Annotated in this window: 41 protein-coding genes and 3 tRNA genes; 34 read left to right on the plus strand and 10 right to left on the minus strand. The window is 71.9% G+C overall.

Annotated features, from left to right (window positions below; translation table 11 throughout):
- Nucleotides 1–220 precede the first annotated feature (220 nt).
- From AB0399_RS30740 to AB0399_RS30760, 5 genes are all read left to right on the plus strand, one after another.
- Nucleotides 221–718: a GNAT family N-acetyltransferase gene (locus AB0399_RS30740; protein WP_329364295.1), complete on the plus strand. Its 498-nt coding sequence runs from the start codon at nucleotides 221–223 to the stop codon at nucleotides 716–718.
- Nucleotides 719–783: 65 nt separating this feature from the next.
- Nucleotides 784–1,860 (plus strand): CoA ester lyase, encoded by a 1,077-nt coding sequence (locus tag AB0399_RS30745; protein WP_329364293.1) that lies wholly within the window; start codon nucleotides 784–786, stop codon nucleotides 1,858–1,860.
- A complete protein-coding gene (locus AB0399_RS30750; protein WP_366413576.1) occupies nucleotides 1,857–2,768 on the plus strand; it encodes a CoA ester lyase in 912 nt (303 codons plus the stop codon). Before AB0399_RS30745 ends, AB0399_RS30750 begins: the two co-directional genes overlap by 4 nt.
- 169 nt (nucleotides 2,769–2,937) lie before the next feature.
- A complete protein-coding gene (locus AB0399_RS30755; protein WP_329364290.1) occupies nucleotides 2,938–4,521 on the plus strand; it encodes an acyl-CoA carboxylase subunit beta in 1,584 nt (527 codons plus the stop codon).
- 122 nt (nucleotides 4,522–4,643) lie between these two features.
- The gene (locus AB0399_RS30760; RefSeq protein ID WP_329373864.1) at nucleotides 4,644–4,856 is read left to right on the plus strand and encodes an acyl-CoA carboxylase epsilon subunit; all 213 of its coding nucleotides are present in this window, start codon (nucleotides 4,644–4,646) and stop codon (nucleotides 4,854–4,856) included.
- Between the two features lie 145 nt (nucleotides 4,857–5,001).
- Here the strand turns inward: AB0399_RS30760 and gltX are convergent, their stop codons facing one another.
- The 3 genes from gltX to AB0399_RS30775 all read right to left on the minus strand — a co-directional run bounded on the left by gltX (nucleotide 5,002) and on the right by AB0399_RS30775 (nucleotide 7,584).
- Nucleotides 5,002–6,513: a glutamate--tRNA ligase gene (gltX, locus tag AB0399_RS30765; RefSeq protein WP_366413577.1), complete on the minus strand. Its 1,512-nt coding sequence runs from the start codon at nucleotides 6,511–6,513 to the stop codon at nucleotides 5,002–5,004.
- Complete coding sequence (locus AB0399_RS30770; protein WP_329364287.1) at nucleotides 6,506–7,300, minus strand: fumarylacetoacetate hydrolase family protein; 795 nt, start codon at nucleotides 7,298–7,300, stop codon at nucleotides 6,506–6,508. The genes gltX and AB0399_RS30770 overlap by 8 nt, the downstream gene beginning before the upstream one ends.
- Nucleotides 7,301–7,365: 65 nt before the next feature.
- A complete protein-coding gene (locus tag AB0399_RS30775; RefSeq protein ID WP_329364286.1) occupies nucleotides 7,366–7,584 on the minus strand; it encodes a hypothetical protein in 219 nt (72 codons plus the stop codon).
- 578 nt (nucleotides 7,585–8,162) lie between these two features.
- On the opposite strand from AB0399_RS30775, the gene AB0399_RS30780 reads away from it, so the two are divergent.
- From AB0399_RS30780 to AB0399_RS30830, 11 genes are all read left to right on the plus strand, one after another.
- A complete protein-coding gene (locus tag AB0399_RS30780; protein WP_366413578.1) occupies nucleotides 8,163–12,527 on the plus strand; it encodes a nitrate- and nitrite sensing domain-containing protein in 4,365 nt (1,454 codons plus the stop codon).
- A 9-nt stretch (nucleotides 12,528–12,536) separates the two neighbouring features.
- On the plus strand, nucleotides 12,537–12,950 hold the full coding sequence (locus AB0399_RS30785; RefSeq protein ID WP_037917495.1) for a roadblock/LC7 domain-containing protein: 414 nt from the start codon (nucleotides 12,537–12,539) through the stop codon (nucleotides 12,948–12,950).
- 115 nt (nucleotides 12,951–13,065) lie between these two features.
- A complete protein-coding gene (locus AB0399_RS30790) occupies nucleotides 13,066–13,473 on the plus strand; it encodes a DUF742 domain-containing protein (protein ID WP_328469901.1) in 408 nt (135 codons plus the stop codon).
- A 37-nt stretch (nucleotides 13,474–13,510) separates the two neighbouring features.
- Nucleotides 13,511–14,062 carry an ATP/GTP-binding protein gene (locus AB0399_RS30795; RefSeq protein ID WP_093717894.1) on the plus strand — a complete coding sequence of 184 codons (552 nt, stop codon included), beginning with the start codon at nucleotides 13,511–13,513 and terminating at the stop codon, nucleotides 14,060–14,062.
- Nucleotides 14,063–14,535: 473 nt separating this feature from the next.
- On the plus strand, nucleotides 14,536–17,868 hold the full coding sequence (locus AB0399_RS30800) for a nitrate- and nitrite sensing domain-containing protein (RefSeq protein WP_366413583.1): 3,333 nt from the start codon (nucleotides 14,536–14,538) through the stop codon (nucleotides 17,866–17,868).
- A gap of 9 nt (nucleotides 17,869–17,877) precedes the next feature.
- On the plus strand, nucleotides 17,878–18,291 hold the full coding sequence (locus AB0399_RS30805; protein ID WP_093787504.1) for a roadblock/LC7 domain-containing protein: 414 nt from the start codon (nucleotides 17,878–17,880) through the stop codon (nucleotides 18,289–18,291).
- A 75-nt stretch (nucleotides 18,292–18,366) separates the two neighbouring features.
- On the plus strand, nucleotides 18,367–19,008 hold the full coding sequence (locus AB0399_RS30810) for a DUF742 domain-containing protein (protein ID WP_329364280.1): 642 nt from the start codon (nucleotides 18,367–18,369) through the stop codon (nucleotides 19,006–19,008).
- Nucleotides 18,989–19,567 (plus strand): ATP/GTP-binding protein, encoded by a 579-nt coding sequence (locus AB0399_RS30815; RefSeq protein WP_328469907.1) that lies wholly within the window; start codon nucleotides 18,989–18,991, stop codon nucleotides 19,565–19,567. The genes AB0399_RS30810 and AB0399_RS30815 overlap by 20 nt, the downstream gene beginning before the upstream one ends.
- 182 nt (nucleotides 19,568–19,749) lie before the next feature.
- Nucleotides 19,750–19,821: transfer RNA gene (locus AB0399_RS30820), tRNA-Gln, on the plus strand.
- A 20-nt stretch (nucleotides 19,822–19,841) separates the two neighbouring features.
- Nucleotides 19,842–19,914 (plus strand) — tRNA-Glu (locus AB0399_RS30825).
- Between the two features lie 63 nt (nucleotides 19,915–19,977).
- Nucleotides 19,978–20,050: transfer RNA gene (locus AB0399_RS30830), tRNA-Glu, on the plus strand.
- 47 nt (nucleotides 20,051–20,097) lie between these two features.
- Here AB0399_RS30830 and ndgR read toward each other — a convergent pair.
- Nucleotides 20,098–20,814: an IclR family transcriptional regulator NdgR gene (gene ndgR, locus AB0399_RS30835; RefSeq protein WP_328469909.1), complete on the minus strand. Its 717-nt coding sequence runs from the start codon at nucleotides 20,812–20,814 to the stop codon at nucleotides 20,098–20,100.
- A gap of 127 nt (nucleotides 20,815–20,941) precedes the next feature.
- Between ndgR and leuC the strand changes: the two genes are divergently transcribed.
- The 4 genes from leuC (at nucleotide 20,942) to AB0399_RS30855 (ending at nucleotide 24,149) form a co-directional block, all read left to right on the plus strand.
- Complete coding sequence (leuC, locus tag AB0399_RS30840) at nucleotides 20,942–22,366, plus strand: 3-isopropylmalate dehydratase large subunit (protein ID WP_329364278.1); 1,425 nt, start codon at nucleotides 20,942–20,944, stop codon at nucleotides 22,364–22,366.
- A 6-nt stretch (nucleotides 22,367–22,372) separates the two neighbouring features.
- Nucleotides 22,373–22,978: a 3-isopropylmalate dehydratase small subunit gene (leuD, locus tag AB0399_RS30845; RefSeq protein ID WP_328469913.1), complete on the plus strand. Its 606-nt coding sequence runs from the start codon at nucleotides 22,373–22,375 to the stop codon at nucleotides 22,976–22,978.
- Nucleotides 22,979–23,170: 192 nt separating this feature from the next.
- Nucleotides 23,171–23,395 carry a hypothetical protein gene (locus AB0399_RS30850; RefSeq protein WP_329364275.1) on the plus strand — a complete coding sequence of 75 codons (225 nt, stop codon included), beginning with the start codon at nucleotides 23,171–23,173 and terminating at the stop codon, nucleotides 23,393–23,395.
- A 133-nt stretch (nucleotides 23,396–23,528) separates the two neighbouring features.
- On the plus strand, nucleotides 23,529–24,149 hold the full coding sequence (locus AB0399_RS30855) for an HU family DNA-binding protein (RefSeq protein ID WP_329364273.1): 621 nt from the start codon (nucleotides 23,529–23,531) through the stop codon (nucleotides 24,147–24,149).
- A gap of 176 nt (nucleotides 24,150–24,325) precedes the next feature.
- On the opposite strand, the gene AB0399_RS30860 is transcribed toward AB0399_RS30855, so the two are convergent.
- Both AB0399_RS30860 and cofC read right to left on the minus strand, forming a co-directional pair.
- The gene (locus AB0399_RS30860) at nucleotides 24,326–24,553 is read right to left on the minus strand and encodes a hypothetical protein (protein ID WP_329364271.1); all 228 of its coding nucleotides are present in this window, start codon (nucleotides 24,551–24,553) and stop codon (nucleotides 24,326–24,328) included.
- Nucleotides 24,554–24,677: 124 nt separating this feature from the next.
- The gene (cofC, locus tag AB0399_RS30865) at nucleotides 24,678–25,331 is read right to left on the minus strand and encodes a 2-phospho-L-lactate guanylyltransferase (RefSeq protein WP_328469921.1); all 654 of its coding nucleotides are present in this window, start codon (nucleotides 25,329–25,331) and stop codon (nucleotides 24,678–24,680) included.
- 199 nt (nucleotides 25,332–25,530) lie between these two features.
- Here cofC and AB0399_RS30870 point away from each other — a divergent pair, with 199 nt between their 5' ends.
- The 3 genes from AB0399_RS30870 to AB0399_RS30880 are packed head-to-tail and all read left to right on the plus strand — an operon-like array spanning nucleotide 25,531 to nucleotide 28,457.
- On the plus strand, nucleotides 25,531–26,274 hold the full coding sequence (locus tag AB0399_RS30870; RefSeq protein WP_328469923.1) for a lysophospholipid acyltransferase family protein: 744 nt from the start codon (nucleotides 25,531–25,533) through the stop codon (nucleotides 26,272–26,274).
- Nucleotides 26,271–27,272 (plus strand): NAD(P)H-dependent glycerol-3-phosphate dehydrogenase, encoded by a 1,002-nt coding sequence (locus AB0399_RS30875; protein ID WP_329364267.1) that lies wholly within the window; start codon nucleotides 26,271–26,273, stop codon nucleotides 27,270–27,272. Before AB0399_RS30870 ends, AB0399_RS30875 begins: the two co-directional genes overlap by 4 nt.
- Nucleotides 27,273–27,284: 12 nt before the next feature.
- Nucleotides 27,285–28,457, plus strand: coding sequence for a D-alanine--D-alanine ligase family protein (locus AB0399_RS30880; RefSeq protein ID WP_366413579.1), 1,173 nt, complete (start codon nucleotides 27,285–27,287; stop codon nucleotides 28,455–28,457).
- A gap of 61 nt (nucleotides 28,458–28,518) precedes the next feature.
- On the opposite strand, the gene AB0399_RS30885 is transcribed toward AB0399_RS30880, so the two are convergent.
- Together AB0399_RS30885 and AB0399_RS30890 are read right to left on the minus strand one after the other, a co-directional pair.
- Nucleotides 28,519–29,001 carry a DUF3515 domain-containing protein gene (locus AB0399_RS30885; RefSeq protein WP_329373855.1) on the minus strand — a complete coding sequence of 161 codons (483 nt, stop codon included), beginning with the start codon at nucleotides 28,999–29,001 and terminating at the stop codon, nucleotides 28,519–28,521.
- 47 nt (nucleotides 29,002–29,048) lie between these two features.
- A complete protein-coding gene (locus AB0399_RS30890; RefSeq protein ID WP_328469928.1) occupies nucleotides 29,049–29,282 on the minus strand; it encodes an Lrp/AsnC ligand binding domain-containing protein in 234 nt (77 codons plus the stop codon).
- 170 nt (nucleotides 29,283–29,452) lie between these two features.
- On the opposite strand from AB0399_RS30890, the gene AB0399_RS30895 reads away from it, so the two are divergent.
- The gene (locus AB0399_RS30895; RefSeq protein ID WP_328469930.1) at nucleotides 29,453–30,418 is read left to right on the plus strand and encodes a thiamine-phosphate kinase; all 966 of its coding nucleotides are present in this window, start codon (nucleotides 29,453–29,455) and stop codon (nucleotides 30,416–30,418) included.
- 71 nt (nucleotides 30,419–30,489) lie between these two features.
- The gene (gene thiD, locus AB0399_RS30900; RefSeq protein ID WP_366413584.1) at nucleotides 30,490–31,293 is read left to right on the plus strand and encodes a bifunctional hydroxymethylpyrimidine kinase/phosphomethylpyrimidine kinase; all 804 of its coding nucleotides are present in this window, start codon (nucleotides 30,490–30,492) and stop codon (nucleotides 31,291–31,293) included.
- Between the two features lie 58 nt (nucleotides 31,294–31,351).
- On the opposite strand, the gene rpmB is transcribed toward thiD, so the two are convergent.
- Entirely contained in the window at nucleotides 31,352–31,537 is a 186-nt protein-coding gene (rpmB, locus tag AB0399_RS30905) for a 50S ribosomal protein L28 (RefSeq protein ID WP_093737864.1), read from the minus strand.
- A gap of 465 nt (nucleotides 31,538–32,002) precedes the next feature.
- On the opposite strand from rpmB, the gene AB0399_RS30910 reads away from it, so the two are divergent.
- From AB0399_RS30910 to mutM, 9 genes are all read left to right on the plus strand, one after another.
- Nucleotides 32,003–33,685 carry a DAK2 domain-containing protein gene (locus tag AB0399_RS30910; protein WP_366413580.1) on the plus strand — a complete coding sequence of 561 codons (1,683 nt, stop codon included), beginning with the start codon at nucleotides 32,003–32,005 and terminating at the stop codon, nucleotides 33,683–33,685.
- Nucleotides 33,686–34,070: 385 nt separating this feature from the next.
- Entirely contained in the window at nucleotides 34,071–36,332 is a 2,262-nt protein-coding gene (gene recG / locus AB0399_RS30915; protein ID WP_366413581.1) for an ATP-dependent DNA helicase RecG, read from the plus strand.
- A 128-nt stretch (nucleotides 36,333–36,460) separates the two neighbouring features.
- Nucleotides 36,461–37,042 (plus strand): 16S rRNA (guanine(966)-N(2))-methyltransferase RsmD, encoded by a 582-nt coding sequence (gene rsmD / locus AB0399_RS30920; protein WP_329364260.1) that lies wholly within the window; start codon nucleotides 36,461–36,463, stop codon nucleotides 37,040–37,042.
- 112 nt (nucleotides 37,043–37,154) lie between these two features.
- Complete coding sequence (coaD, locus tag AB0399_RS30925) at nucleotides 37,155–37,634, plus strand: pantetheine-phosphate adenylyltransferase (RefSeq protein WP_328469942.1); 480 nt, start codon at nucleotides 37,155–37,157, stop codon at nucleotides 37,632–37,634.
- 11 nt (nucleotides 37,635–37,645) lie between these two features.
- Nucleotides 37,646–38,929 carry an ATP synthase F0 subunit B gene (locus AB0399_RS30930; RefSeq protein ID WP_366413582.1) on the plus strand — a complete coding sequence of 428 codons (1,284 nt, stop codon included), beginning with the start codon at nucleotides 37,646–37,648 and terminating at the stop codon, nucleotides 38,927–38,929.
- A 192-nt stretch (nucleotides 38,930–39,121) separates the two neighbouring features.
- Nucleotides 39,122–39,736, plus strand: a complete 615-nt coding sequence (locus tag AB0399_RS30935) for a YceD family protein (protein WP_328474577.1) — start codon at nucleotides 39,122–39,124, stop codon at nucleotides 39,734–39,736.
- A 2-nt stretch (nucleotides 39,737–39,738) separates the two neighbouring features.
- Nucleotides 39,739–39,912 (plus strand): 50S ribosomal protein L32, encoded by a 174-nt coding sequence (gene rpmF / locus AB0399_RS30940; RefSeq protein ID WP_069465182.1) that lies wholly within the window; start codon nucleotides 39,739–39,741, stop codon nucleotides 39,910–39,912.
- 19 nt (nucleotides 39,913–39,931) lie between these two features.
- A complete protein-coding gene (gene rnc, locus AB0399_RS30945; RefSeq protein ID WP_328474579.1) occupies nucleotides 39,932–40,690 on the plus strand; it encodes a ribonuclease III in 759 nt (252 codons plus the stop codon).
- An 83-nt stretch (nucleotides 40,691–40,773) separates the two neighbouring features.
- Nucleotides 40,774–41,640 (plus strand): bifunctional DNA-formamidopyrimidine glycosylase/DNA-(apurinic or apyrimidinic site) lyase, encoded by an 867-nt coding sequence (mutM, locus tag AB0399_RS30950; RefSeq protein WP_329364256.1) that lies wholly within the window; start codon nucleotides 40,774–40,776, stop codon nucleotides 41,638–41,640.
- Here mutM and AB0399_RS30955 read toward each other — a convergent pair.
- On the minus strand, nucleotides 41,613–42,035 hold the full coding sequence (locus AB0399_RS30955; protein WP_329364255.1) for a helix-turn-helix domain-containing protein: 423 nt from the start codon (nucleotides 42,033–42,035) through the stop codon (nucleotides 41,613–41,615). The genes mutM and AB0399_RS30955 overlap by 28 nt on opposite strands.
- Between the last annotated feature and the right edge of the window lie 276 nt (nucleotides 42,036–42,311).

Raw genomic sequence — 42,311 nt, forward strand, 5'->3', positions numbered from 1 at the left:
CCGATCCCAAGCCCTACATCTGGACCAAGACCGCAGAGGACATCCTCGAACGCCTCGCCGGATATCTGAAGCGAATTCCCGACTCAGAACACTAGGAGCCCGGGTAGAGCCGCGGGTCAGGGCCCCGCGGCTGCCCCGCCGTACCCCCGCCGTACCCCCGCCACCTCCGCGGCGGGAAAACCGGTCGATCCGGCGGCCGCGGGGCCCTACCCTGCGGGGCGTGACGGAGACCGTGGAAGAGAAGATCGTCGTACGCCCGGCCGAGGCCGCCGACGCTGCCGCCATCGCGCGGGCGCACATCATCTCGCGCGAGGTCGCGATGCCGTGGCTGCCGCCGCGCAAGCGCACCGACGCGGAGGTGGAGCGCTGGGTGCGCGAAGTGGTGCTCGTCGAGGCGGACGTGTGGGTCGCGGTGGACGCCGGCGGCGCGGTGCTGGGCTACGCGGCGGTGGAGGGGGAGTGGCTGGAGCACCTGTACCTGCTGCCGGAGGTGCGGCGGCGCGGCATCGGCTCGCTGCTGCTGGCCCGGGCGAAGGAGCACCGGCCGGACCGGCTGGACCTGCACGTCTTCCAGCGCAACACCGACGCGCGGGCGTTCTACGCGCGCCACGGCTTCACGGTGGTGGATCTGAACGACGGTTCGCGGAACATGGAGCGTGAACCGGATATGACGCTGCGCTGGACCCCGGTGACCAACAGCACATCTACCGACGGGTAACCCTCGGGTGCCCGCGGTCGTAGGGTGAGCGCCACACCCTCGACCCGACACCACCGGGAGATCGCATGCGCTCGGCGAAGGACTTCTTCCGCCCGCTGGCCGTGGGGGCGCCGGCCCCCGTCAGGGACGTGCCGTTCCGCCCCTCGCGAATGATCCACTTCTTCGACCCGGGCAACGAGAAGATGGCGGCCAAGGTGCCGTCGATCGCGCCGAAGGTCGACGTGCTGCTCGGCAACCTGGAGGACGCGGTCCCGGCCGACCGCAAGGAGGCGGCCCGGGCCGGTCTGGTGAAGGTCGCCCGGGCCACCGACTTCGGCGACACCCAGCTGTGGACCCGGATCAACAGCCTCGACTCGCCCTGGGCGCTGGACGACCTGCTCACCCTCGGCGCCGAGATCGGCGACCGGCTCGACGTCGTGATGGTGCCGAAGGTCGAGGGCGCCCACGACATCCACTACGTCGACCGGCTGCTCGCCCAGTTGGAGGCGAAGGCCGGGCTGACCCGGCCGATCCTGGTGCACGCGATCCTGGAGACCGCGGCCGGCGTGGGCAACGTCGAGGAGATCGCCGCCGCCAGCCCCCGGATGCAGGGGATGTCGCTCGGCCCGGCCGACCTGGCCGCCAGCCGCCGGATGAAGACCACCCGGGTCGGCGGCGGCCACCCCGGCTACCTGGTGCGCGAGGACCCCGCCGCGGGCGCCCCGGTCGACGCCCCCCGGCCCACCTACCAGCAGGACCTGTGGCACTACACGATCGCCCGGATGGTCGACGCGTGCGCCGCGAACGGCATCCTGCCGTACTACGGGCCGTTCGGGGACATCAAGGACGTCACCGGGTGCGAGGACCAGTTCCGCAACGCCTTCCTGCTCGGCTGCGTCGGCGCCTGGTCCCTGCACCCGGTGCAGATCGACATCGCCAAGCGGGTCTTCTCGCCCGCCCCCGAGGACGTCGCCTGGGCCCGCCGGGTGATCGAGGCGATGGGCGACGGCACCGGCGCGGTGATGATCGACGGCAAGATGCAGGACGACGCCACCTACAAGCAGTGCCGGGTGGTCGCCGAACTCGCGGACGCGCTCGCCGCCCGCGACCCCGAACTCGCCCGCGCCTACGCCGATGCCACCGCCGAGGAGGCCGCCCGATGAGCACCCCCGCCGACCTCGCCGCGAGCGCCGCCGCCGCGAGCGCTCCCGCCCCGCGCCCGCGCCGCTCGGTGCTCTACATGCCCGGCGCCAACGAGCGCGCCCTGGAGAAGGCCAGGACCCTCCCCACCGACGCGCTCATCCTGGACCTGGAGGACTCCGTCGCCCCCGACGCGAAGGCCGAGGCCCGTGAGCGGGTGGCGGCCGCCGCGGCGAGCGGCGCGTACGGCCACCGCGAGGTCACCATCCGGGTCAACGCCCCCGGTACCCCCTGGCACGCCGACGACCTCAAGGCCGCCGCCGCGGCCGGGCCGGACGCCGTCGTCGTGCCCAAGGTGGACTCCGCGCGGACCGTACGGGAGGTCGAGGCGGCACTGGAGGCGGCCGGCGCTCCGGAGCGGACCGCCGTCTGGGCGATGCTGGAGACGCCGGCGGCGCTCTTCGACGCGCGGGCCATCGCCGAGGCGTCACCGCGGCTGACCGTCCTGGTGATGGGCACCAACGACCTCGCCAAGGAACTGCACGCCGAGCACGTCCCCGGCCGGGCCCCGCTGCTCGCCGGGCTGTCGCTCGCCCTGCTCGCCGCCCGCGCCGCGGGCAAGGTCATCTTGGACGGTGTCTACAACGACGTCCACGATCTGAGCGGCTTCGAGGCGGAGACCCTCCAAGCCCGGCAGTTCGGCTTCGACGGCAAGACCCTGATCCACCCGAAGCAGCTCGAACCCTGCAACCGGGTCTTCGCGCCCACCCAGGCGGAGATCGAGCGCTCCGGACGGATCATCGCCGCCTTCGAAGAGGCCACGTCACAGGGGCGCGGCGTGGTCACCGTGGACGGCCGGATGATCGAGAACCTGCACGTCGAGGAGGCCCGGCGGGTACTCGCGCTGGCCGAGGCCGTCGCCGGACGCTGACGGCGATCACCGCCTTGGCGGCATGAACCCGCCAAACGGGGCGGGCTCCGGCCCGGGCCTCCGGACCCCGCCCCACCTCGCCGTCTGTCGAGACCCACCAGGCAGAGCCGGTGGACACTGTACGAAGTAGATGGCCCGTTCCGACCCCGCACGCTCGTACTGTCGGTACATGACCACATCGCAAGAGCTGCCCGTCCCGGCGAACGACGCCCGGGGGCGCGTCGTGGAGCTTCGTGCGATCCGCGAGGAGGTGCGTCGGGGGCCCAGCGAGAAGGCCACGGAGGCGCAGCGGGCGAAGGGGAAGCTGACCGCGCGCGAGCGGATCGAACTTCTGCTGGACGAGGGCTCGTTCCGTGAGGTGGAGCCGCTGCGCCGGCACCGGGCCACGGGCTTCGGGCTGGAGGCGAAGCGGCCGTACACCGACGGTGTGATCACCGGGTGGGGCACCGTGCACGACCGGACCGTGTTCGTGTACGCGCACGACTTCCGGATCTTCGGCGGCGCGCTGGGCGAGGCGCACGCGCAGAAGATCCACAAGATCATGGACATGGCGATCTCGGCCGGCGCGCCGCTGGTGTCGCTGAACGACGGCGCGGGCGCCCGTATCCAGGAGGGCGTCTCGGCGCTCGCCGGGTACGGCGGGATCTTCCAGCGCAACACCCGCGCCTCCGGCGTCATCCCGCAGATCTCGGTGATGCTCGGCCCGTGCGCGGGCGGCGCGGCCTACTCCCCGGCGCTCACGGACTTCGTGTTCATGGTGCGGGAGACCTCGCAGATGTTCATCACCGGCCCCGACGTGGTGCAGGCGGTGACCGGCGAGGAGATCAGCCAGAACGGCCTGGGCGGCGCCGACGTGCACTCGGCGGTCTCCGGCGTGTCGCACTTCGCCTACGACGACGAGCAGACCTGCCTGGAGGAGGTCCGCTACCTGCTCTCGCTGCTGCCGCAGAACAACCGGGAGAACCCGCCGGCGGCGGAGAACGAGGACCCGGTGGACCGCCGCAGCGACGTGCTGCTCGACCTGGTGCCGGCCGACGGCAACCGGTCGTACGACATGCACAAGGTGATCGAGGAGATCGTCGACGACGGCGAGTACCTGGAGATCCACGAGCGCTGGGCCACCAACATCATCGTGGCGCTCACCCGGATCGACGGCCAGGTGGTCGGCATCGTCGCCAACCAGCCCGCCTCGCTCGCCGGTGTGCTCGACATCGAGGCGTCCGAGAAGGCGGCCCGCTTCGTACAGATGTGCGACGCGTTCAACATCCCGATCATCACTCTTCTGGACGTACCCGGCTTCCTGCCCGGCGTCGCCCAGGAGCACGGTGGAATCATCCGGCACGGCGCCAAGCTGCTCTACGCCTACTGCAACGCCACCGTCCCCCGGATCTCGCTGATCCTCCGGAAGGCGTACGGCGGTGCCTACATCGTGATGGACTCGCAGTCGATCGGCGCGGACCTGACGTTCGCGTGGCCGACGAACGAGATCGCGGTGATGGGCGCGGAGGGCGCGGCGAACGTGATCTTCCGTCGGCAGATCGCCGACGCCGACGATCCGGAGGCGATGCGGACCCGGATGGTCAAGGAGTACAAGGCCGAGCTGATGCACCCGTACTACGCCGCCGAGCGCGGCCTGGTGCACGACGTGATCGACCCGGCCGAGACGCGTGAGGTGCTGGCCGGCTCGCTGGCCATGCTCCGCACGAAGCACGCCGACCTGCCGTCCCGCAAGCACGGCAACCCGCCGCAGTGATCCCTCGACCGCAGCCGGTGAGCGCCACGTTCCTGAACGCGGCGCACACTCCGGCCGACCCCGATCATCCGAACGACCCGGACCACCCCGGCAACCTGCCCGGCGGTTCACCCTTGGAGACCATCGTGAGCACTCCCACGGATTCGCTGGTGCGCGTCGAGAAGGGTCACGCGGACCCCGAGGAGCTCGCCGCGCTCACCGCGCTGCTGCTGGCGCGTGCTGCCGCCGGCGGTGCGGGCGAGGCCGCGCACACCGCGCCGGTGCGTTCCACGGCCGGCTGGCGCCGTCTCGAGCGCACCCCGGGCTTCCGCGCCCCCCACTCCTGGCAGGGCTGAGGGCGCCTGACCCCCCGGCTGCCCCGTCCTGCGTGACACGGGACCTCGCGGTCCGCGGTGGCTGGTCGCGCGGTTCCCCGCGGCCCTGAAACAAGTGCGGCTCCCTCCATGCTCAGCATGGAGGGAGCCGCATTACTGCGTCGGGTCAGGCCAGCTTCGCCAGAGCCGCGTCGATACGGGTCAGGGTGCGGTCGCGGCCCAGGACCTGGAGGGACTCGAAGAGGGGGAGGCCGACCGTGCGCCCGGTGACCGCGACGCGGACCGGTGCCTGGGCCTTCCCGAGCTTGAGACCGTGCTCCTCGCCGGCCGCGAGCACCGCGCCCTTGAGCGACTCGGGCGCGGACCAGTCCGCCTCCGCCAGCTTCTCCCGGGCCGTGCGCAGCAGCGCGTCGGAACCCTCCTTCATCGCCTTCGCCCACGACGCCTCGTCGTCGACCGGCTCGTCGAGGAAGAGGAAGTCGACGTTCGCGGTGATGTCGGAGAGCACCGTCACCCGGGTCTGGGCGTACGGCGCGATCGCCTGCCACGCGGCCTCGTCGAAGGACTCCGGCGCCCAGGGCGCGAAGGGGGCGCGCAGCCACGGCGCGCACGCCTCGGTGAACTCCTTCACGCCGAGCCGCCGGATGTGGTCGGCGTTGATCGCCTCGGCCTTCTTCAGGTCGAAGCGGGCCGGGTTGGCGTTGACGTCGGCGATGTCGAACTTCGCCACCATCTCCGCGATCGAGAAGACGTCCTGGTCGGCGGAGTACGACCAGCCCAGCAGCGAGAGGTAGTTGAGCAGCCCCTCGGGCAGGAAGCCGCGCTCCCGGTACAGGTTGAGCGACGCCTGCGGGTCCCGCTTGGAGAGCTTCTTGTTGCCCTCGCCCATCACGTACGGCAGGTGGCCGAAGGCCGGGACGGCCTTGGCGACGCCCAGCTCGATCAGCGCGTCGTACAGCGCGATCTGCCGCGGGGTGGAGGAGAGCAGGTCCTCGCCGCGCAGCACGTGGGTGATCTCCATCAGCGCGTCGTCCACCGGGTTGACCAGGGTGTACAGCGGCGCGCCGTTGGCCCGCACGATGCCGTAGTCCGGCACGTTGTCCGGCGTGAAGGTCAGCTCGCCGCGGACCAGGTCGGTGAAGACGATCGGGCGGTCCGGCATCCGGAAGCGGACGATCGAGGCGCGGCCCTCGTCCTGGTACGCGCCGATCTGCTCGGCGCTGAGGTCCCGGCAGTGGCCGTCGTACCCGGAGGGGCGGCCGGCCGCGCGGGCGGCCTCACGGCGGGCCTCCAGCTCCTCGGTGGTGCAGTAGCAGTCGTACGCGTGCCCGGCCTGCTTCAGCCGCAGCGCGACATCGGCGTACAGGTCCATCCGCTGGGACTGCCGGTAGGGCGCGAACGGGCCGCCGACCTCGGGGCCCTCGTCCCAGTCCAGGCCGAGCCAGCGCATCGAGTCCAGCAGCGCCTGGTACGACTCCTCGGAGTCGCGGGCCGCGTCGGTGTCCTCGATGCGGAAGACCAGGGTGCCCTGCTCGTGCCGGGCGAAGGCCCAGTTGAACAGCGCGGTGCGGACCAGCCCGACGTGCGGGTTGCCGGTCGGGGAGGGGCAGAACCGGACGCGGACGCCGGTGCCGCCGGAGGTGGGGGAGGAGGGTGCAGGAGCGGATGCGCTAGCCACGCGAGATCACCTTGTTGGTGAGAGTGCCGATGCCTTCGATGGTGACGGCGACCTCGTCGCCGGGGAGCAGCGGGCCCACGCCCGCGGGGGTGCCGGTGAGCAGGACGTCACCGGGCAGCAGCGTCATCGCCTCGGTGATGTTGACGATCAGGTCCTCGACCGAGTTCAGCATCTGCCGGGTGCGGCCGGCCTGGCGCAGTTCGCCGTTGACCGTCGCGGTGATCGCGAGGTCGCCGGCGGCGTCGAGGTCGAGGCCGGTCTCGATCCACGGGCCGAGCGGGCAGGAGGAGTCGAAGCCCTTCGCCCGCGCCCACTGCTTCTCGGTGCGCTGGGTGTCGCGGGCCGTCACGTCGTTGGCGCAGGTGAAGCCGAGGATCACGTCCTTGACCCGGTCCCGCGGCACATCCCGGCACAGCCGGCTGATCACGACGGCCAACTCCGCTTCGTGGTGCACCTCGTGGGAGAACGAGGGGTACACGATCGGGTCGCCGGGGCCGATCACCGAGGTCGACGGCTTGAAGAACGCCCAGGGCGCGTCCGGCACCTCGTGGCCCAGTTCCGCGGCGTGGGCCGCGTAGTTGCGGCCGATGGCGACCACCTTGTTGGGCAGGACGGGCGACAGCAGCCGCACCTTGTCCAGCGGGACCTTCGTGCCGGACAGCTCGAAGTCCGCGAAGGGCACGCCCTTCATGATGTCGACGACAAGACCCTCGGGGCCGCCGGTGGGGTCGCCCTCGACCGCTCCGAACGCCACGTTGCCGTCGATGGAGAACCTGACGATGCGCATGCGCCCAGCCTAGCGGCCGGCCCGGCCTCCGCTGACTCGGTGATCGCCGCAGGTCAGCGTCGGACTCAGGGGGCGACGGGCGTCTGCGGCAGTTCGTTGAGTACCGTACGACGCGGGTTCGCGGTGCGCTGCGGCAGCGTGTTCACCGCGGGTTCGGCGGATTCGCCGGCGGTCGGGTCCGCCACGGCCGGCGTGCCGGTCAGTTCGGACGCGTCCTTGAGGTGCGCGAGAGTGGTGCGCCGCGGGTTGGCGATCATCTGACGGAACATCAAGGTGGTCTTCATCTGCCGTGTGGACCTCGGGTCTCGGTGGTGGGAGCGGGCCGCGGTTGACATCACCGCGACTTCTGTAAAGCACCAGGCTAGTGCCGCCCATTCCCGCCGTGGCCGGGCGCAGACATCTGACGCTCTGTGATTTTGCTCACGAACTACGGATCATTTCCCGCCATTCGGACAATCGGCGCGCGCGAGCGAATCGGGCAAAGCGTACGGCGGTGCGGAAATGGTCGTTTGTCGCCGGGGCGGACGCGGTCTGACACCGGTGCAACCAGTTACCATCGCGGCCCGTAATCGCCCCATATCGCCGCCCTGGCGCTCGACGCTGTGTGTATGGACCATCGCGACGAGTGACACATTCCAAGAGGACGGCTGCGGGCCTTGTTGGGAGATCCGGCACTGTGCTGGAATTCCCCGGACCGCCGCATCACAACGAACCGGCGCGCAGGGGGCGCGGACGGAACACCGAGCGGCGGTGAAGGGCACATCAGCCGTCCCGCGACCCGGGTCGGCCTGAGCCCCCATGACTCGACACCGTCCCTTCAGCCTTACGGCGAGGGGCGCCTGGTCCAGAGGTTGCGACGCTAGTGCAGGGACGTTTCAAGAGGGACAGCGGCGCTGCGGGCGACTCGGAGCGGCAGCCCGGCGGGGCCGGCAACGGCTCCCAGGCCGCGGCCGACTCCGGAACCGCCACGCCGGGTACCACTGCGGCCCCCGGGCGGATGAGCATGCCCAGCGGCCTCGAAGCCGGCAAGATCACCGGCCTCGACGGCAAGCCCGGCCCCCGAATAGCCATGCGCAACTGGCGCATCAGCACCAGACTCATCTCGCTGCTCGCCCTCCCCGTGGTCACCGCCTCCGCCCTCGGCGGCCTGCGCATCAACAACTCGGTGGACAACATCCACCAGCTCGAGCACATGAAGACCCTGACCGACATCACCGAGCAGGCCACCAACCTGGCCGCCGCCCTCCAGGAGGAGCGCGACAGCTCGGCGGGCCCGCTGTCGGCCAACCAGAAGAGCAACGACGCGGTGGCCGCCTCCCGCCAGGCCACCGACCGCGACCTCAAGCTCTACGAGCAGTCGACCGACAACATCTCGGACTCCGACCCGGTCTTCAGCGGGGTCCGCGCCACCCTGGTCGCCATCGGCGGCCAGCTCGCCAACCTCAACGAGATCCGCAGCGAGGCGTACACCTCCCAGTCGGGCATCGCGCAGACCGTCTCCGAGTACGACGGTCTGGTCACCTCGCTGCTGTCGCTCTCCCAGGACATGGCGCAGGCCACCAGCAACTCCCAGATGATCAAGGCGACCCGCGCGCTGTCGGCGTTCTCCTCCGCCAAGGAGTACGAGTCGATGCAGCGCGCGGTGATCAGCGCCGCGTTCGCCAGTGGCGGCAAGCTCAACGCCGACGAGTACCAGTCGGTGAAGTGGGCGGCCGTCGACGAGAACACCGCGATCACCCGGTTCATGAAGGTCTACGGCACCGACGCCGCCGCGCTGCTGCGCCCCATCCAGGGCGACAACGACACGATCGCCGCCCACGACAACGAGCGCGAGCGGATCGCCAGTTCGCAGACCGCGATCACCAAGATCAACAGCTCGTACCTGGACTGGGACGACGCGGCGAAGACCAAGATCGACGCGATGAACCAGATCGAGCGCTCGCTGCTCAGCGAGATGCAGCAGAAGTCGCTGCACCTGCAGAGCGAGGCGAAGCGCGAGGCGCTGATATCCGGCGCGATCATCCTGCTGGTCCTCGGCGTCGCCGTGGTCGGCGCGTTCGTCGTCGGCCGCTCGATGGTCCGCTCGCTGCGCCGGCTGCAGCAGACCGCCCAGGACGTCGCCCAGAAGCGGCTGCCCGAGCTGGTCAAGCAGCTCTCCGACACCGACCCGCAGGACGTCGACACCTCGGTCGAGTCGATCGGCATCAACAGCCGCGACGAGATCGGCCAGGTGGCCCGCGCGTTCGACGAGGTCCACAGCGAGGCGGTCCGGCTCGCCGCCGAGCAGGCGCTGCTGCGAGGCAACGTCAACGCGATGTTCACCAACCTCTCCCGCCGCAGCCAGGGCCTCATCCAGCGCCAGCTGTCGCTCATCTCCGAACTGGAGTCGCGCGAGGCCGACCCGGACCAGCTCTCCTCGCTGTTCAAGCTCGACCACCTCGCGACCCGCATGCGCCGCAACGGTGAGAACCTGCTGGTCCTCGCCGGTGAGGAGCCCGGCCGCCGGTGGACCCGCCCGGTCCCGCTGGTCGACGTGCTGCGCGCCGCCGCGTCCGAGGTGGAGCAGTACGAGCGGATCGAGCTGACATCGGTGCCGTCGGCCGAGGTCACCGGTCGTATCGTCAACGACCTCGTGCACCTGCTCGCCGAGCTGCTGGAGAACGCCACCTCGTTCTCCTCGCCGCAGACCAAGGTGCGGGTCACCGGTCACTCGCTGCCCGACGGCCGCGTGCTGATCGAGATCCACGACACCGGCATCGGCCTGTCCCCGGAGGACCTCGCCGACATCAACGAGCGGCTGGCCAACCCGCCCACCGTGGACGTCTCGGTCTCCCGCCGGATGGGCCTGTTCGTGGTCGGCCGGCTGTCCCTGCGGCACGGCATCCGCATCCAGCTGCGCCCGTCGGACTCCGGCGGCACCACCGCGCTGGTCATGCTGCCGGTCGACGTCACGCAGGGCGGCGCCAACGCGAACGCGAAGAACGCGGGCCCCGGCGCGCGTCCCGCGGGTGCCGTCGCGGGCGGTGCCGGCACCGGCATCGCGGGTGCGTTCGGCAACGCGGGCCAGGCCGGCGGCAGCCGGGCAGGGCAGCGCGGCCAGGTCGGCGCGGGCGCGGCACGCCCCGCGCTCCCCGGCGCCGGGCGACCGGCCGCCGGCCCTGGCGACCAGGGCGGCGCTGGCGGTCCCGGCGGCCAGCAGGGCGGCCCGCGCTGGGCCGCGCAGGACAACCAGCAGCAGGGCTTCGGCGAGGACACCCCGCGCGGCCACGAGGACGTCGAGGCGCCCGCGTTCGACGCCTTCGACCAGTCCGGCCCCGCCGGGCGGCCGCAGTCCGGCCCCGGCCGGCACGGCCAGCACGGGCAGCCGAACGGTCCCGGCGCCCCCGGGCCCCAGGGCCCCGGCGGCTTCCCGGTCCCGCAGCCGCAGAACACCGGTCCCTCCGGCTTCCGCTCCGACGTCTTCGGCGGCCGCTCCGGCCCCGCGCCGCGGCACAGCGGCGGCCCCGGTGCCGGGGAGTCCCCGGCGGCGGCCCCCGGCGGTCCCGGTGACACCAGCCAGTTCCCGGCGGTCCGCGCCGACGGTGGCGCGCCCACCGGCCAGGACGACGGCTCGCAGAACCGCCTTCCGCAGCGCGGTTCCCGCGGCCCCCAGGGCACCCCCGGCTGGAACTCCGACGACCAGCGCGGCGGGCGCCCGGGTGACACGGGTTCCTTCCCGGTCCCCGGTGGTCCCGGCGACACCAGCCAGTTCCCGGCCGTGCGCAGCGACGGTTTCCCGCAGGGTCAGGGTGGCGGTCGTCCGGGTGACACGGGTTCCTTCCCGGTCCCCGGTGGCTCGGGTGGTCCCGGCGACACCAGCCAGTTCCCGGCGGTCCGGAACGACGGTTTCCCGCAGGGTCAGGGTGGCGGTCGTCCCGGTGACACGGGTTCCTTCCCGGTCCCCGGCGGTCCTGGTGACACCAGCCAGTTCCCGGCGGTCCGCGCCGAGGACGGCTTCCCGCAGGGGCAGGGCGGCGGCCGTCCCGGCGACACCGGTTCGTTCCCGATCCCCGGTGGTCCCGGTGACACCAGCCAGTTCCCGGCCGTGCGCAGCGACGGTTTCCCGCAGGGGCAGCGTCAGCCGCAGGGTCAGGGTGGCGGTCGTCCCGGTGACACGGGCTCCTTCCCGATTCCCGGTGGCTCGGGTGGTCCCGGTGACACCAGCCAGTTCCCGGCGGTCCGCGCCGAGGACGGCTCCGGCTCGTACCCGGCACAGCAGCCCGGGCCCGCGCGGCCCGGCGGGATGCCGCAGCGCGGGCCGCGCGGCCCCCAGGGCACTCCGGGCTGGAACCCGCAGGGCCAGGGCGGCCAGCCGCAGCAGCGGCCGGACGCGTACGACACCGGCTCGCAGCCGATGCCGGGCCTCGGCGACACCAGCGGCCAGTACCCGATGCCGCACCAGCCGCAGCAGCACAACGGGCAGCCGTACCAGGGCCAGCCGGGCGGGCCGCAGCACGCGCCGCGCCCCGAGCCCCAACTCCCCGGCCCGGCCGAGCCGATGGCGCTGCCGCCGGCCCCGACCCGGGGCGACGAGCCGACGCCGATCTTCGCGTCGATCGAGTCCGACTGGTTCCGTACCGGCCAGGCCGAGCGGATGCAGCAGATCCACGTCGAGCAGAGCGCGCGGGGCCAGCAGGCGCCGCCGCCCCGCCCGGTGGGCCGCACCGCCCCGCCGCAGCGCCCGCGTACCGACCGGCCGGGACCGAACCCCGCCGGCGGCCCGCAGCGCCTCACCGGCGGCCCGCAGCCGGCCACCCAGGCCACCGCGCCGGCCGGCCAGGGCCAGCAGACCCAGAGCCAGGGCCAGGACCCCGCGGCACACCACAGCGCGCAGAGCGGCGCCCAGCTGCCTGCCGCACCGGGCGCCCAGCCGCTGCCGCGGGAGACCCCGAACTGGCGTACCTCGCCCAACGACGCGCTGCGCCAGCGGGCCGAATCCATCCGGGAACCCACCGCGGGCGGGGTCACTCCCTCCGGCCTGCCGCGGCGGGTCCCCCGGGCGAATCTCGTCGCGGGCGGCGCGGCTCCCCAGCAGGCCCCCCAGGGCGGCCCGCAGGTCTCCCGCTCCCCCGACGACGTGCGCGGACGTCTGACCAACCTCCGCAGGGGCATCCAGCAGGGCCGCCAGGCCGGCGGTACCGGTACCACCGACGGCCGTGGTCTCGGCATGAACAACCAGGAGCGCTAGTTGAGTGCGATGAGCCAGGCGGCACAGAATCTGAACTGGTTGATCACCAACTTCGTGGACAACACCCCGGGGGTGTCCCACACGGTGGTGGTCTCCGCCGACGGCCTGCTGCTCGCGATGTCTGATGGTTTTCCGCGTGATCGTGCGGATCAGTTGGCGGCGGTGGCCTCGGGGTTGACGTCGTTGACCGCTGGTGCCTCCCGGATTTTCGAGGGGGGCAGTGTGAACCAGACGGTGGTGGAGATGGAGCGGGGCTTCCTCTTCATCATGTCGGTGTCGGATGGTTCGTCGCTGGCGGTGCTGGCGCATCCGGAGTGCGACATCGGTCTGGTCGGCTACGAAATGGCCCTGCTCGTCGACCGCGCGGGTGCCGTGCTGACCCCCGACCTTCGGGCCGAACTCCAGGGCAGCCTGTTGAACTGAGCACCGCACCCCGCCGCCGGGTGGCCCGCACGCAGCCGCGGACAACCGCCCGCACAACAGAACGTTCCCGTACTTCCGCACCAGCCATAGCACTGCCCGGACACGGAGGACCCTCATGACCCCGCCACCCGCCTCGCCGGGCCCGTACGGCGCGTCCCACCACGCGCCGTACGGGGTGGAAGGCGACCAGCCGCTGGTGCGGCCGTACGCCATGACCGGTGGCCGTACCCGGCCTCGCTACCAGCTCGCGATCGAGGCGCTGGTCAGCACCACCGCCGACCCGGCGCAGTACGCGGGACTGCTTCCAGAGCACCAGCGGATCTGCCATCTGACGCGTGAGATCAAGTCGGTGGCCGAGATCTCCGCGCTGCTCGCGATACCGCTCGGTGTGGCCCGGATTCTTGTGGCCGACCTCGCCGAGGCCGGCATGGTCGCCATCCACCAGCCCGGCAGCGGCGAATCGGGCGGCCAGCCAGATGTGACATTGCTTGAGAGGGTGCTCAGTGGACTTCGGAAGCTCTAGGCCGCAAGCGCAGCAGCCGGCGTACGGCGCGCCGCCGGTGCGGTCGACCACCTCCGCGAAGATCGTGGTGGCGGGTGGCTTCGGCGTGGGCAAGACCACGTTCGTGGGTGCGGTGTCGGAGATCAACCCGCTGCGCACCGAGGCCGTGATGACCTCGGCGTCGGCCGGGATCGACGACCTGAGCCACGTGCAGGACAAGACCACCACCACCGTGGCGATGGACTTCGGGCGCATCACGCTCGACGACGACCTGATCCTCTACCTGTTCGGCACCCCGGGCCAGGACCGCTTCTGGTTCATGTGGGACGACCTGGTGCGCGGCGCGATCGGCGCCGTGGTGCTGGTGGACACCCGGCGGCTGGCGGACTGCTTCCCGGCGGTGGACTACTTCGAGAACAGCGGGCTGCCGTTCGTGATCGCGCTCAACGGTTTCGACGGCCACCAGCCGTACCGGCCGGAAGAAGTGCGCGAGGCGCTGCAGATCGGTCCCGAGGCGCCGATCATCACCACCGACGCCCGGCACCGTGGCGAGGCGAAGAGCGCGCTGATCACGCTCGTCGAGCACGCGCTGCTGGCACGTCTCAAGTAGCTTGTGCCGCCGGCGATTTCGCCGGCCGGTAACGCGAGGACCCGTTATGTCGCACGACGTAACGGGTCCTTGGTCTTCATAACATTTCGAGAGAGTTTCCGGGAGGTCGCGAACACGGCTCGCGCTCGGCCGGTGCCACCGCGTGTACGTCTGTCTTATGGTTTGCTCAGCCTTTGGACTTATGCCCTTTTTATCTCTAGCCTTCTCACGGAGCCCGCCGGACGCCAGACGTTTGGCGTGCACCTGTATGACGTGCTGGAATTCGCAGAACCTGAGCGTAGGAACGGCCGTCGTTGTTGCGCCGTCGCCGAGAGGTTGTTGGTCCAGTGAGGAACACGAGGCGAGCTGAGGCGGGTACCGGGCAGGGCCCGCGTGGGAACTTCACTCCGCCACAGCGTCCGGGCAGCAGCCCGGAGCCGGTGGCCGAGGACGTGCCGGGGCCGGGCGGCCGGTTCAGCGCGCGCAACTGGCGGATGGCCACCCGGCTGAACGCCATCCTCCTCATCCCGGTCCTCGTCGCACTCGTGCTGGGCGGCTTCCGCGTCAACAGCGCCGTCAGCACCTGGCAGCAGGCCGACGACGCGGTGCACATCGCCAACCTCGTCCGCGCCGCCGCCACGTACGGCAACGCGCTGGAGAACGAGCGCGACACCACCGTGGTGCCCCTGCTGGAAGGCCACCGCGACGCGCAGGAGGTGTCGTCCGCCTACGCCACCACCGACGCCGCCGCCCGCGCCTTCGACAAGGCCGCGATCGGCATACCCGACGGCGCCGACCTCAAGCGCCGGATGGCCAGCTTCCGCAGCGTCGAGCCGCAGCTCCCCTCGCTCCGCAAGTCCGCCTTCACCGGCCAGCTCTCCGGTGTGCAGACCGAGGAGTGGTACGTCAGAATCCAGCACCCGCTGAGCGAGCTGTCCAACGAACTCGGCTTCGGCACCGGCAACAGCGCCTCCTACGGCCGCACCCTGTACGCCATCTCGCTCGCCAAGGCCGCCGAGTCGCTGACCCGCTCCATCGGCGTCCACATCCTCGTCGAGAAGCACCCCTCCGCGCAGGAACTCGCCCTCCAGAAGACCGCGCTCGGCTCGTACCAGTACCTGGAGGGCATCGCGCTGGAGGAGTACGACGGCGGTGGCAGCACCGCGGACCAGGCCCGGCTCAAGGCCGCGCAGGACAACGCGGTGAAGCAGGGCCAGGCGCGGATCACCACGGCGCTGAACAAGGCGAAGGCCGCGCACACCGCCTACGTCGTGCCGCCGGACCTCACCAAGATGGTCACCGACCTGACGGACCCGGCGTACACCGTCGCCCGGCTCGACGCCGAGGGGGTCACCCCCGCGTCCTACCTCTCCGCCGCCACGCTCTCCTTCGACGCCTACCGCTCGGTCGAGACCCACCTCGCCGACCAGGCCGCCGCGGACTCCTCGCACCTGGCCTCCCACGCCAAGCGCGACGTGTTCATCAACTCCGCGATCGTGCTGGTCGCGCTGATCATCGCGTTCATCGTGGCCGCGCTGATGGCCCGCTCGATGTCCCGCAACATGCGGCGGCTGCGCGCGGCCGCCTTCGACATCGCCGAGACCCGGCTGCCCGCACTGGTCGACCAGCTCTCCCGCACCGATCCGGGCCGGGTGAACACCCAGGTCGCGCCGATCCCGATCAACACCCGGGACGAGATCGGCGAGGTCGCCCGCGCCTTCGACCAGGTGCACCGCGAGGCGGTCCGGCTCGCCGCCGAGCAGGCGCTGCTGCGCGGCAACGTCAACGCGATCTTCACCAACCTCTCGCAGCGCAACCAGGGCCTCATCCAGCGCCAACTCAGCCTGATCACCGAGCTGGAGAACAACGAGGCCGACCCCGACCAGCTCGAGAACCTCTTCAAGATGGACCACCTCGCCACCCGTATGCGGCGCAACGGCGAGAACCTGCTGGTGCTCGCCGGCGAGGAGCCCGGCCGCCAGTGGAACCAGCCGGTGCCGCTGGTGGACGTGCTGCGCGCGGCGGCCTCCGAGGTGGAGGCGTACGACCGGATCGAACTGGTCGGCATCCCCGAGACCGACATCCACGGCAGCGCGGTCAGCGACCTGGTGCACCTGCTCGCCGAGCTGCTGGAGAACGCCACCTCGTTCTCCTCGCCGCAGACCAAGGTGCGGGTCACCGCGACCCGGCTGCCGGACGGCCGGGTGATGGTCGAGATCCACGACAAGGGCATCGGCCTGACCGCCGAGGACTTCGCGGACATCAACCACAAGCTCGCCGACCCGCCCACGATCGATGTCGAGATCGCCAAGCGGATGGGCCTGTTCGTGGTCGGCCGGCTCTGCGAGCGGCACGGCATCCGGGTCCAGTTGCGCCCCTCCGGCGAGCAGGCCGGCACCACCTCGCTGGTGATGCTGCCCGAGCCGATCACGCACGGCGGTGGCGGCGACCCGGTCGAGCCCGACAGCGACTTCACCGTCTCCCGGATCGTCCCGGAACACGCGGCCGACCAGCCCGGCCGGCCCGGCGAGCCCGGCCTGCTGCGGCCCGAGGTCAACGGGCAGCGCACCGCGGCCGAACTCGGCTTCGACGACTCCCGCTACGACGAGAACGGCCCGCGCGCGCTCGACCCGGTCGGCCGCTCGCTGCTGCGCGAGGAGCGCCGCGCCCAGCTGGAGGCCGCCGCCTCGGACCGTCAGGACGGCGAGCAGCCGGTCGAACTGCCCCAGCAGCGAAGGGAACCGGCCGACTTCGACCCGACCGGCCAGGACCTCGGGAACCAGAACCTCGGCAGCCAGAACCTCGGCAGCCAGAACCTCGGGGGCCAGGACCACCTCGGCGGACCGGACTTCGGCACCCAGCAGCCGGCCGCCGGCGACTTCGCCGGCCAGGGCGGCTACCCGCAGGGGTACGCCCAGGAGTACCCGCAGGGATACACCCAGGGGTACGACCCCAGCTTCGACCCGGCCTACCAGCAGCAGGCGTACGAACAGGGCTTCCAGCCCGGCTACCAGCAGCAGGGCTACACCGAGCCGGCGGGCGGATGGGGTCAACCCCCGGCCGAGACCCCGGCGGAGAACGGCTTTTCGGCCGGTCCCGCGCAGAACGGTTTCTTCGAGCAGCCGTACGGGACCGGTTCCGGCCAGACCTACGACCCCGCGGCGCCCTATGCCGAGCAGCCCGGATACGGCACGGAGTACCAAGACGGCGGTCAGCAGGCCGGGTTCCCGGGGGCTCCCGGTTACGGCCCTGCTCAGGAGGGATGGCCGCAGGACACACCGGAGGTAACGGAATCCGTTCCGCCGCTCCCCGAGGGACCCTCCGAGAGCGTAGTCTCGCCTTCGCTGACGGACGCCGGTCTACCGCGCCGCGAACGGCAGCGCACCAGCCCCTCCGACCAGCAGTCCGATCAGCAGCCCAGCGAGCCGAGCCGGCAGCCGGGTCCGAACCCGCAGGCCGCGCCGCCCGCGGGGGAGCAGCCCGCCCAGGAGTCCACCGATCCCCACGAGCAACCCCAGCCGGACGGCACCGACTGGCGGTCGACGAACGACGAGCACTGGCAGCGGGCCGAGTCGGTCCGCGAGCCCAAGGCAGGCGGGGTCACCCCCTCCGGCCTGCCACGGCGGGTACCCAAGGCCAACCTGGTCCCGGGTGCCGCGGCACAGACCCCGCAGGGCGGCCCACAGGTCTCCCGCGCACCGGAGGACGTACGTGGCAGGTTGAGTAATCTGCGACGTGGCGTCCAGCAAGGGCGCACTGCTGGAACTGACACGAACGGACAGGCCACCGACAGCCGATTCGGCGGCCCCCAGAACCAGGAGCGCTAGTTGAGTCCGATGAGCCAGGCGGCACAGAATCTGAACTGGTTGATCACCAACTTCGTGGACAACACCCCGGGGGTGTCCCACACGGTGGTGGTCTCCGCCGACGGCCTGCTGCTCGCGATGTCTGATGGTTTTCCGCGTGATCGTGCGGATCAGTTGGCGGCGGTGGCCTCGGGGTTGACGTCGTTGACCGCTGGTGCCTCCCGGATTTTCGAGGGGGGCAGTGTGAACCAGACGGTGGTGGAGATGGAGCGGGGCTTCCTCTTCATCATGTCGGTGTCGGATGGTTCGTCGCTGGCGGTGCTGGCGCATCCGGAGTGCGACATCGGTCTGGTCGGCTACGAAATGGCCCTGCTCGTCGACCGGGCAGGAAGCGTACTCACCCCCGACCTTCGGGCCGAACTTCAGGGCAGCTTGCTCAACTAACGCATGGGCGGCGGGCACGCCCGGGCACCTGCCAGGTGCTCGGGTGGCAGCGCGGCCGTTTCAGGAGGAGGACTCGTGAGCACTTCCCCCGGTGGAGACCCGTACGGCAACCAGCCCCAGCAGCCGGCGAACCCGTACACCTACCCGTCGGCGCCCGACCCGGAGCAGCAGCCCGGGCAGCCCGGCACGCCCTACCGCCAGCCCCGCATCCAGCCGTACGCCCCGCCGCAGGCCCCGCCACCGCAGGGCCAGGCGCCGGGGCAGCGCCAGGGCCAGCACGGCCGCCCGCCGGCGCAGGGCCAGGGATACGGCCAAGGTCAGGGCCAGGGGTACGGCCAGGGGCAGGGCCGGCACGACGCGGGCCGCTCACGCACGCCCTCAGGATTGGTCCGCCCCTACGCCATGACCGGCGGGCGGACCCGGCCGCGCTACCAGCTCGCCATCGAGGCGCTGGTCAGCACCACCGCCGACCCGGAGCGCCTGCGCGGGCAGCTCCCCGAGCACCAGCGGATCTGCCTGCTGTGCCGCGAGGTCAAGTCGGTGGCCGAGATCTCCGCGCTGCTGACCATCCCGCTCGGTGTGGTCCGCATTCTTGTCGCCGACCTGGCCGAGGCCGGACTGGTCGCGATCCACCAGCCCGGCGGCGACGAGGCCGCGGGCGGCCAGCCAGATGTGACACTGCTTGAAAGGGTGCTCAGTGGACTTCGGAAGCTCTAGCGGTCCGGCCCGCGCCACCACCTCCGCGAAGATCGTGGTGGCGGGCGGCTTCGGCGTGGGCAAGACCACGTTCGTCGGTGCCGTCTCGGAGATCAACCCGCTGCGCACCGAAGCCGTGATGACCTCCGCGTCAGCCGGCATCGACGACCTCACGCACGCGCCGGACAAGACCACCACCACGGTGGCGATGGACTTCGGCCGCATCACGCTCGACGAGGACCTGATCCTCTACCTGTTCGGCACCCCGGGGCAGGACCGGTTCTGGTTCATGTGGGACGACCTGGTGCGCGGCGCGATCGGCGCGATCGTCCTGGTCGACACCCGGCGGCTGGCGGACTGCTTCCCGGCGGTCGACTACTTCGAGAACAGCGGGCTGCCGTTCGTGATCGCCCTCAACGGCTTCGACGGCCACCAGCCGTACGGCCCCGAGGAGGTCCGTGAGGCGCTGCAGATCGGTCCCGAGGCGCCGATCATCACCACCGACGCCCGGCACCGCGGCGAGGCGAAGAGCGCGCTGATCACGCTCGTCGAGCACGCTTTGATGGCCCGGCTGCGCTGACGCCGGCGGGTCCGCCGGTGCGTCCGAGGGGCGCACCGGCCCGGTTCCGGGGGGACTTGGCGATACTCGTTTTGGAGCGCCGTCCCGGATCGGGTAATGTTCTTCCTGCGCCGCCGGACAGGGCCAAGGCCCGAACCGGAGACGCACACCGAACAAGATCCCTTATCGGGATTGCGTTTTGGTGGGGTATGGTGTAATTGGCAACACGGCTGATTCTGGTTCAGTTGTTCTAGGTTCGAGTCCTGGTACCCCAGCAGCACTTCAGCAAGTGCGAGCCCCCGTTGTGTAGCGGCCTAGCACGCTGCCCTCTCACGGCAGTAGCGCCGGTTCGAATCCGGTCGGGGGTACAGATCCTTTCATTCCGTCCACGTCGGGTCGCTCCCGGCCTGGACGACGCGAGGATCGCCAGGGCCCCCGTTGTGTAGCGGCCTAGCACGCTGCCCTCTCACGGCAGTAGCGCCGGTTCGAATCCGGTCGGGGGTACAGAGTTCGACCCGAAGCCCGCCGCGGTCCGCGGCGGGCTTCGTCGTTCATCCGGAGCGGCGCAGTGCCTCGCTGAGCCGGCCGGCGGCGTCGACCACGGCCTGGGCGTGCATCCGGCCCGGGTGCCGGGTGAGCCGCTCGATCGGCCCGGAGACCGACACCGCGGCGACCACGCGGTTGGACGGCCCGCGCACCGGCGCGGAGACCGAGGCGACCCCGGGCTCGCGCTCGCCGATCGACTGCGACCAGCCCCGGCGGCGCACCCCGGACAGCGCGGTGGCGGTGAAGCGGGCGCCCTGCAGGCCCCTGTGCAGCCGCTCGGGCTCCTCCCAGGCCATCAGGACCTGAGCGGCAGAGCCGGCCTTCATCGGCAGCGTGGAGCCGACCGGCACGGTGTCCCGCAGCCCGGACAGCCGCTCCGCCGCGGCCACGCAGATCCGCATGTCGCCCTGGCGGCGATAGAGCTGCGCGCTCTCGCCGGTCATGTCGCGCAGGTGCGTCAGCACCGGCCCCGCGGTGGCCAGCAGCCGGTCCTCGCCGGCCGCGGCGGCCAGCTCCGACAGGCGCGGGCCCAGGATGAAGCGGCCCTGCATGTCGCGAGCCACCATGCGATGGTGTTCGAGCGCGACCGCCAGGCGGTGCGCGGTGGGGCGGGCCAGGCCCGTGGCACCGACAAGCCCGGCCAGGGTGGCCGGACCCGACTCCAGCGCACTGAGCACCAGAGCCGCCTTGTCGAGAACGCCGACGCCGCTAGAGTTGTCCATGAAACGATACTCGCGTCTCAGAGTGTGAAACGCAAGTTCAATTTTCCCGGGAACGCGTCACGCTGGGAGCACAGCGCAGGACCAACACCTAGTGGGCCCCGCGACGACGCGGGCCGGAGGGACAGCGATGGGTAGGACACTCGCGGAAAAAGTCTGGGACGACCATGTCGTCCGCCGCGCCGAAGGCGAACCTGATCTGCTTTTCATCGATCTCCACCTCCTGCACGAGGTGACCAGCCCCCAGGCGTTCGACGGGCTGCGGATGAACGGCCGGCGGGTGCGCCGTACCGACCTCACCATCGCCACCGAGGACCACAACACCCCGACCCTCGACATCGACAAGCCGATCGCCGACCCGGTCTCCCGGACCCAGTTGGAGACGCTGCGCAAGAACTGCGCGGAGTTCGAGGTGCGGCTGCACCCGCTCGGTGACGTCGAGCAGGGCGTGGTGCACGTGGTGGGGCCGCAGTTGGGCCTGACCCAGCCCGGCACCACCGTGGTCTGCGGCGACTCGCACACCTCCACGCACGGCGCTTTCGGCGCGCTGGCGTTCGGTATCGGCACCTCGCAGGTCGAGCACGTGCTGGCCACCCAGACGCTGCCGCTGGCCCCGTTCCGCACGATGGCGGTCACCGTCGACGGCGAACTGCCCGACGGCGTCACCGCCAAGGACCTGATCCTCGCGGTGATCAGTCGGATCGGCACCGGCGGCGGCCAGGGCTACGTCATCGAGTACCGCGGCTCGGCGATCGAGAAGCTCTCGATGGAATCCCGGATGACCGTCTGCAACATGTCGATCGAGGCGGGCGCCAGGGCGGGCATGATCGCCCCGGACCAGACCACGTTCGACTACCTGGAGGGCCGCGCGCACGCCCCCAAGGACGCCGACTGGGACGCGGCCGTCGCGTACTGGAAGACGCTCAGGACCGACGACGACGCCGTCTTCGACCACGAGGTGCGGATCGACGCGGCCGAGTTGGCGCCGTTCGTCACCTGGGGCACCAACCCGGGCCAGGGCGCGCCGCTGAGCGCGTCCGTGCCGGACCCGGCGTCGTACGCCGACGCCGGCGACCGGATCGCCGCCGAGAAGGCCCTGGAGTACATGGGCCTGACCGCGGGGCAGCCGCTGCGCGAGGTCGCCGTGGACACCGTCTTCGTCGGCTCCTGCACCAACGGCCGGATCGAGGACCTGCGCGCGGCCGCCGCCGTCGTGCAGGGCCGCCGGATCGCCGACGGGGTACGGATGCTCGTGGTCCCCGGCTCGGTGCGGGTGGCGCTGCAGGCCGTCGAGGAGGGCCTGGACAAGGTGTTCACCGCGTCCGGCGCCGAATGGCGGCACGCGGGTTGCTCGATGTGCCTGGGTATGAACCCCGACCAACTCGCGCCCGGCGAGCGCTCCGCGTCCACCTCGAACCGCAACTTCGAGGGACGGCAGGGCAAGGGCGGCCGTACCCACCTGGTCTCCCCGCAGGTGGCCGCCGCCACCGCGGTGCTCGGCCACCTCGCTTCGCCCGCCGACCTGTCCGACGCCCCTGTCCTGACGGAGGTCTGAGCCGCCATGGAAGCCTTCACCACCCACACCGGCCGGGCCGTGCCGCTGCGCCGCAGCAACGTGGACACCGACCAGATCATCCCCGCGCACTGGCTGAAGAAGGTCACCCGCAACGGGTTCGAGGACGGCCTGTTCGAGGCGTGGCGCAAGGACGACTCGTTCGTGCTCAACGCGCCGCAGTACGCGGGTGCCACCGTCCTGGTGGCCGGCGCCGACTTCGGCACCGGCTCGTCCCGCGAGCACGCCGTCTGGGCGTTGCAGAACTACGGCTTCAAGACGGTGATCTCGTCCCGCTTCGCGGACATCTTCCGCGGCAACTCGCTGAAGAACGGGCTGCTGACGGTGGTGCTGCCGCAGGAGACCGTCGAGGAGCTGTGGCAGCTCGTCGAGGCCGACCCGACCGCGGAGATCACCGTGGACCTGGTCGCCCGGGAGGTGCGCGCCGACCGCCCGCAGGGGCCGCTGACCGCGCCGTTCGAGCTGGACGACAACGCCCGCTGGCGGCTGCTGGAAGGGCTGGACGACATCAGCCTGACGCTTGCCAACGAGCCGGACATCGCCGCGTTCGAGAGCACCCGGCCGTCCTGGAAGCCCAGTACCGCAAGGGTCTGACGCCCCTGGCCGGGCCCCTGACTCCGGCCGCCGCACGCACCGCGCAAGCGCCCCTCACGTCCTCGTGGGGGGCGCTTTCGCGTGTCCGGACGACCCGGACACCACCCCGCCATGGGTACTGGAAAACAGGCTCGGAACACCCGGTTGGCCCTGTCGCGCTCGACAACTCGCCGCAGATGGCACAATCGACGCATGGAACGCGACGGCCAACTGGAGCTCTACGGGGTCCTCGCCGCGCGTTTGAAGCAGGCGCACACGCGCGTCGCCAATCCCGAAGTCCCGGACGGGACAAGGCGGGAGTTGACCCGGCGACTGCTCGCGGTGACCGCGGTGGCGAAGCACGATCTCGCCGACGCGGCACGGCGCCTGGAGGTGTTAACGGCTGAGTTGGACGAGCTCGGAATCCCCGATCACTGATCACGCGGAGTACCGAGTTCGTTGCGGCACAAGGGTGATTCGCCCGTTTCGTATTTGATTTGCGGTATATATCCGCCTAGCGTGCGAAATCAGCCCGTACTCATTCGCCGGGCAAGTTTCCGAAGGGGAAGACGTGAACAAGGCGCAGCTCGTAGAAGCGATTGCCGACAAGGTGGGCGGCCGGCAGGCCGCCGCGGACGCGGTTGACGCGGTTCTCGACGCGATCGTCCGCGCGGTGGTCTCCGGTGACCGGGTCTCGGTCACCGGGTTCGGTTCGTTCGAGAAGGTCGAGCGTCCCGCCCGTTACGCTCGCAACCCCCAGACCGGGGAGCGGGTCCGGGTCAAGAAGACCTCCGTGCCGCGGTTCCGTGCGGGGCAGGGCTTCAAGGACCTGGTCAGCGGGTCGAAGAAGCTTCCGCGTGGCGGCGAGGTCTCGGTCAAGAAGGCGCCCAAGGGCAGCCTGAGCGGCGGTGCCTCCACCACCGCCCGCACCGCGACGAAGAAGGCCGCCGCGAAGAAGGCGACCACCGCGCGGAAGGCGGCCACCGCCAAGACCGCGGCCGCGAAGAAGACCACGGCGGCCAAGAAGACCACCGCGAAGAAGGCGTCCACCGCGAAGAAGTCCGCCACGAAGAAGGCCACCACCGCGAAGAAGGCCGCCGCCAAGAAGGCGCCCGCCAAGAAGACCACCGCCAAGAAGGCGCCGGCCAAGCGCTCCGCCCGCAAGACCGCGAAGCGCGCCGCCGCCAGGTGACAGCCGCGTTACGGCTCCACCGCTCCACCCGCTCCACCCGCTCCACCCGCTTCACCGCGCCGGGCCGGGCCCCCTTCCCACGGGGCGCCCGGCCCGCGCTATTTCGCGTCCGCGGGTCGGACGGGATCGGGCTCCGGCTCGGACGGGCTCCGGCTCGGACGGGGTCGGGCTCCGGGTCAGGCCGGGTCGGGACCCGGGTCCGGGAAGGTCTGCAGGGTCAGGAACGTCACGCGGCGGGCCGAACCCGCGCCCTCGGTGCGGATACGGACCCGCTGGCCCGGGCGCAGCAGCAGCAGCCGCCCCGCGTCGAACGCCGCGGCGTCGAACTCCAGCGGGGTGCCGTCGTCCAGCAGCACACTGCCGGCGCGGCTGACGGGATCGAACGTGAACGCGGTGGCCTGCATGGTGGCAAGCCTAGACCGCACCCTCCGGGGCGGAGCGTTCTGTCGGTTCTGGGACCCCTTGCCGGTGGACAGTCGGCCCGCGCGACAAGCCACCCACCGACAGCTGGTCCCGGAACCGGCGGGGCTACCCGCCCTGGGGGGTCAGGCTCGCCGCAGCCGCGGCCGTGTGCGGGCCGACGCCCAGCGCGAGCGCAACGGCGAGGTCTTCCAGGGTGTCCACGTCCTGCCGCACCGAGGGAGCCGCGGGGAGCGTGATCTCGGCGGCCCCGGACGCGAGGTGCCGCGCACGCGACGCCCCGCCGAACCCGGGAGCGAGCGGCAGATACGGCACCGTGGTGAGCAACGTTGTCCCCACGCCGGTCGCATCGGCGAGGAACGCCCGCTCACAGGCCCCCGCAGCCGCGCGCAGCACTTCCGCCAGTTCCCCCGGCCGCAAGGCCGGGAGATCGCCGTTCAGGGCCGCGACCGGAGCATGCGGCCGGCGCGCCCTGACCGTCTCCGCGCCGTGCCGCAGCGCGGCGTTCAGCCCGGCGGCGGGGGAGTCCGCCACGACGAAGGCGCCGAGCCCGGCGAGTTCGGCACCGGCGGTCGCGTCGTCGGTGACCACCGTGACGTCCTCGACCTCGGCGCAGGCCAGCGCGGCGCCCACCGTGTCCAGCGCGAACGCCAGTGCCAGCGCGGGTCGTACCGCTCCCGCCGCCGCCAGCCTGCTCTTGGCCACCGCGAGCGGCTTCAACGGCACGACCAGCGACCACCTCGCCTCATCCACGTCGTCCATTGTGCGGGCCACCACCGACAAAGCCGCCGGGCCCGGGCGCGGCCGGCCCCGCAGCACCATCGGTGCCCGGTACCAACCCGGTACCCGCCCGGTGGCAGCCCGGTGGCAGAGGTGCCCCGCCGGACGTGAACCGCTGGCGTTAACCTCTCGGTAGCCGCGATCCTTGAGCGGCGCCACCGGCAACGAAGAGGAGTCCCGGGTGTCCCGCCGCAGAATCGGTTTCTGGTACCGCCTGGCGGCCGCCATCGCCAAGCCGCCGCTCATCGTGCTCTTCAAGCGGGACTGGCGCGGAATGGAGAACATTCCGGCCGAGGGAGGATTCCTCACCGCGGTGAATCACAACTCCTACCTCGACCCGCTGCTGTACGCGCATTTCCAGTACAACACCGGTCGGCTTCCGCGCTTCCTGGCGAAGGCGGCGCTGTTCAAGCCGTTCTTCGTCGGCGCGGTGATGCGCGGCACCGGGCAGATCCCGGTGGTGCGGGCCACCGCCGACGCCGCGGCGGCGTACCGCTCGGCGGTCGAGGCGGTCAACAAGGGGGAGTGTGTGGCGTTCTACCCCGAAGGCACCCTCACCCGGGACCCGGACCAGTGGCCGATGGTCGGCAAGACCGGCGTCGCCCGTGTCGCGCTGCTCACCCGGGCACCGGTGATCCCGATCGCCCAGTGGGGCGCCAACGAGTTCCTGCCGCCGTACGCGAAGAAGCCGAGCTTCCTGCCGCGCAAGACGCACCGCGTGCTGGTCGGCCCGCCGGTCGACCTCAGCGCCTGGTACGGCAAGGAGCCCACCGCCGAGGTGCTGCGCGAGGTCACCGGGGCCATCATGTCCGATGTGAAGCAACTCCTGGCAGAAGTCCGCGGCATCCCCGCCCCGGACGGCCTGTACGATCCGCGCAAGGCGGCCAAGGACGCCAAGGGCAACGACGGCAAGGGGGCGGCGTGACGGCTCGCTGCGCCGTGTACGGCACCGGGTCCTGGGGCACCGCGTTCGCGATGGTGCTGGCCGACGCGGGCTGCGAGGTGTCCTTGTGGGGGCGCCGGCCCGACCTCGCCGCCGCCATCAACACCACCCGGATCAACCCGGAGTACTCCAGCGAGATCACGCTGCCGCCGGCCGTGACGGCGACCACCGACCCGGCCGAAGCCGCGGCCGGCGCCGAATTCGTCTTCCTGGCCGTGCCGTCGCAGGTGCTGCGCGCCAACCTCGCCGACTGGGCGCCCCTGATGCGTCCCGACGCGGTCCTGGTCAGCCTGATGAAGGGCGTCGAACTCGGCACCGCCAAGCGGATGAGCGAGGTGATCGAGGAGGTCGCCAAGGTCGATCAGGACCGCGTCGCGGTGCTGACCGGCCCCAACCTCGCCCCCGAGATCGCCGCCCGCCAGCCCGCCGCCGCGGTGGTCGCCTGCCGTGACGAGTCCGCCGCCCGCCGCATCCAGACCGCCTGCCACACCGCGTACTTCCGGCCGTACACCAACACCGACGTGACCGGGTGCGAACTCGGCGGCGCGGTGAAGAACGTGATCGCGCTCGCGGTCGGCATCGCCGGCGGCATGGGCATGGGCGACAACACCAAGGCGTCCCTGATCACCCGCGGCCTCGCCGAGACCACCCGGTTGGGCCTGGCGATGGGCGCGGACCCGTACACCTTCGCCGGCCTCGCCGGGATGGGCGACCTCGTCGCCACCTGCTCCTCCCCGCTGTCCCGCAACAACACCTTCGGCCACAACCTCGGCCGCGGCATGAGCCTCGCCGAGACCATCGCCGCCACCAGCCAGACCGCCGAGGGCGTCAAGTCGTGCGAGTCCGTCGCCGACCTCGCCCGCAGGCACGGCGTCGACATGCCGATCACGGAGACCGTGGTCGACATCGTGCACAACGGGAAGTCACCCGTCGTGGCCGTCAAGGAGTTGATGTCACGTTCCGCGAAACCCGAACGGTAAGGTCAACGCGACATGAGCAACCTGCCATCGCCCCAGAGCCCGGATCAGCACTCCGAGCGGCCGAGTTACGACCGCAAGCCGCGCGTCGCCGTCGTGTTCGGCGGGCGCAGCTCCGAGCACGGCGTGTCCGTGGTGACCGCGGCCAGCGTGCTGCGCGCCATCGACCGCGACAAGTACGACGTCCTGCCGATCGGCATCACCACCGAGGGCCGTTGGGCGCTCACCGCCGACGAACCCGAGCGGATGGCCATCGCCGACCGGCGGATGCCCAGCGTCGAGCAGGTCACCGACCACGACGGCGCGGTCCTGCTGCCCGTCGACCCGGGCAACCGGGAGGTCGTCTACACCGAGGTCGGCGCGGTGCCGAAGGCACTCGGCGAGGTCGACGTCGTCTTCCCCATGCTGCACGGCCCCTACGGCGAGGACGGCACCCTCCAGGGGCTGCTGGAACTGTCCGGCGTGCCATACGTCGGCGCGGGTGTGCTCGCCTCCGCGGTCGGCATGGACAAGGAGTACATGAAGCGGATCTTCACCTCGTTCGGGTTGAAGGTCGGCCCGTACACGGTGATCCGCCCGCGCGAGTGGGAGCAGGACCAGGCCGCCGCCCGCCGCAAGGTGCTGGACTTCGCGCAGGTGCACGGCTGGCCGCTGTTCGTCAAGCCGACCCGGGCCGGCTCGTCCATCGGCATCAGCAAGGTCGAGGGCCCCGACGAACTCGACGCCGCGCTCGCCGAGGCCCGCAGGCACGACCCGAAGGTGCTCGTCGAGGCGCTGCTGCGCGGACGCGAGATCGAGTGCGGCGTGCTGGAGTTCGCGGACGGCCCGCGCGCCTCGGTGCCCGCCGAGATCCCGCCGGCGTCCAGCAGCGACTTCTACGACTTCGACGCGAAGTACATCGACTCCGCCGAGGGCATCGTGCCGGCCCCGCTCACCGAGGAGCAGACCGAGCGCGTACGGCGGCTGGCCGTCGAGGCGTTCGAGGCCGCGTCCTGCGAGGGCCTGGTCCGCGCGGACTTCTTCCTGCTGGACAGCGGGGAGTTCGTGATCAACGAGATCAACACCATGCCCGGCTTCACCCCGATCTCGATGTACCCGCGGATGTGGCAGGAGAGCGGTGTCGGCTACACCGAACTGATCGACCTGCTCATCCAGGCGGCGCTGCGCCGCTCCACCGGCCTGCGCTGACCGCGGCGCCGGCCCCGACCCGCCGTCCGTACCGATCCCCGCCGAGCCGAGCGTGCCGCGCTCAGATTCCGGCGGGGATCGTGTGCTTGACGGCCGAGGCCAGATCGGTCAGCGGCCCGAGGTCGGTGGCGTACTTCTTCGGCAGCACCACCTCGACGTACGCCTTGCGCAGCGTCGTGGTCAACCGGAAGGAACCGTCCGACTGCGGTTCGATGGACCAGCCGACACCGTCGACCTCCACCCCGTCGGTGTTCTCCGAGTCGTCCGCGGCCGGACGCGGCACACCGCAGCGCAGCACGATCGTAGGATCACCCCATCCGGCGGTCAGCGGGGACACCGGCTTGAGATCATGGCCGGGCAGTCCGTTGACCTTCTTCGGCAACTGCGCGTGCAGCGCCTTGCAGTAGGCGGTGACCTGGGAGTCCGGAACCGGGACGGCGACCGACTCGTCGTCGCTACCGGAAGCGGTGAACACGTAGACCGCCGCCGCGGACAGGCACGCGGCGGCGGACACGGAGATCAGCACGACCCGGCGGTAGAACATCACCGGGAAAGCATAGGGAGAGCCCCGCTTCCAGGGCTCGGCGGGGGCTATATATGGACGACCGGGCAGGTCAGCGTGCGGGTGATGCCTTCCGCCTGCTGGACCTTGGCGACCACCATGCGGCCGAGTTCGTCGACCGTGTCGGCCTGGGCGCGGACGATGACGTCATAGGGACCTGTGACGTCCTCCGCCTGAATGACTCCGTCGATCTTGGAGATCACCTCCGCTACTGCCGAGGACTTCCCGACCTCGGTCTGGATCAGGATGTACGCCTGTACCACGGAACCTCCAGGGCGGCTTCGAGGATCATGTGGGAGGGGAGACGCCACGTTATCGCGTCGCCGCGCGCAGCGGGGAGACCCGCGCGGTACCAGACCCCCGTATTGGCGGGAAACACGCAGTGGAACGGACCGGAGCACGGGCACCGGCCGAGAATCGAGGGGACGACGATATGAAGGGGACTGTGGGCGAGCTGGGGGAGTTCGGGCTCATCAGGGAACTGACCTCCCGCCTCACCTCTACCCCCGCGGTGCAGATCGGCCCCGGCGACGACGCCGCCGTGGTCGCCGCACCCGACCGCCGGGTGGTGGCCACCACCGACGTGCTCCTCGAAGGACGGCACTTCCGCCGCGACTGGTCCACCGCCTACGACGTGGGCCGCAAGGCCGCCGCGCAGAACCTCGCCGACATCGCGGCCATGGGCGCGGTGCCCACCGCGGTGCTGCTCGCCCTCGTGGTGCCCGCCGAACTGCCCGTCACCTGGCCGGTCGAGCTGATGGACGGCATCAGGGACGAGTGCCAGGTGGCCGGTGCGGCGGTGGTCGGCGGCGACGTGGTGCGCGGCGACACCATCACCGTGTCCATCACCGCGCTCGGCGACCTGCGCAACCGCGCCGCCGTCACCCGCGCCGGCGCCCGCGCGGGCAACCTGATCGCCGTCACCGGCTGGCTCGGCTGGTCCGCCGCCGGACTCGCCGTGCTCTCCCGCGGGTTCCGCTCGCCGCGCGCCTTCGTCGAGGCGCACCGCCGGCCCGAGCCGCCGTACCACGCGGGCCCGGCCGCCTCGGAGCTCGGCGCCACCGCGATGACCGACGTCAGCGACGGCCTGGTCGCCGACCTCGGCCACATCGCCGCCGCCAGCGGCGTGGACATCGACCTGCGCTCCGCCGCCATCGACGTACCCGCGCAGATGACGGACATCGGCCAGGCCGTCGGTGTCGATCCGCTGCACTGGGTGCTCACCGGCGGCGAGGACCACGCCATCGTGGCCGCGTTCCCGCGCGACGTGAAACTCCCGGCCCGCTGGCGGATCATCGGCGACGTCACCGCGCCAGCCGGGCGCACCCCGCGGGTCACCGTCGACGGCGCTCCCTGGGACAAGGCCGGCGGCTGGGACCACTTCGGGTCCGACGCGTGAGCGGCCCGGACGCGGCCGGCGCCACGGGTGAGCCGGCCGCGCCCCGGCAGCAGCGCACCGCGCCACCGCGGGTGCTGACCGTGGCCGGCTCCGACTCCGGCGGCGGCGCGGGCATCCAGGCCGACCTCAAGACGATGCTCGCGCTCGGCGTGCACGGCATGAGCGTGCTTACCGCCGTCACCGCGCAGAACTCGCTGGGCGTACAGGGTGCCTGGGAACTGCCGGTCGACGCGGTCCGCGCGCAGTTCCGCGCCGTCATCGACGACATCGGGGTGCGGGCGGTCAAGACCGGCATGCTCGCCTCCGCGGCGACGGCCGGCACCGTCGCCGACCTGCTCGGCGGGCTCGACCGCGACGTACCCGTGGTGGTCGACCCGGTCGCCGTCTCCAAGCACGGCGACGCGCTGCTGGGCGAGGAGGCGGTCGACGTGGTGCGCGGCCGACTGCTGCCGCTGGCCACGGTGGCCACCCCGAACCTCGACGAGGTGACCCAGCTCACCGGTGTCGTGGTCGCCGACGAGGCGGGGATGCGCGCGGCGGCCCGCGCGGTGCTCGGGTACGGCCCGCGCTGGGTGCTGGTCAAGGGCGGGCACCTGCCCGGCGCCGAGCGGCACGCGGAGGCCGTGGACCTGCTCTCCGACGGCCGCACCGAGCGGTGGTACCGCGCGCCCAGGTACGCCAACCGCCACACCCACGGCACCGGCTGCACCCTGGCCAGCGCGCTCGCCTCGTACCTGGCGCTGGGGCACGACGTGCCCGCGGCGGTCGGCTACGCCAAGGAGTACGTCAGGGGCGCCATCGAGGCGGGCTTCCCGCTCGGGGCGGGCATCGGCCCGGTCGACCACGGCTGGCGGACCCGCACCGGGGAACGCTGAAAAGCCGATCCACCGTGAGGTGGATCGGCTTCAGGTAGCCACCAGGACTGCGCTGCGGTCAGCGCGTGACCTTGCCGGCCTTGATGCACGAGGTGCAGACGTTGAGGCGCTTCGGCGTCTTCCCGACAACCGCACGCACGCGCTGGATGTTGGGGTTCCAACGACGCGGAGTACGGCGGTGCGAGTGGGAGATGCTGTTGCCGAAGCCCGGCCCCTTGCCGCAGACGTCGCAGTTAGCAGCCACGGGTCACTCCAAAGACTTCAGATGCTCAGATGCATTTACGGTGAGAAAACCCGGGAGAGCCCCAGGCAACCGGAGCAGCATACAACGACCGCTCCCGTAGAACGAAACTACCACGGTCCGGACGCCCTCCCAGCCGGTGGCCGCCCGGACCCCGCCGGTGACCACCCGGTGACCGTACGGGAGATCGGCAGGTGACGGCCAGGTTGCCGGCAGGGAGCGCGCCCGCCGGCCGCCGGACGCCCGCACCACCCGGCCGTCGCCTTCTGCCCGCCCTCCCGCCCGGCAGTACGCTCACCAGCAGCCCCATCCCAGGACGCCGGACCCCCGGCCCCCGACGCCCGGACCGCCGACGTCCGAACCGCGCCGACCGCAGAACCGCCCGTCCGCTCGACCGCCCGACGTCCGAACCGCCTGACCGCCGAACTCCCGACCCCGGCGCCCCCGGTGCCCCGCAAGGAGGACCTGTTGCCCCCCACGCTCGACGCGGCCGCGGTGCGTTCCTGGTGCCGGCTCTCGCTACGGGCGCTGGGGCGGGCCCGCGAGGAGATCGACGCGATCAACGTCTATCCGGTCGCCGACGGGGACACCGGCACCAACCTCTACCTGACCGTCGAGTCGGCCGCCCAGGCCGTCGAAGCGGTCTTCGACGCGCACGCCGCCGGCCGCGCCGACCCCGACGGCGCCCCCGCGCCCACCCTCACCGAGGCGTTCCGCGCCCTGTCGCACGGGGCCCTCATCGGCGCCCGCGGCAACTCCGGCACCATCCTCGCCCAGTTGCTGCGCGGCGTGAACGAGGCGCTGTCCGCGCCTCCGGGACCGGACGGCCGGATCACGGCGGACGACCTGCGCCGCGCGCTCGCGGCCGCCGCGGAGGCCGGTTACGCGGCCGTGGCCCGGCCGGTGGAGGGCACCATGCTCACCGTCGCCACCCGCGCCGCCGAGGCAGCCCGCGCCGCCGAGGGCGGCATGACCGAGGTGGCACGGGCCGCCCACGCCGCCGCTCTCGCCGCGCTGGCCGCCACCCCCGGCCAACTCGGCGCGCTGCGCAGGGCCGGTGTGGTGGACGCGGGCGGCCTCGGCCTGGTCGCGCTGCTCGGCGCGCTCTGCGAGGTCGTCACCGGCGAGCCCCCCACCGACCGGCCGGTCTCCGGCACGGGCACCTCCTTCCGCCACGCGCACGTACCGGAAGCCGCCGACCCCGACGCCGAGCCCTGCGCCGACGGTTCCGCGTTCGGCGCCGACGGACCCGCGTTCGAGGTGATCTTCCTGCTGGAGGGCACCGACGCCACCGTGGACGTGCTGCGCGGCCGGCTCGACGCGCTCGGCGACTCGCTGGTCGTGGTCGGCGGCGACGGCCTGTGGAACGTCCACGTCCACGTGGACGACGTCGGGGCCGCGCTGGAGGCCGCGATCGACGCCGGGCGGCCGTACCGGATCAGGGTCACGCACTTCGGCGACCAGGCCCGGCGGCCGCGCGGCGAGCGAGCCGTACGCGCCGTGGTCGCCGTCGTCCGCGGCGACGGCCTCGCCGAGCTGTGCGCCCAGGCCGGCGCGACCGTGGTCGCCCTACGCCCGGGGGAGCGGCCCGCCAGCGGCGAGATCGCCGCCGCCATCCGCCGCGCGCACGCCCGCGAGGTCGTCCTGCTGCCCAACGACACCGAGTTGCGGCACGTGGCGGGAGCCGCCGCCGAACAGGCCAGGGCCGACGGCGTACGGGTCGCCCTGATCCCCACCCGCTCGGCCGTGCAGGGCCTGTCCGCGCTCGCCGTCCACGAGCCGAGCCGCCGCTTCGACGAGGACGTGGTCGCCATGACCGCGGCCGCCGGCGCCACCCGCTACGCCGAACTCGCCGTCGCCGAGCACCAGTCCTGGACCACCGCCGGGATCTGCCAGGCCGGCGACATCCTCGGCCTGATCGAGGACGACGTCGCCGTCATCGGCGCCGACCTCGCCGAGACCGCGGTCGCCACGCTGGAACGGATGCTCACCGCCGGCGGCGAACTCGTCACCCTCGTCCTCGGCCCCACCGCCCCACCCGACCTCGCCGACCGCCTCCGCGCCCACGTCCACGACCACCACCTCGCGGTCGACACGGTCACCTACGAAGGCGGCGACACGGCCACCCCTCTCCTCATCGGCGTGGAGTAGCGAGGGTCCTACGGTGGTCAGGACCGGTTCCCGGAGCGGGCGCCGTTACGTGCGAGCCGTTCTTACGTGTGGGGCACCCGCTCAGCCCCTTTTTTGCCGCCGGCTCGCCTCCGGGCGCTTAGATCCGGTGTCGACGGTCGATCGTGCTCGATCGCTCGTTCCTCACGATCTCCGCGCGTTCTCCACTTTCGACACCGGCGCGCCCTTTGGCTCGCCGGCTACAACGTCGAACCGTTCTTACGCGTAGGCACCCGGTCCGGTGCGGCGCAGCGTAAGAACGGCTCCCACGTGACGGCGCCCCACACGTAGGAACGACACCCCCCGTCACCGGGCCGGCCCGTGTGGCTCGTGCCGTTGTCGGCGCGGTGCGCAAAGATTGGGCGTGATGACTGGGAACCCGCTGGACGACCCGCTGCGCAAGCTCGTCGGTGACCGTACGGCCAAGGTGCTCGACGAGCACCTCGGGCTGCGCACGACGGGGGATCTGCTGCACCACTACCCGCGGCGGTACGCGGAGCGCGGCGAGCTGACGCGGCTGGCGGACCTGCCGGTCGACGAGTACGTCACCGTGGTCGCGCAGATCGCGAAGGCGGACAAGCGGACGTACGGCGGAGGGTCCGGGGTGCGGTTGGAGGTCGTGGTGACCGACGGCAGCGGCTCGCTCACCCTGGTCTTCTTCAGCAAGGCCGCGCACGCCCACGCGCACCGGCTGCTGCCCGGCCGCCGCGGAATGTTCTCCGGCAAGGTCTCGGTCTTCAACCGCACCCGGCAACTCGCCCACCCGGACTACCAGTTGCTCGACGCGGAGGCCGATGACGGCCCGGACGCGAAGGACGCGGTCGACGCGTTCGCGAACCGGCTGATCCCGCTGTACCCGGCGGTGAAGCAGATCACGTCCTGGCGGATCGCCCAGGCCGTGGACACCGCGATCGACTCGCTCGGCGCGATCGGCTGGGCCGGGGTCGGCGAGCCGCTGCCGGCGGAGCTGCGGGCCGGGCGGGACCTGGTGGCGCTGCCCGAGGCGCTGGAGAAGGTGCACCGGCCGCGCACCAAGCGGGACATCGAGGTGGCCCGGCAGCGGCTGAAGTGGGACGAGGCGTTCGTGCTCCAGGTGGCGCTGGCCCGGCGCCGGGCCGACGAGTCGGCGCTGCCCGCGGTGCCGCGGGTGCCGGGTGAGGACGGGCTGCTGACGGCGTTCGACGGGCGACTGCCGTTCACGTTGACCGAGGGCCAGCAGGCGGTGTCGGCCGAGGTCTTCGCGGACCTGGCCACCGACCACCCCATGCACCGGCTGCTCCAGGGCGAGGTCGGCTCCGGCAAGACCCTGGTGGCGCTGCGCGCGATGCTCGGCGTGGTGGACACCGGCGGCCAGGCGGCGATGCTCGCGCCGACCGAGGTGCTCGCCCAGCAGCACCACCGCTCGATCACCGAGATGATGGGCGACCTGGCGGAGTCCGGCATGCTCGGCGGCTCCGAACTGGGCACCAAGGTGGTGCTGCTGACCGGTTCGATGGGTGCGGCGGCCCGCAGGCAGGCGCTGCTCGACCTGATCAGCGGGGACGCGGGCATCGTGATCGGCACCCACGCGCTGATCGAGGACAAGGTGAAGTTCCGCGACCTGGGGCTGGTGGTCGTGGACGAGCAGCACCGCTTCGGGGTGGAGCAGCGCGACGCGCTGCGCGCGAAGGCCGAACAGCCGCCGCACCTGCTGGTGATGACGGCCACCCCCATCCCGCGCACGGTCGCGATGACCGTCTTCGGCGACCTGGAGACCTCGGTGCTCGACCAGTTGCCCGTCGGGCGCTCCCCGATCGCCACCCACGTGGTGCCGGCCGCGGAGAAGCCGCACTTCCTCGCGCGGGCCTGGGAACGGGTCCGCGAGGAGGTCGAGTCCGGCCACCAGGCGTACGTGGTCTGCCCGCGGATCGGCGACGAGGAGGACGCGAAGGCCGCCGCGAAGGCCGCGGGCGGCAGCGGGAAGGCGAGCGGCAAGGCGGCCGCGAAGGGCGCCGCTGACGAGGGCGAGGAGCGCCGCCCGCCGCTGGCCGTGCTCGATGTCGCCGACCAGCTCGCCAAGGGCCCGCTGAGCGGCCTGCGGGTCGAGGCCCTGCACGGCAGGATGGCCCCCGACGCCAAGGACGACGTGATGCGCCGGTTCGCCGCCGGCGGCGTCGACGTGCTGGTGGCGACCACCGTCATCGAGGTGGGGGTCAACGTGCCGAACGCCACCGCGATGGTGATCATGGACGCCGACCGGTTCGGCGTCTCCCAGCTGCACCAGCTGCGCGGCCGGGTCGGCCGCGGCAGCGCCCCCGGGCTGTGCCTGCTGGTCTCCGAGGCGCCCGAGGCGAGCCCGGCCAGGACCCGGCTCGACGCGGTCGCCCGCACCCTCGACGGCTTCGAGCTGTCCCGGATCGACCTGGAGCAGCGCCGGGAGGGCGACGTGCTCGGCCAGGCCCAGTCCGGCAGCCGCTCCAGCCTGCGGGTCCTCGCCGTCATCGAGGACGAGGACGTGATCGCCGCGGCCCGCGACGAGGCCACCGCGCTGGTCGCAGCCGACCCCGACCTGGCCGGACACCCCGACCTGCGCAGCGCGCTGGAGAGCCTGCTCGACGCGGACCGCGAGGAGTACCTGGAGAAGGGCTGACGACCCGGCGCATCAGGTCGTACGCCGGAAGGTTCAACCGCCGCCTCCCGGGGCCGCGACCGCCCGGACCGCGATCCCCGGGCGGCGCCCGCACACCCGACGGGTAGGGTCGGAGCTGTGAGCAAGTCATGACCCGCGTGATCGCCGGAGCGGCCGGCGGCCGGCGGCTGGCCGTCCCCCCGGGCAACGGCACCCGCCCCACCTCCGACCGGGCCAAGGAGGCGCTCTTCTCCACCTGGGAGTCGCTGCGCGGCACCCTGGAAGGGGCCAGAGTGCTCGACCTGTACGCGGGTTCGGGCGCGGTCGGCCTGGAGGCGCTGTCCCGCGGCGCCGCCCACGTCCTCCTGGTCGAGGCGGACCCGCGCGCCGCCCAGGTGGTCCGGGAGAACGCCACCGCCCTGAAGCTGCCCGGCGCCGAGGTGCGTCCGGGCCGCGCCGAGAAGGCGGTGGCCGGGCCGCCGTCCGGCCCCCCGTACGACACGGTTTTCCTCGATCCGCCCTACGACGTGCCGGACGACGAGCTGCGGGAGATCCTGCTCACACTCCTGGCCAACGGCTGGTTGACCACGGACGCACTCGTCACCGTGGAACGCAGGACGCGCGGCGGTGTCTTCGGCTGGCCCGACGGCTTCGCCGGGCTGCGCTCGCGCAAGTACGGCGAGGCGACTCTTTGGTACGGTCGCGCCGCCGAAGTTACCGCCGGGTCATGAAGTCGTGCGCCCGGCAGCGCAGATGCGGGTCGGCCCGGCCCGCACGAGTCCCTGTGAGCCCGCCATGAACCGCAGCACCCGCCCGACCGGTACGGAGAGCGAGGAGCCAGTCTTGCGCCGCGCAGTCTGTCCGGGGTCCTTCGACCCCATCACCAACGGACACCTCGACATCATCGCCCGCGCCTCCCGGCTGTACGACACCGTGTACGTCGCCGTGATGATCAACAAGGCCAAGCAGGGCCTGTTCGACATCGACCGGCGGATCGCGCTGATCGAGGAGGTCACCGCGGACCTCGGCAACGTCCGGGTGGAGTCCTTCCACGGCCTGCTCGTCGACTTCTGCAAGCAGCGCGAGATCCCCGCCATCGTCAAGGGACTGCGGGCGGTCAGCGACTTCGACTACGAGTTGCAGATGGCCCAGATGAACATCGGCCTGTCCGGCGTGGAGACGCTCTTCGTGCCCACCAACCCCGCCTACAGCTTCCTGTCCTCCAGTCTGGTCAAGGAAGTCGCCCAATGGGGCGGCGACATCTCCCACTTGGTCCCCCCGCCGGTCCTCGACGCGCTCAACGCCCGGCTCCGGCAGCAGTAGGCTTTGCCGCTGTGGACGTCCAGAAGAAGCTCGATGAGATCACGGCGACCGTCAGCAGTGCGCGGTCCATGCCGATGTCGGCCTCCTGCGTGGTGAACCGGGCCGAACTGCTCGCGATGCTCGAAGAGGTCGCCGCGGCGCTCCCGGACTCTCTGTCCCAGGCCCAGGAACTCCTCGGCGACCGCGAGCAGATGGTCCAGCAGGCCCGCGCCGAGGCGCAGCGGATCATCGAGTCCGCGCACGCCGAGCGCGGCTCCATGGTCTCGGACACCCAGATCGCCCGGCAGTCCCAGGACGAGGCCGAGCGGATCATCGCCGAGGCCCGCCGCGAGGCCGACGAGATCCGTGCCGAGGCGGACGACTACGTCGACAGCAAGCTCGCCAACTTCGAGGTGGTCCTCACCAAGACCATCGGCTCGGTCGACCGGGGCCGCGAGAAGCTGCTCGGCCGCGACCCGTACGCCGAGGACGGCCAGGGCGGCGCGGGCCTCGCGGAGGACGACCCGGAGGCCCCCGAGCGCAGCTCCGACCCGGAGACGCTGCGCCGCCGCGCCGACGAGTACGTCGACACCAAGATGCGCGCCTTCGAGGCGGTGCTCAGCAAGACCCTCCAGGCGGTCGGCCGGGGCCGGCTCAAGCTCACCGGCCACAACCCGATCGACGACCTCGCCGCGCAGATGGCCGCCGCCGACGCGGCCGAGGGCGGCCCCGAGGTCCACCGGCAGTCCGACGACGAGTTCATGGCCGGTCTCGCCGCGCCCTCCGCCGACGGCCAGGCCGACCTGTCGCAGTACGGCTACACCCCGGCCGCGGCTGCGGCCGCCGCCGCTGCCGCGCAGCCGGCCCCGCCGCAGCAGGCCGAGCCGGGCTACGACCCCGAGCCGGGTTACGAGCCCGACCCCGCCTACGAGCCCGACCCCGCCTACGGCTACCAGCAGCAGGACGTGTACGCGCAGCAGCCCCAGCAGGGCGCCTATCCGCAGGTCCCGCAGCCGCTGCCGCCCCAGCAGGGCCAGCAGGAGTACGCGCAGGCCGGCTACGACCCGTACGGCGGCCAGCAGCAGGGCTACGACTACCCGCAGCTGGGGGTCCCCCCGACGGAGGCCGGGGGATACGACCCGCAGTACCCGCAGCAGCAGCCGCAGATCCCGTACCAGCAGCAGGGCCAGGAGTACGGCCAGCAGCAGCCGGGCCAGCAGCCCGGGCAGCAGCCCGCCGCGCTGGACGAGACCAGCTTCTTCGACACCGGGATGATCGACCTCAACCGGCTCCGGGAGCTGGAACAGGGGTTGTGAGCAGCCCGCCGAGCAGGGGCTGAACCCTCCGGGACCGCTCTGTTTGGGTCCGGGCGAAGTGTCCAGTATCCTGTTGGCTCCAGCCGTGTCACGCACCGGCGCTTCGGCCTGCCCGTCCATCCGGGCCCCTCACCGGGGTTCGCGCGGACGCGGCCGTATCGTTGCAGGCCGTACCGATGAAAGCAGGAAGCCCTGAACACCCGCCTCGACCACCGCAACCCCCTCGTGTTCGACACACACGAGCTGGGTCGGCGTCCTGGTGCGATGAAGAAGGTCTCCCGCACGGTCTCCGCGCCCAAGGACCTCGGCATCGCCGATGTCATCTGGGTGCCGGAGGGCAATGACGTCGAGCTGGAGCTCCGCCTGGAGTCGGTCATGGAGGGTGTGCTGGTCACCGGCACCGCCCATGCACCGCTGACGGGGGAGTGCACCAGGTGCCTGGAGCCGCTAGAGCGCGAGCTGGACGCGGAGTTCCAGGAGATGTTCTCCTACCCCGACGCCGACACCCGGACCGCCCGCAGGGACGAAGCCGGTGACGACGCCGCGGCCTCCGAGGAGGACGACGTGCTGTATCTCGAGGACGACCTGTTCGACCTCGAACCCGTGCTGCGGGACGCGGTGGTGCTCGCACTGCCCATGCAGCCGGTGTGCCGGGAGGACTGCCCGGGCCTGTGCTCCCAGTGCGGAGCGCGGCTCGCCGACGACCCGGACCACCACCACGAGGCGACCGACATCCGTTGGGCCGCCTTGCAGGACTTCCAGCAGAACGGCACCGGAGACGGTGCCGACGAGAACCAGGAGAAGTAGCCGTGGCTGTTCCGAAGCGGAAGATGTCGCGCAGCAACACGCGCCACCGCCGTTCGCAGTGGAAGGCTGCGCCCGTGAGCCTGGTGGCATGCGAGCGCTGCCACGAGCCGAAGCTCCAGCACATCGCGTGCCCGAGCTGCGGCACCTACAACCGTCGTCAGGTCCTCGAGGTCTGATCGGCAGGTGACAGGCTCAGTGTCCTCCACGTCCTCCACGCCCGACGCTCCGGTGTCGAAGAAGGCCGCCACGGACAAAGCCTCGTCCCACACGCTTCTGGAAGGGCGGCTCGGGTACCACCTCGAGCCCGCCCTTCTGGTGCGTGCGCTGACCCACCGCTCGTACGCGTACGAGAACGGCGGGCTGCCCACCAACGAGCGGCTGGAGTTCCTGGGGGACTCCGTGCTCGGCCTGGTGGTCACCGACACCCTCTACCGCACCCACCCCGATCTCCCCGAGGGCCAGTTGGCCAAGCTCCGGGCAGCGGTGGTCAACTCGCGGGCCCTTGCCGGGGTCAGTCGCGGGCTCGACCTGGGCGCGTTCATCCGGCTCGGCCGTGGTGAAGAGGGAACCGGTGGACGGGACAAGGCATCCATCCTGGCGGACACCCTCGAAGCGGTCATCGGCGCGGTCTATCTCGACCAGGGCCTCGACGCGGCTTCGGCTCTTGTCCATCGACTCTTCGACCCCCTGATCGAGGAGTCCTCCAATCTCGGCGCCGGCCTGGACTGGAAGACCTCTCTCCAGGAACTCACCGCCGCCGAAGGTCTCGGCGTCCCCGAGTACGTCGTCTCCGAGTCCGGCCCCGACCACGAGAAGACCTTCACGGCTGCCGCCCGCGTCGGTGGTGTCGAGTACGGCACCGGCACCGGCCGCAGCAAGAAGGAAGCGGAGCAGCAGGCCGCGGAAGCGGCATGGCGCTCCATCCGAGAAGCGTCCAACTCGCCTGCGGGCTGAACCGCGTCTCATCCGCCGGGCGGGCTGATCCTCATCAGCCCGCCCGGCGTCTGAGGACCAAGGGGCGGGCGGGGAAGGAAACCGTGCCCGAACTACCAGAGGTGGAAGTCGTCCGCCGCGGCCTCGCCAAGTGGGCCGCCGGCCGTACCGTCGCCCGGGCCACCGTCCTGCACCCGCGTGCCGTCCGCCGCCACCCCGCGGGCGCCGACGACTTCACGCACCGCCTCACCGGCGTCACCCTCGCCGCCCCGCACCGCCGCGGCAAGTACCTCTGGGTCCCGCTCACCGAGGACACCGCGATGGTCGCCCACCTCGGCATGAGCGGCCAGTTCCTGATCCGCCCCGAGGACGCCCCCGCGGAGAAGCACCTGCGGGTCCGCCTGGAGTTCGAGGACACCGAGGGCACCGACCTGCGCTTCGTGGACCAGCGCACCTTCGGCGGGCTCTCCGTGCACGACACCGTCCCGGGCGACCCGGAGCAACTGCCGCAGCCGCTCGCGCACATCGCCCGCGACCCGATCGACCCCGCCTTCGACGACGACGCCTTCCACGCGGCGCTGCGCCGCAAGAAGACCACGATCAAGCGGGCGTTGCTCGACCAGACGCTGATCAGCGGCGTCGGCAACATCTACGCGGACGAGGCGCTGTGGCGCACCAAGCTGCACTACGACCGCCCGACCGCCACGCTGACCCGCCCGCGCACCGCCGAACTCCTCACCCACATCCGGGAGGTGATGGGTGACGCGCTGGCCGCCGGCGGCACCAGCTTCGACAGCATGTACGTCAACGTGAACGGCGAGTCGGGCTACTTCGACCGCTCCCTGGACGCGTACGGCCGCGAGGACGAGCCGTGCCGCCGCTGCGGCACCCCGATCCGGCGCAGGGCGTGGATGAACCGCTCCAGCTACTTCTGCCCGCGCTGTCAGCCGGTGCCGCGCGCCTCGTCGTAGCGCCCGCGTGCGGCCAGCACGTCGGGCATCCGGTCCTCGACCAGCGTGATGAGGGCGAGCAGCCGGTCGGTGGTCTCCCGCCCGAGCGGACTGAGCCGGTACTCGACGTGCGGCGGGTTGACCGGCTGCGCGTCGCGGATCACCAGCCCGTCGCGCTCCAGCGCCTGGAGGGTCTGGGAGAGCATCTTCTCGCTCACCCCGTCCACCCTGCGCCGCAGCGCGTTGAACCGCAGGGTGTCGTGGGCGAGCGCGGTCAGCGTGAGGATGCCCCAGCGCCCGGTGACGTGCTCCAGCGTGGCGCGCGAGGGGCAGTTCCGCGAGAACACGTCGAACGCGTCCGGCGGCCCGCCCCGCTCGGTCCCGGGCTCTGCCGCCTGCTCCACCACCTCGCTCATGGCTCCCAGCTTAGCCGGGCCGGCGCTTTCCGCCAGGTTGCGCTTTCGCCGGAGCAGCGTGTCCGATCGCAGGCGGCGGGCGGCGGGCGGCGGGCGGCGGGCGGAGGGCGGAGGGCGGCGGGTGTGGCGGGTGAGTGCGAGGGGCCGTCTGCGGGTGGCGGGGGCCGTCCGCGGCGCGGGGCATGCCGTTGCCCCTGGCGGCAAGAGTAGGTCATCGCGGCGGCGCGGTCGCCGAGGTTGTCCTCCCGCAGCTCGCCCAGCACCCGGCCCAGCGCC

Source organism: Streptomyces sp. NPDC088194, assembly GCF_040702025.1.
Lineage (GTDB): Bacteria > Actinomycetota > Actinomycetes > Streptomycetales > Streptomycetaceae > Actinacidiphila.

Excerpts from the sequence above, each read along its gene's own strand:
- AB0399_RS30785 (WP_037917495.1), top strand. The coding sequence starts at position 12,537 with ATGAGCCAGGCGGCACAGAATCTGAACTGGTTGATCACCAACTTCGTG.
- AB0399_RS30770 (WP_329364287.1), bottom strand. The coding sequence starts at position 7,300 with ATGCGCATCGTCAGGTTCTCCATCGACGGCAACGTGGCGTTCGGAGCG.
- cofC (WP_328469921.1), bottom strand. The coding sequence starts at position 25,331 with ATGGACGACGTGGATGAGGCGAGGTGGTCGCTGGTCGTGCCGTTGAAG.
- AB0399_RS30750 (WP_366413576.1), top strand. The coding sequence starts at position 1,857 with ATGAGCACCCCCGCCGACCTCGCCGCGAGCGCCGCCGCCGCGAGCGCT.
- AB0399_RS30885 (WP_329373855.1), bottom strand. The coding sequence starts at position 29,001 with ATGTTCTACCGCCGGGTCGTGCTGATCTCCGTGTCCGCCGCCGCGTGC.
- AB0399_RS30850 (WP_329364275.1), top strand. The coding sequence starts at position 23,171 with ATGGAACGCGACGGCCAACTGGAGCTCTACGGGGTCCTCGCCGCGCGT.
- recG (WP_366413581.1), top strand. The coding sequence starts at position 34,071 with ATGACTGGGAACCCGCTGGACGACCCGCTGCGCAAGCTCGTCGGTGAC.
- AB0399_RS30800 (WP_366413583.1), top strand. The coding sequence starts at position 14,536 with ATGGCCACCCGGCTGAACGCCATCCTCCTCATCCCGGTCCTCGTCGCA.
- AB0399_RS30805 (WP_093787504.1), top strand. The coding sequence starts at position 17,878 with ATGAGCCAGGCGGCACAGAATCTGAACTGGTTGATCACCAACTTCGTG.
- AB0399_RS30955 (WP_329364255.1), bottom strand. The coding sequence starts at position 42,035 with ATGAGCGAGGTGGTGGAGCAGGCGGCAGAGCCCGGGACCGAGCGGGGC.
- AB0399_RS30790 (WP_328469901.1), top strand. The coding sequence starts at position 13,066 with ATGACCCCGCCACCCGCCTCGCCGGGCCCGTACGGCGCGTCCCACCAC.
- AB0399_RS30745 (WP_329364293.1), top strand. The coding sequence starts at position 784 with ATGCGCTCGGCGAAGGACTTCTTCCGCCCGCTGGCCGTGGGGGCGCCG.
- AB0399_RS30755 (WP_329364290.1), top strand. The coding sequence starts at position 2,938 with ATGACCACATCGCAAGAGCTGCCCGTCCCGGCGAACGACGCCCGGGGG.
- AB0399_RS30895 (WP_328469930.1), top strand. The coding sequence starts at position 29,453 with ATGAAGGGGACTGTGGGCGAGCTGGGGGAGTTCGGGCTCATCAGGGAA.
- leuC (WP_329364278.1), top strand. The coding sequence starts at position 20,942 with ATGGGTAGGACACTCGCGGAAAAAGTCTGGGACGACCATGTCGTCCGC.
- AB0399_RS30860 (WP_329364271.1), bottom strand. The coding sequence starts at position 24,553 with ATGCAGGCCACCGCGTTCACGTTCGATCCCGTCAGCCGCGCCGGCAGT.
- ndgR (WP_328469909.1), bottom strand. The coding sequence starts at position 20,814 with ATGGACAACTCTAGCGGCGTCGGCGTTCTCGACAAGGCGGCTCTGGTG.
- AB0399_RS30775 (WP_329364286.1), bottom strand. The coding sequence starts at position 7,584 with ATGAAGACCACCTTGATGTTCCGTCAGATGATCGCCAACCCGCGGCGC.
- AB0399_RS30880 (WP_366413579.1), top strand. The coding sequence starts at position 27,285 with ATGAGCAACCTGCCATCGCCCCAGAGCCCGGATCAGCACTCCGAGCGG.
- rsmD (WP_329364260.1), top strand. The coding sequence starts at position 36,461 with ATGACCCGCGTGATCGCCGGAGCGGCCGGCGGCCGGCGGCTGGCCGTC.
- leuD (WP_328469913.1), top strand. The coding sequence starts at position 22,373 with ATGGAAGCCTTCACCACCCACACCGGCCGGGCCGTGCCGCTGCGCCGC.